Source organism: Flavonifractor sp. AGMB03687, from assembly GCF_017811815.1.
Lineage (GTDB): Bacteria > Bacillota > Clostridia > Oscillospirales > Oscillospiraceae > Flavonifractor.
Window position 1 is genome coordinate 451,994 of record NZ_JADKZI010000003.1, and the last position, 57,487, is coordinate 509,480.

Sequence of the window (57,487 nt, forward strand, 5' to 3'; positions counted from 1 at the left end):
AGAGGTCCGGTATTCATTCAAACTTATGTTGGAAGATCGCTTCATTGATATTTGGGCTTATAATTTAGAAACTGTGCTGGCAGAAAAATTGGAAACCATTATTACCAGAACCACAACTAATACCCGCATGAGAGATTTCTACGATATTTACATTTTAGAACAGCTACATGGAACCACACTGAACCCAAATATTTTACATGATGCACTTCTGGCAACTGCCCATAAACGGGGATCTGAGAAGTATCTTAACCAGGCTGAAGAAGTTTTTAACGAAGTAGAAAATGATTCGGTTATGCAAAAACTTTGGGAGGCATACCGTAAAAAGTTTTCTTATGCTTCTGATTTGGAATGGGATGTGATTATGAAAGCAATTCGCAGGTTATATGCACTTTGCGAGAAAGGTATCAGCTTATGAAAAAGCATGGACATTATTGTAAAATTTGTGGCGAATACAAAGCCAACGAAAAATTTTCAGGCAAAGGTCATGCAGCCCACATTTGTAAATCCTGTGCTTCGCTACCAGCAGAAAAGCAGGCTGAACTGATGACACTGAATCGTCTTTTGAATCTTCCATGGAGGCTATCGAAAGAGCAGTTGTCCTGGCTGAAAAATCGACTAAAGGATAGGCGGCCTGATGTCCGTGCATTGGCGCAAGAGCAATATGAAATGAGATTTCCACCAAGACATTTAGAAGATGATGAGTTCAATTATTTCGATGAAAAAGTTTTATAGAATAGTGAAAGCGGTCTGCTACGGCAGGCCGTTTTCTTTTCGGAAAGGAGGTCTGACCTATGGCAACAACCCGCATCATGCCGCTTCATGTCGGCAAGGGCCGCATAGAAAGTCGGGCGATCAGTGACATCATCGACTATGTGGCCAATCCAAAGAAAACAGATAACGGCAGGCTCATTACCGGCTATGCTTGTGACAGCCGGACTGCGGATGCAGAGTTTCTTCTGGCAAAGCGGCAGTACATTGCCGCTACCGGGCGAGTGCGCGGTGCGGATGATGTGATTGCCTATCATGTGCGCCAGTCTTTCCGCCCCGGCGAAATCACCCCGGAAGAAGCAAACAGGCTGGGTGTAGAATTTGCCAAGCGTTTTACCAAAGGCAATCATGCCTTTGTGGTCTGCACCCACATAGACAAGTCGCACATTCATAATCACATTATCTGGTCATCAGTCAGCTTGGAATATGACCGGAAATTCCGAAACTTTTGGGGCAGCACCAAGGCGGTTCGGCGGCTAAGTGACACCATCTGTATTGAGAATGGACTGTCCATTGTAGAGAATCCGAACCCTCACGGAAAGAGCTATAACAAATGGCTGGGCGATCAGGCAAAGCCCTCTCACCGAGAGCTGCTTCGTGTGGCGATTGACAACGCATTATCACAAAGCCCTGCTAATTTTGAGGAACTGCTGAAGTTGCTGCAAGAGTCCGGCTGTGAAGTATCAAAGCGCGGGAAATCGTATCGCCTGAAGCTCCCCGGCTGGGAGAAAGCAGCCCGCGTGGACAGTCTGGGCGAAGGGTATGGAGTGGAAGAATTGCGGGCAGTTCTCTCCGGGAAGAAAGCGCATACCCCACGAAAGAAAACAGTCACACAGGCAGAGCCGCCGAAGGTCAATCTGCTGGTGGACATTCAGGCAAAATTGCAGGCAGGAAAAGGTGCTGGCTATGCTCGTTGGGCCAAGGTTTTCAATCTGAAACAAATGGCACAGACCATGAATTACTTGTCAGAGCATAACCTGCTGGAGTATGCGATTTTAGAAGAAAAGGCTGCGGCTGCCACGGCACATCACAATGAGCTTTCGGCGCAGATCAAAGCGGCTGAAAAGCGCATGGCAGAGATTGCTGTTTTGCGTACTCACATCGTAAATTATGCCAAGACCCGTGAGGTCTATGTGGCATACCGCAAGGCCGGCTACTCTAAGAAATTCCGGGAAGAACATGAGGAAGAAATTCTGCTCCACCAGGCTGCCAAGAATGCCTTTGATGAAATGGGAGTCAAGAAGCTGCCTAAGGTTAAAGAGTTGCAGACGGAGTACGCAAAATTGCTGGAAGAAAAGAAAAAGACCTATGCCGAGTACCGGCGTTCCCGTGAGGAAATGCGGGAGCTTTTGACGGCAAAGGCCAATGTGGATCGAGTGCTGAAAATGGAGGTAGAACAGGATGTTGAAAAAGAAAAAGACCACGGCCAGCGGTAAGCTGGTCCTGGTCAAAAGCGTTCGCAGAACGCGCAGCCACAGAATGAAATTCTGTGTTCAAAGGGGCTTGGGGGCGCTGCCCTCAACAAGCAAGCGGAGAGAAAAATCATGGAGGGATTTTGCACTCTGCGGGTCGGTGTGTATTAACACCGGCATTGCTTGCCACTTTTGTTCGCAAACAATATCCGTATCCTTTACACGATGATTTACTTTTATTATCATAGTCGTAATAAGTATATAAACTACTTACATATAAGCACCTAAAATATGAAAGGGCTGATAAAATGATGACCTTTGAAAAGGTTTTAGAAGTATTCAACGATTACCTAAATAAAGATAGTGTTTTGGAGGTGGTGAACACTAAGCGAGGATACACCGTTATGATTTGGGATGAAAAAGATGAGCAATGGTTTGGTGTGGAACATTGCAAAGCCCCCGAGCTTTTACGGGATGCCTTACTTGATGGCTATCGTGATTTTTTAGAGCAACAACTTACTCATAACCGCAGGAGTTTAACCGAAACAGAAATCTTAGATATTCAAAACCGATGTGAACAGCTTTATGATTTGTGTGGAGAATAAAAAAATAACCTAAAAAGTGCGATAGCCTGTGTAGGTGTCGCACTTTTTTCAGTTGGCTTGGCTTACGAAAACAGCGTTAATTATTCCGCAGTTTCTCTTGCCTTTTTCAAGCCTTGAGCCGTAGCTTCCATCACGATAAGCTCCTTTTCTTCCATATCATTCAACAGTACATCAACTTGTTTGCGGCGATTGTTGTCGCCATCTTCATTGCATGGAAAAAAGAACTGGTCTACAGAGATGTCAAGCAAGGTAGTAATGAGATAAAATTTGTTAAGCCTTGGGTGCTGCCCCCTGTTCTCTATATACATAATAGAGCGTGGCGTAAGGTCTACCAGTTGGGCAAGATATTCCTGTGTCCACCCTTTTGCTTCCCGAGCTTTTTTTATCGCTATACCTAACGGCTTAAAATCAAGTTTTCTTTCATCTTGGTACATTTTAATATCATCCTATATCATTGTACATTTCGGGTGATGATATTTGAACGAAGTATGATTTTATGTTTAGTAGTGTATAATTTCGTATTAGTGGAGAGAAACTTGCTATTATTCGTCATTCCGTATATAATAATTATATACTCTTTGCGAAAGGAAGTTGATATTATGAATTACATTTCTGTGAAAGCCGCTTCTGAAAAATGGGGCATATCGGAAAGACGGATACAAAAATTATGTGAGGAAAATCGCATTGACGGAACTGAAAAATTTGGTCGTGCATGGATGATACCAAAAGATGCAGAAAAACCCGTTGATGGACGTATGAAAACAAGGAACAAACAGGAGGAGAATCATGGAATTTAATGAAAAGCTACAACAGCTTAGGACTGGAAAGAACTTAACGCAGGAACAACTTGCGGAGCAATTATATGTATCAAGAACAGCCATTTCAAAATGGGAAAGCGGCAAGGGTTACCCTAACATTGAGTCGCTCAAGTGTATTTCTAAATTCTTTTCTGTGACCATAGATGAACTGCTATCGGGCGAAGAACTGATTACACTTGCCGAAACTGAAAATCGTTCCAACTTGAAAAAAATTTACAGTTTCATTTATGGAATATTAGATATGATGGCGGTTACTTTTATACTTTTGCCGTTGTATGGTAACCTTGTTGACGGATATATTTATTCTGTCAATCTACTTTCATTTACAGACACTACCCCAATATATCTTGCAATCTATTGGATTGTTTTTATTGTTTTGATTGCACTTGGGATAGCGAAACTGATGTGTGTTTGTTTTGAAAAGGAATCATGGAGCAACATAATCACAAAATGCTCTCTCGTGCTGAGTACGCTTTTTATCTGCTTCTTCGCTGCGGCAAGACAACCCTATGTAACCGCCCTTATGTTTCTGCTATTTGTTGCTAAAATATTTGTCTGGATAAAGCAAACCCAAACAAAGTAAAATGCCATAAACCCTTTAAAATAGGCTCTGACACGATAAGTGTCGGAGCTTTTTTCGTGCTGACATCTATTGTGTCGGCATTGTGACGGTAGATTTCTTGGCTTCTATGCAATACTCGTGGATAATAAGATTGTGGTCAGCGAAAACAAGAACAGCAACCCACGGAAAGGAGAATCAAATATGGATTATATCATTGAAACAGAAAATCTTACGAAGCGATACGGAACAGCCACCGTTGTCGATAAGGTAAATCTTCATGTGCCAAAGGGCAAAATTTATGGTTTGCTCGGCAGAAACGGAGCAGGCAAAACCACAGCAATGAAAATGATGTTGCAGCTTGCTTTCCCAACGGAGGGAACGGTACGCTTGTTTGGCACAAACTATAAGGAAAATATCCATACCCTTTATAGCAAAGTAGGCTCTATTATCGAAACACCGGGATTTTACAGTAATTTAACAGGGTATGAGAATTTGCAAATTCTCGCTAAACTGCGAGGGGGAGTATCTAAAAGTGGAGTAGAAAAAGCTCTTGAAGTTGTGGGGCTGCATAAGGAGAAAAGAAAAGTCTTTTCCGATTATTCCCTCGGAATGAAGCAACGGCTTGGTATTGCCGCCGCCATTATGCACGAGCCGGAGCTTTTAATACTTGACGAACCGATTAACGGACTTGACCCCATTGGAATAGTTGAAATACGCTCATTTTTATCTGAACTTAGTCACAATCATGGCATTACCATTTTTATCTCAAGCCATGTTTTAAGCGAGATTGAACAGATAGCAGATATTATCGGCGTTATGCACGAGGGGCATTTAGTAGAGGAAGTGAATATATCCGAGCTTCACAAAAGGAATCGAAAATACATTCAATTTGATTTATCTGACAGTGAGATAGCCGGAAAGATTTTAGAAAACCACTACCACATGACGGATTTTACAGTGCAGGACGGTACGGTGAGAATTTATGACTTTAGCCAAAGTGTTGGAGAAATCAATCGAGAATTTGCACGAAATGGACTGCTCGTGACAAGGATAAATGATAGTGAGGAAAACTTAGAGGACTACTTTTCTAAACTGATTGGAGGTGGCGGTATTGCTTAATCTTATTTCTTGTGAATTATTAAAACTAAAGCGTTCAAAAATGGTGCTAATTAGTGTGGCAGGGGTATTATCTACCCCACTTTTGATGTTAATAGAAGCCTTGCAAACACATTTTGATAAGCCGGAGATTATCTTTACCTTGTCTGACATATACAGCGACAGTGTACTGTATATCATGCTGCTGGTAAACATTATGATATATGTGGCAATTGCAGCTTACTTGTTTAGCAGAGAGTACACAGAAAGCACCCTCAAAACCATATTGCCCATACCCATTTCAAGGACAAAACTATTAATTGGAAAATTTTGCACCCTGCTTCTTTGGATTGTTATGCTAACCCTTGTAACATGGGCAGGTATATTTATCGTTTGTGGGCTATATGACGCTGTCTTTACATTGGAGGGATATAGCTTACTAGTGGCAATAGTATGGCTCCCCAAGTTTTTGTTTGGCAGTATCCTGATGTTTTTAACAGTTTCTCCTTTTGTGTTTGTTGCTATGAAAACAAAAGGATTTGTCGCCCCGATGATTGGCTCTGCCGTGATTGTCATGGGAAGTGCCGCACTTTCAAATCAAGAATGGGGAGCGTTGTATCCGTGGACAGCCACCTATTTCTTGGTGCAGGGTAAACTTCAGAGTACCGGCTATCCTACACTGCTGTCTGTATCTATTATTATTCTTGTATCAGCAGTTGGTTTTCTTATGACCTTTCATCATTTTAAAAAGGAGGATTTGAAATAATGGTACTTGATTTTATAGAAATTTTAAAAGTTATTTTTCTTGGAATTGTTGAGGGTATTACTGAGTGGCTACCTATCAGCAGCACAGGACATATGATTCTTGTGGACGAATTTATCACACTTAATATGAGCGAAGCATTTAAAGAAATGTTTTTTGTTGTTATTCAACTTGGAGCTATACTCGCAGTGGTTGTAATGTTTTGGAACAAGATGTTTCCCTTTCAATTTAAGAACAAAGCACAGTCAATTGTTAAAAAGGATACTTTCTCGTTGTGGTTCAAGGTTGCGGTAGCTTGTGTACCGTCAGCTATTATGGGGATTCTATTTGATGATTATTTGGATGCTTACCTCCAAACCCCCATTGTGATTTCAATCATGTTAATCTTTTATGGTTTGTTATTCATTCTCATAGAAAATTGGAATAAAAAGCGTACTCCTACTACTATGGCACTTTCTGACATCAGCTATAAAACAGCAATCTTGATAGGGGCATTTCAAGTGTTATCACTTATACCCGGCACATCACGGTCGGGAGCAACGATTATAGGTGCTTTACTCATAGGAGTTTCACGAGTGGCAGCAGCAGAGTTTACTTTTTTCCTCGCAGTACCTACTATGCTTGGAGCAAGTGCTTTTAAGCTGTTAAAATTCGGGTTTGAATTTACAAGTGCAGAACTGCTCGCTCTTGTTCTCGGTATGGCTGTGGCATTTGCGGTATCTGTCTTAGTAATTAAATTCCTAATGAACTTTATCAAAAAACATGATTTTAAGGTGTTTGGTTGGTATCGAATTGTGCTTGGTATACTTGTTGTACTTATAAAATCTTAATAATGCGTTTTCTTTGTGCGCGAATAAAAATGCCAGTTGGTCCTTAAGATCAGCTGGCATTTTTGTTTCTGGGGATGGAAAACAACCCAGAGATTCTCGTTGTCGATCTCCTCCTGATTTTAGTTTGCATGGTGAATTTTGCAAATTGAATCTACAGGAGGTTAATAATGGGATTTAATTATGGATATGAGAAAAAGAAGTTTGATAGTAGATGGAAGCGTTTAGAAGTTGAGTATTGTGATGCAGGGATGAGCGAAGAACAGATTGCTGCCATGAAAGAATATGACTGGGCATGGTTTTGCAGTCAAAGGGTTTTTCAAAACCATACGCAACCAATACCTTGTGAACAATATGATGAAGTATGTGGTCAATCACAGCTGTTCCGAAAGTTTGCATCGTTATCTTATCAATGGGATGTTGATAAGATTGATCAAACGCGATATGGATGGTTGGCTTCGGTGGAAAACGAACAACTACTGTTGAGATTGAAGAAGCTGTCGAAGAAAGATTTGGAGCTATTGACATTACTTTTTGTGGATGGTTATCGTCAAATTGATGTAGCACGTCTTTGGCATTGTTCCAGAAGTGCTGTTGCACAAAGATTTAAAAAAATAAAAAAATTTTTGAATAACACTTAACAAATGAAGCGTATCAGTGCCTACCCATTGAGGGAAGAACATTCTCCCAATGTGGAGCTTGACAATTTCATAGACGGCATTTCCGGTACATAACCTATGTACGAGCGAATCAGGCACGCCGCGAAGATGGACAGCCCCAGGAGGTGATGAATAGGACTGTTCCGAGCGATCCACGTCAGCCTGATACCCGAAAGTGGCATTTCAGGGCGCGATGACTGCATAGGGGTTAAAGATACTTCCTCACGGCCTCCTAAAGACTTGGGGGGAACTCTGCGGCGCACGAGTAAAACGACGCTGTGGAGTTATGACAGCCGCGCCAGCGGAGACCGGAATGTCCCCATCGCCAGGGGTGCGTGGCAAATGTGGCGAGTAAATTTTTCAAAGTCAGATACCATGCGCTGGCAGCTTCGGTTGCCAGCGCATTCATGTGATTTTGAAAGCAACAACCACATCTTTGACAGAAAGGGGGACCACCTATGGAAAAATTGATTTCGCGGAAAGAGGCTGCCAAATTACTGGGGATTAGCATTGCCACTTTGGATGCAGCTCGAAACAGTGGGCTAATTTCCTATGTTCAGTATGTGCAAAATGGTTGCGTGTACTTTACAGATGCTGGCCTTCAGGAGTATATCGCAAAATGCACCCATCGTGCAAAGCCAGTGGAAAAAAGCGCTACATACCGCAAGCTGCGAAGTGTCCGAGCTTGAGCTGTTCCGTATCCTTGCTGGAACCTAATATGTCTGATAAAACAAAGGTACAGCGCTGGACATTATTCTTAGGAGGTGACGGAATTGGCAAAAAGAAAAAGGGCAATTCCTCAATATGGTACGGTCGTGCTTAACGGCATTGAATATTATAGAACCAGAGTCGAAGATTCGGATGGAAACAGAGTGGCGCTTTATGCAAAGACGCCCGAAAAGCTTTATGACAAGGAACTGGAGGCGTTAGAGCAGATTGACAGTACTACGTTTCGTCGAAGATCGCCTACGGTTGCTGAGTACTGTGAGAAGTGGCTGCTGATGCAGTCCGTCCATGTTCGGGCCACCACCTTGACAGATTATACCTCTAAGGTGCGGCGGCACATTATTGGAGGGCTGGGAGACAAGAGAATGGCTGATGTATCCCTGGATGACATCCAACTTGCCCTCGTACCTGTTTCCAAGAAGTCGGCTTCGGTTTATAAGTCTGTGGTGATTCTCTGCAAGTCCATTTTCCGGGCGGCCAAGGAGAGCCATGTGATTGACGAGGACCCGACCATATACCTGGATGCAAAGGGAAGAGTTCCCCAGGAAGAAAGACAGGCATTGACGGATGAACAGGTTGAGCGGCTTTTGGACACGATCCGGGATTTGCCGCCCTATGTATTTGTGATGATCGGTTTATATGCCGGTCTGCGCCGGGAAGAAATCCTGGCGCTGCAATGGGATTCTGTGTATCTGGATGCAGAGGCTCCGTACTTAACGGTACGGCGGGCATGGCACACAGAACATAACAGGCCGGTCATTCTTACCGAGCTAAAGACCAAAGCGGCACAAAGAAACATTCCTCTCCCGGTCTGTCTGGTTGAATGTCTGAAAGATGCAAAGAAAAAATCCACTTCGGATTATGTGATTGCCAATCGGGACGGTGATCCGCTATCCTATACACAGTTTAAGCGGCTGTGGCAGTATATTGTGACGCGGACTGCAAAGCCGAGAATGGCCAGAAAACTTGTGGACGGAAAGTATGTAAAATATATGCTTTACCCGAAACTTGGAGAAAAAGCCAGGAATAACGGCCATGTGGTATATAGCCTGGATTTTGAAGTGACACCGCATCAGCTGCGGCACACCTACATCACCAATCTGATTCATTCTTCGGTGGACCCCAAAACGGTACAATATTTGGCGGGCCATGAAAGCAGCAAAATCACGATGGACATTTACGCAAAGGTCAAATACAACAGGCCGGATGATCTTGTCAAAGCAATGGGCTGTGCCTTTGACTTATGGGACGCTGTGTAAGTTCCGAACAATTCAGAAAATGAAGTAAGAGCGAGACAAGGATGTCTCGCTCTTAGTTTTTCCTTGGCCGTATCTTTGATTCAATTTGAAATCTCTGATAAAAAGGAGGTGTAGATACATCACCACGCGAGAAAGGAAATTAATTATGGCAAAGAAGAAAAAAAACATACCTCAATATGGAACCGTCACACGAAAGGGTGTCCTGTATTACAGAACCCGGATTCTGGACGCAGACGGCAAGCAGGTGAGCTTGTATGGGACTACCTGCGAGGAACTGTACGATAAAGAGCAGGAGGCGAGACGCCAGGTAGCGGAGATCATCTTCCACCGGGAGCATCCTACTGTGGCCGAGTATTGTGAGAAGTGGCTGTTGATGCAATCCGCAAAAGTGTCGCCGGCTACACTGAAGGGCTACGCCTCCAATATGAAGAACTACATTATCAAGCCTTTGGGAGATATGTATATGGAGGAAGTAACAGCGGATGATATTCGTCTGGCGCTGATCCCATTGTCCAATAAGTCCGAGAGCCTGCACAATACGGTGAATATGCTCCTCAAGTGCATTTTTTACTCGGCAGAGCGGAGCCAGTTGCTGGAATACAATCCGTGTGAGGGGATTTCGGCAAAAGGAGGGAAACCGACCCAAAAGAAAGATTCGCTGACAGACCAGCAGGTGGAAGTGCTGCTGGAAACCGTCAAAGGACTTCCGCCGTATCTGTTTACCATGATCGGCTTATATGCCGGTCTGCGCCGAGAAGAAGCTCTCGCCTTGCAATGGGATTGTGTGTTCCTCGATGCACCCACTCCATATATCTCTGTGCGGCGCGCATGGCGATCAGAGCATAACAGACCGGTTATCTCTACAACGCTTAAGACGAAAGCAGCAAGAAGGGATATTCCCATTCCCAAATGCCTTGTGAATTGTCTGCGGGAAGCCAAGGCTGCCTCCAAATCGGAATATGTGATTGCCGATAGTGAGGGACAGCCCTTGTCATATTCGCAGTTCAAACGTGTCTGGCAGTACATCGTTGTTCGGTCTACCAAGGAGCGTACCTATTATAAGTATGTGAACGGACAGAGCATCAAGTACACTGTTCAGCCGAGTCTGGGAGGACATCAGAAAAACAATCCCAACATTGTGTATAGCCTGGACTTCGATGTGACACCGCACCTGCTGCGGCATACCTACATCACCAATCTTCTGTATGCAGGTGTTGACCCCAAGACGGTCCAGTACCTTGCCGGACATGAGAACAGCAAGACAACTATGGACATCTATGCAAGAGTAAAGTATAATAAACCAGAACAGCTATTCGATGTAGTAAATTCTGCATTTCATCAAGCTGTCCCCTCGTAAAAGTGGCCTGTTTTTTGGTTAAGGAATAGGACAACCGAGGGGCCGAGGCTCAAAAAAGCCCGGAATATCAAGGAAAATCATCGCTCAGACGATTGAAGTACGGCCTGAAGGCTGCCCGTCGCGCTCCCCAGTTCAGCAAGCGCTGATTTTCTTCCCTGGCTATCAAAAAATGCCGCCCATTTGGGCGGCATTTTTCTTATGTTTTTGCAGCAACAAACTACCGTCACTTCTGACTCCGAAAAACGAGGCCTGGCGTTCACAAACGCCAGGCCTCGCATCTTTTTTGTACAGAAATGATAACGCTTTATACTCGACTTCCGCCGCACATCGTTTGGGTCAAACCTGCGTATTTTCTCCATACTGCTGCAAGTAGTTTGCCCGTCCTGTTTCATAAAGATTATTTCCCAGGCTGTCAATCACCACGGTGAGGGGCAAATTTTCCACCTCCAGAGCCCGGATCGCCTCCGCACCCAGGTCCTCATAGCATACCAATTGGGCAGATTTGACACATTTGGCCAGCAGGGCACCCGCCCCGCCGATGGCACCGAAGTAAACCGCACCGGTCTCCTTCATGGCCTCAACCACCTCATCGCTTCGCTTCCCCTTGCCGATCATGCCCAGCTCCCCCAGCCGCAGGAGGGTGGGAGCATAGGCATCCATACGGTAGCTGGTAGTGGGACCGGCGGCGCCGATCGGCTGTCCGGGCCGGGCAGGAGAGGGACCCACATAATAGATAACAGAGCCCTCAATGGGGAAAGGAAGCGGCTTTCCCTCCGCCACCAGGGCGCACAGACGCTTGTGGGCGGCGTCCCGGGCGGTATAGACGGTACCGGAGAGATAAACGCTCTCTCCCGCCCGCAGAGAGCGGGCTACCTCCTCTGTGAGGGGGGCAGTAATGTATCTGGCCATATCAAAGCACCTCGCTGACGTGACGGGCCACGTGACAGTTGATATTCACTGCACAGGGAAGGCCGGCAATATGGGTAGGCAATGTCTCGATGTGGACGGCCAGGGCGGTGGTCTTTCCGCCAAAGCCCTGGGGTCCAATACCCAGAGCGTTGATCTTCTCCAACAGCTCCTCTTCCAGGTCGGCATAGAAAGGATTTGGGTTGTGGGTACCCATCTCGCGCAGCAGAGCCCGCTTGGCCAGCAGAGCACACTTGTCAAAGGTGCCGCCAATGCCCACTCCCACCACAATAGGCGGACAGGGGTTTGGCCCGGCCTGCTCCACTGCATTCAGGATAAAGGCTTTGACGCCCTCCAGTCCGTCGGAAGGCTTGAGCATGGCAATTCGGCTCATGTTCTCGCTGCCGAATCCCTTGGGCGCCACAGTAATCTTCACCCGGTCGCCAGGCACCAAATCGGTATACAGCATGGCGGGGGTGTTGTCACCGGTATTCACCCGATCCAGGGGATCCCTGACCACCGACTTGCGAAGATATCCCTCGGTATAACCCCGGCGCACGCCTTCGTCTACCGCATGTGTCAGATCCCCATTGATGTGGACCTCCTGCCCCACCTCCAGAAAAACGCAGGCCATACCGGTGTCCTGGCAGATGGGGATATCTCCGCCAATGGAGTAATTTTCAATGATCTTATCCAGAATGTCCTGGGCCACCGGCCACGGCTCCGCCTGACGGGCCGCAGCGATGGTATCTTTTACATCCTGGGGCAGACGAGTATTGGCCATGATACACAGCCGGGCTACTGCATCCGTAATCGCTTGGGCTGAGAGTTCCCGCATGGTTTATTCTCACTCCTTCCTCAGGCGCCGCCAGCATCCAGAAAGGCTCCGATGATGCGGCGCATATATTCTTCTACTTTTTGCTTACTGTGGTCCAATTCCCGCCGCACGGCCTCTTCATCGTTGTCGACAATGGCTCGTACCAGAGCCCGGTGCCGCTCGGCATAGTTGTCGGCGTAATGGACGGGGAGCACGGTGTGGTTGATGGTGCGTTCCGTAAAGGAGAGCTGCTGGTTGAGCTTTTCCAGCACGGAATTGCCCGTGGCTTTGACCAGCAGATCGTGAAACTCAGCGTTGTTTTCATAGCGCTGGAAGGATTCTTTTAGGCTCTCACCCTTGCGGGTATTCTGCTCCAGCACCATGAGCAGGGTACGGGGAATCCGCCCCATCAGCAGATTGCACGCTGAGGCCCGCACCAGTTCCAGTACCTCCAGTGTATCCAGGCATTCGTCCACGGTGAGCACACGTACAATGGAGCCATTGGAGTTGTTGCTCTGGATCAGCTGCTCCATTTCCAGCTTTTTCATGGCCTCCCGCACGGGTGTACGGGACACGTCAAAAACCTCCGCCAACTCCTCCTCCCGCAGCCGGGTGCCCATGGGCAGCAACCCTGTGGCAATTGCCTCCTTGATGGTACAGTACAGGGTGTCGCTTGCCTGCTTTTTCTCCACCAACTGAGTACGGAGCATCTGAATCTGTGGGTCCATGGGCATCCTCCTCCGCAGCAGGACGGCTGTCCGCTGCTATTTTTTCATTATAGGATTTCACCGGAAGTGTGTCAATAAAAGGGCTTTGAATACATAGATATACAATCCGCAGCACAGGTACAACCATGTATAATTATGTATCAATTGCAGGGATCTTTTCTCTGGTATTATGCTGGAAACAGCCGTGAAACTAAGAGAGGAACTGGGCAAGCCGGTACTCACCAGCAACCAGTGCGGCCTATGGGGTGCACTGCGCGGGCTGGGCCTGCCGGATACCATAGACGCCCTTGGAACATTGTTCCAGATATCACATCTGCCGGCGCTGCCATGAATAAGCCTGTATACAATCAAATATTTCTGCCGATGCGATTATAACACTGCGCAGATATGTATCATTTGCCTCCGGAAAATTGGACGGTTATACTGGTGCCATGGCAAAGCGCGCTTGAACCGAATCGACACAAACAGCCCTATAGAAACAACAGAGGTGAAAGAGTTGGAAAAAGAAAATATGGCTTCCCAGAAAAGTGGCTTGAAATATTTCCTGGCGGCACTGGGGCCCGGCTTTATTCTGGCCTCCACTACCATTGGTCCCGGCTCCATTGTTTCATCTACAAATGCAGGCGCTAATTTCGGCTATACGCTGTTCTGGTGGTTTATCGTTATGCTGGCCTTCCGGGCCGTTTTCTCCCTGGCTATGAACCGCTATACCGTAGTCACCGGCCGTCCTCTGATGGTGGGTATCCGGGAGAAGTACGGCAAGGGCGTAGCACTGCTGGCCGGTATCTTTGCCTTCATCGGCCAGTGCATTTACGGTATCAGCAACTTTATGGGCTGCGGCCTGGGCATTTCCATGCTCTTCCCTAGCATCTCCGTAAAAGCGGGCGGCGTGATCGCTCTGATCGTGTGCGCAGCGCTCTACTTCCTTAAGGGTCTGTACCACAAGATCGAAAATGTAATGAAGGTCCTGGTGGCAGTGATGGCCGTCATTTTTGTGATATCCCTCATTGGCACCGCCGGTATTCCCTATGACGGCACCGTCTCCCACAGCCTGATCGGTATGCCCGCCGGCAGCATGGCCATCATGCTCTCCCTGCTGGGCACCACCGCTTCTCTGGGCACCTGCGCCTGGGGTTCCTCTCTGGCCAAAGAAAAGGGCTACACCTGCGAGGATATCGACCACGGTGGCCTGCGTACCGACGTGGTGGTGGGCGTGATCGCTATCGGCGTGATCTCTGTATGCTGCTTCTTCGTGGGCGCCAATCTGCTGCCCGGCCAGCCCATCGGCAACGGCATGGATCTGGTGAACGCGCTCAGCGGTCTGCTGGGTAACTTCATCCGTCCCATCTTCGGCATCGGCTTTTTGGCCGCAGCCATCTCTTCTCTGATGATGGCGCCCAAGCTGGGTATCAATCTGCTGCTCCAGGCCATGGATAAGGACTCCGGCATGGAGAACAAAGCGGAAAACTACATCAGCATTCTGATGCTGGTGTTCGGCATGGTGGTAGCCCTGCTCTATGGCGGCGCTCCTGCTCAGCTGATGACTCTGGCCCAGATCGGCGGCGTCATCAACACCCCCATCCTCGGCATTATGACCATCCTGCTGTGCAACCGGAAAGATGAAATGGGCCGCTATAAGATCGGCAAGGGCTTCACCGTGGCTCTCACCATCTCCTATATTTTCATTATGATCACGGTGATCAACAACCTCATCACCATCATCAAAGGCTTCTTAGCATAACCGCATCTCCGGCGCTGCCATGGCGTGACAGTCTCGGCGGCGCCGGAGATTGTTTTTACGACGTGTATCTCGAAAGGAGTCTGTATCATGCAATTTGATCTGGTTATTAAAAACGGTACCGTGTATACCGAGAAGGGCTTCCATAAACTGAACGTAGGCGTGGCGGGAGAAAAAATTGCAGTCCTTGCAGAGCCCGGCGTGGAGCTGGAGGGCAATAAGGTCATCGACGCCGCCGGCAAGTATGTGCTGCCCGGCTTTATCGACTGCCACTGCCATCTGCGCGACCCCGGCCTGACCCATAAGGAGGACTTCTATACCGGCACTATGGCGGCCGCCCACAGCGGCATCACCATGGTCTGTCCCCAGCCCAACATCAAGCCGGTACCCAGCACGCTGGAGGCCTATATGGAAGAGGTCAAGGCTGGCGAGGAGCGTGCGGTCATCGACTTCAATCCCATCGGCTGCCCTCTGGGCACTCCGGAGGATGTGAAGCAGATCGCCGAGGCTGGCTCCGCCTGGTTCAAGCTCTTTGAGAAAGTGGCCACCTACCCTTACAACACCACCGCCGGTACCCTGGATACCCACCGGATCTATGAGGCTTTCCGGGCCGTGGCCGCCACCGGCAAGTACTGCTCCGTCCACCCCTTCGACAAGTACTTCTTTGATGCGGCGGTGGAGAAGATTAAGGCCGAGGGCAAGCCCCTCACCCTGGAGAATGTGCGCCACCTGTGGTACTCCGACGAGGAAATGACCGGCGCGGCCTACCAGCTGTCCTACTACGCCAAGAAGGCGGGACTGAAGTGGTACGCCATGCACGCCTGGATGCCCGGCTATATTGACCTGGTACGCATGCTTAAGGAGCGGGGCAAAATGACCATCGTGTCCTCCTTCGAGTACATGCCTGCCATGGACGCCTCCGATGAGATCTACCACATCGACTCCGGCAAGTACATCTACCTCAACCACGACGCCAAGCCGGACAAGGCCAAGATCTGGGAGGCCGTACGGGACGGCACGATCGATATGATCGGCTCCGACCACGCGCCCCACGCCCCTGAGGAGTATCATCCTGAGGACGCCCTTCACACCGGCGCCGGCTTTGCCATGCTGGACTACTTCGGCCATCTGCTGGTGAGCCACGTAAATGAGGGCGACCTGTCTCTGGAGCGGCTGGTGGAGGTCACCTCTGTCAACTTTGCCAAGACCTTTGGCATGTACCCCCGGAAGGGCTCCAATCTGCCCGGCACCGACGCCGACTTCACCATTGTGGATCTGAACCAGGAGTGGGAAATCAGCGAGAAGGACACGGTGTACACCAAGACCCAGACCATCCCCTATGTGGGCCGGAAGATGCACGGCAAGGTCACCGGCACCGTGGTGCGCGGCCGCGTGGTCATGGACAACGGCGTGATGGACGCTCAGCCTGGCTGGGGCAAGATGATCACTGCCGAAAACAGCAAGTAAGGGGGGTAGACCCGTGGAAGCGATTTTTCCTGTCATCTCAGGGCTGCTGGAGCGGGACGGCCGCTTCACCCGCTGGCTGGAGGTAGAGGCCGCACTGGCCTCTGCCCAGGCCCAGCTTGGCATTATCCCCCAAAAGGCAGCGGAGGACATCTCCTCCGCTGCCCACGTGGATAAGCTGGATCTGAGCCGCTACGACGCTCTCTACGCCAAGACCGGCCACCCTATGGTTGCCATGCTCCGTCTGCTGGAAGAAGCGGCAGGTCCGGAGAGCGGCCAGTACATCCACCTGGGCGCCACCACCCAGGATGTGATGGATACCGCTCTTATGCTGGCTGTAAAGGCCTTCTTTGACTGCGGACGGCCCAAGCTGGTGTCTATCCGGGATGCGGCGGTGGCTCTCTGTGAACGCTACGCCGACACCCCCATGATGGGCCGTACCCACAACATCCAGGCCCTGCCCATTACCTTTGGCTACAAGGCCGCCATTTGGGCCGACGAGCTCCAGCGCTCCATTGATCGACTGGACCAGAGCCGGGCGCGCATCCTGGTGCTCCAGCTCTCCGGCGCGGTGGGCTCCATGGTTTCCTTCGGTGAGAACGGGGACGCCATCCAGGCCCTCATGTCCAAGTCTCTGGGGCTGGGCGTACCGGGGATCTGCTGGCATGTGGCTCGGGACCGCTTTGCCGAGTTTACGGCGGAACTGACCCTGATTGCGGGCTGCCTGGGCCGCATCGCCCAGGAGGTATACCTGCTTATGGGTACCGAGATCGGCGAACTGGGTGAGCCCTGGGCAGAGGGAACCGTGGGCTCCTCCACCATGCCCCACAAGATCAACCCCACCAACAGCCAAACCATGATGAGCCTGGCCCGGGATATCCGCTACCACAACGGCGCCGTCCAGGAGATGATGTGGGTGGATCACGAGCGCAACCTCATGCATTTTGCCGGAGAACGGGAACACATTGAGGCCGCCTGCCTGGCCGCCGCACAGCTGCTGGATCTGGCGGACAAGATGCTCTCTGGTCTGCGGGTCAACGTAGAAAATATGCAGGCCAATCTGAACAAGCTGGGTGGGCTGACACAGTCCGAGCATGTCATGCTGGAGCTGGGCAAAGCCATCGGCAAACAGCACGCCCATGAGCGGATCAACCACATCGCCGTAGATGCCTTCCAGAACGGCAAGCACTTTGAGACCGAGCTGGCCCGGGATCCGGTAGTATCACAGCACCTGACGGCGGAGCGCATTCATACATTGCTGGATCCATTGCAATATCTGGGGCAGTGCCCCGCCCTGGCCCACCGCACAGCGGAGACGTTGAAAAAACAGAAATGAGTGATATGAGAATGACGCCCATTGCACAAGAGAGTCTGAAGCTGCACTATGAAAAACGGGGCAAAATCGAAGTGGTGTCCACCGTACCGGTCAAGGACAAGAACGATCTGTCCCTGGCCTATACTCCGGGCGTGGCCCAACCCTGCCTGGAGATCCAGAAGGATATAAACAAAAGCTATGAACTGACCCGGCGGTGGAATCTGTGCCTGGTGGTCACCGACGGCAGCGCGGTGCTTGGCCTGGGAGACATTGGCCCCGAGGCGGGCATGCCGGTTATGGAGGGCAAATGTGTGCTCTTCAAGGAATTCGGCGGTGTGGATGCCTTCCCGCTTTGCATCAAGAGCCACGATGTGGACGAGATTGTACGTACCATTCAGCTGATTTCCGGCTCCTTCGGCGGCGTAAACCTGGAGGATATCTCGGCTCCCCGGTGCTTCGAGATCGAGCGCAAGCTCAAGGAGTGCTGTGACATCCCCATCTTCCACGACGATCAGCATGGTACGGCGGTCATTACCCTGGCCGGACTTACCAACGCTCTGAAGGTGGTAGGCAAGAAAAAAGAGGATATCAAGGTTGTCATGAATGGTGCCGGTGCCGCCGCCATCGCCATTGCCAAGCTGCTGCTGGCAGCGGGAGTAAAGGATGTGACCCTGTGTGACCGTAACGGCGCCATCTACGAAGGACGCGAGAAGGGGATGAACCCCATCAAGAATGAGATGGCCAAGATAACCAACCTGGCCAAGAAGCAGGGCACTCTGGCCGATATGCTGGTGGGTGCCGATGTGTTCATCGGTGTGTCCGCTCCTGGTGCAGTGACTACGGAAATGGTCAAGACCATGAATAAGGACGCCATCATCTTTGCCTGTGCCAACCCCACTCCGGAGATTTTCCCCGACGATGCCCGGGCCGGAGGGGCAGCCGTGATTGCCACCGGCCGCAGCGACTTCCCCAACCAGATCAACAACGTGTTGGCTTTCCCCGGCATCTTTCGAGGCGCCTTTGACGTGCGGGCCCGAGACATCAACGAAGCCATGAAGGTGGCTGCCGCCGAGGCCCTGGCAGGCCTGATCTCCGACGAGGAGCTGAGTGCCGACTACATTATCCCCGCCGCGTTTGATCCCCGCGTGGGCAAGGCTGTGGCCGCCGCTGTAGCCCAGGCCGCCCGGGACAGCGGCGTGGCCCGCATCTGAGGAGGACGCCTATGCGCGCTACGTTATTGGAAATCCGCCCGATCACCGGGCGGGATATCTGTTATGTATTCCGCTGTCCTCAGGTGGCCGCTGCGGCCCGGCCGGGGCAGTTTGTGGAGCTGAAGCTTACCGAGGGCTATCAGACCCCCTTTCTCCGCCGACCCATCAGTATCTTTGATACCGACGGGCAGGAAACCTTCTCCCTTCTGGTACGCACAGTAGGAGAAGGAACCACGGCTATGATGGTCTGGCCCGTGGGCCACTCTGTAGATGTGCTGGGCCCCCTGGGAAACGGCTTTACATGGAACGACCATCATCAGACCTGCCTGTTGGTAGCCGGCGGTATCGGCTTGGCACCCTTGGCACTGTCGGCACGCCGACTGCTGGAAGAGGGCAAGCGGGTACGTCTGCTCTTTTCGCCCCGGCGGGACCAGGCGCTGCTTGAAGCGCTGCCCTTCCAGGACCGGCTGGAGGTGGCCACTTCGGAAAACCGCGCTGCCCTGGCAACCACACTGGAGTCCCTGCTGGAGGGCACCGACTTATTGTTGGCCTGCGGCCCGGAGGGGCTGCTTGAGACCGCGGCCCGGTGCGCGATGGCCCACGGTGTACCCAGTCAGCTCTCCATGGAGCGGAGAATGGCCTGCGGCATCGGTATCTGTCTGGGCTGTGCCATCACTATCCGGACCAACGGGGAACTGACCTATAAAAAGGTGTGTAAGGACGGACCTGTCTTTTCCGGAGAGGAGGTGGCCTTCCATGAAACGCCCTGAGGTTCAATTGGGTCGGCTGCGTCTGCGCAATCCCGTGCTGGGCGCCTCCGGCTGTACCGGCCACGGCTATGAACTGGCCTCCTATACCGATCTGTCCCGCTACGGAGCAGTGAGCCTGAAGACCGTTACACCGCTGCCCCGGGTGGGCAATCCGCCCCAGCGGGTATGCGAGGTCCCCTCTGGTGTTCTTAACTCCATCGGACTGCAGAACCCGGGTCGGGATGCCTTCTTTGCGCAGATCATGCCCCGGGTTCTGGAGTGCCTGGATCGGGATCAGATCATCGTCAGCGTGGGCGGCGACAAGGTGGAAGACTACGTCGAACTTTGCCGTGCGGTGGAGGAGCGCTTCGGAACACGCATCGCCGCCCTGGAGCTTAACGCCGCCTGCCCCAATGTCTCGCACGGCGCCGGATTCTACAGCCGGGACCCGGAGGCAGCCGCTGCACTGGTGGCAGCGGTACGGAACGCGGTGGATTTGCCGGTGCTGGTCAAGTTCAATACCAATTTCCCCAATTATCTGGAGGTGGCCCAGGCAATCGAGCAGGCCGGGGCCGACGCCCTATACACCACCAACACACCGCTGGGAATGAAAATCGACTGGCGGACCCGTCAACTGGTTTTAGGCAATGGCCGCGGTCCCATCTGCGGCCCGGCCATCCGCCCCATCGGCGTGCTGCGCACCTGGGAACTCTATGAGCATGTAAACCTGCCCATCATTGCCAGCGGTGGCATCTGCACTTGGGAAGATGCCCTGGAGTATATTTTGGCTGGTGCCTCTGCCGTGGGAATCGGCAGCGCTCAATTTGTTTATCCCGATGCAGCCAGCCGTCTGGAGCAGGATTTGGATGCCTATCTCCACCGGGAAGGCCTAGAGAGCATCCAACCATTGGTGGGTGCAGCTCACAAATCATAACTGCAGCAAGCCCTTGCCGCCTGACTTGAGTACTATACTTTTGTCATACAGAAAAAGAAAACCTGGCGCATATGCGTCAGGTTTTCCACATTTCGTTTCAATTTGTGTATATCTCATCAGAAGCAGATGCGGTTCATTACGGGCAGCAGCACCTTCTGGATGGGCTTCATGGCGGAGCCCACCAGCAGGGCGCACAGGATGGTGCCCTCACGCACGCCGTAGAGCCCGTGGAGGAACACCACGGACAGAACCAGAGCCGCCACAACCACGATGCAGTCCACCACAACCTTGACCTGGTGGAAACTCTTGCCGGGCAGCAGCTCGGTAATGGCGCTGGTCATGCCCTCCATAGGCATGTTGATCAGCTTGGTGCCCACGTACATGGACACGCCCACGGCGATCATGACGATGCTCACCGCCAGCATCACCAGCTTGCCGAAATAGGTGGGAAGGGCAAAATCACCCACCACAAACTTGGCAAAGTCCGTAAAGTAGCCGAAAATGGTGGAGAAAATGATCTGGGTCAGGTTGATCCACTTGAACTGCTTGCGCAGCAGCAGGATCTGCACCACAATGTAGCAGCCAAAGACGATGATGACGCAGGTGCCCAGGTTGCTCCCGGTGATCAGCGAGATCACATAGGGCAGGGAGTTGACCGTGGATACGCCCAATTCCGAATTGACGGAGATGGCCACACCAAAGGCCATGATGAGCAATCCCAGTACATAAAACAGGATGCGGTAAACGAACTTCCGTGCCCGGACGCCCCCGCTCAGGGCTGCCGACGATTCACTCATATTAGAATCCCCCTCATTTGTTATAACATCATTATACTAGCATACTTAGTTAACTATGTCAAAGGCTGTACCGGGATTTGTCGCTTGATCCGCCGCTTTCTGCCTTTTCGACAAAACTTTTTGCCTTATTTTATCCATTGTACCCATAGCAGATCAGTCAAAATGGAAACTATGACTTGAAAAAAGCCGCCTGATATGCTAGGATAGCTAGTTAGAAGAGATTACCTGAGGTTAGAAAGGATGTGCGCTCCATTGGCAAACGAAGAAAAACAGGGCGCTTTTGAAAAATTCCACCCCGTAGAGACCAAACGGGCCAGCGAGGCCATTTTTGAGCAGGTCAAAAACCTAATCATGCGGGGCGAACTCAAGCCGGGTGACCGCCTGCCCAGCGAACGAAATATGATGGAGCTCTTCCACCGCAGCCGCCCCACCGTGCGGGAGGCTCTGCGCATGCTGGAGCGCTCCGGCTATATCCGCACCATTCCCGGCAGCAATGGCGCGGTGGTGCTCAAGCCCAACAACAAGCTGCTGGAGAACTCCCTGAAGGACGCCCTGATGGTGGGCCATATCAGCCTGGCCGACATCAGTGAATACCGCCGTTCCAGCGAGGTGACCACCGTGATCTGGGCGGTCCACCGCCGCACGGAGGAGGACATCCAGGCCATGGAGCAGTATCTGGCCGACATGAAGAACAGCATAGACGACTATGAGACCTTCATCAGCATGGACTCCCACTTCCATGGACTGCTGGCCGCTGCCTCCCAGAATAAGGTGAGCGTCATCTTCAACCGGGCCTTCAGCAAGGTCAATCAGGCCTTTATGAAGGACAAGCTGCTCTCCCTTCCCCCTGAGGAGAAGCACGCCATGGCCTGCCGGGTCCAGGCCATGCATGAGGCCATTTTTGAGGCCGTCCGGGATCAGGACGAGGAGCGGGCCAAGGAGGCCATGCTCGTCCATATGAACGCCTTCAGCCTGGATCTGCAGTAAGCACAATCTTTGTTAGTATAACATAAAAGAGCCCTCCGGCATAGGGCGGTGGTCGTAAAACAGTTAACAGCCACAGTAGTTTTGCTCTTGTATCTTATCCTGTTATATGATAATATGGGGCCGACAAGATATACAAATCGGGATTTGGCGGAATAAGGAGTGTATTGTAATGAGATTGGATGGATATGGGCTGTTCGTTAAGAACATGGCAACAATGATCCAGTTTTATCGAGATGTATTAGGATTTGAGATCAAAGAAGATGAAAACACTGATAATGTATACTTAGTAAAGGATGGCACCCTCTTTTTGCTTTATGGGAGAAATGATTTCGAAAAACTAACAAGCAAAAGATATGAGTATCTTACGGGAGTAAATGCACATTCTGAGATGGCGTTGTATGTTGACACATACGAGGAAGTTGATAAGCAATATAAAAATGCTATTGACCATGGCGCAACTTCTTTGTTAGAACCAACTACTGAGCCTTGGGGACAAAGGACGTGCTTTATTGCTGACCCAGAAGGAAATATCATCGAGATCGGTTCGTGGAACAAGCCCTATGAGGATAAGGATCTATAATGTCGACAACTTCCAGTTTGCCGGGATGCTGTAAAATACTTTCCGGACAAAAGGGCGCACTTCTATACTCTACTGTCGGGAGTATCGTGCGTCCTGCCGAGCTTCATTCGACCTCAGCAGAAAAACTGCATGACCGAGGATGTTGCGTCACTTTTTCCGTCAAGGTGGCTACACCCCCTTGCGCCGCTAAAGCGGCTATCCCCTGTGAACTTGCTGGCGGCGAACGGTTTTGACAAACCGTTCGCCGCCAGCAAGTTTGAATTATGTGTAGAAAACAATCCTCCGTATGATTGCAACCATGCGGAGGATTCACTGTTTTATGAACACCGCTCTATAGCCGGAGGGCTCTTTATTTTTCAATCCGGCCGTCTGTTTTACAGCTTGCCGCACACCTTGCCGGGGTTGAGCAGGTTCTTGGGGTCAAAGACCGCCTTGATGCCCCGCATCAGCTCCATGCTGGTCTCGCCCAGGAAGGCCTCCAGATAGCCCACCTTGGCCGAGCCGATGCCGTGCTCGCCGGACACCAGGCCGTCCAGCTCCCGGGCCTTCTGGTAGACCAGCTCCATGAAGCGGTCGGCCTTCTTCAGGAACTCGTCCTGGTCCATGTCGTTGGCGCACACGTTGACATGGACGTTGCCGTCGCCGGCGTGGCCGCTGGGCCGCACCGCCAGGCCCACCTCGTCCTCCAGGGACACGCAGTAGTGGACGAACTCGGGGATCTTGGGGATAGGCACCACCACGTCGCACTCATCGCTGAGCTGGAACTTGGCCAGCAGGGCCTCCAGGCAGGAGGAACGCACCATCCAGGCGCTGCGCATGGCCTCGGGGGTGTCGTACACAATCACGTCCAGGGCGCCGTTCTCCAGGAAGGTTTCGGCGGCCTTCTCCATGATCTCGTCCAGGTCCTCCTCCTTCTCGCAGTCGAAGGTGGACAGCAGGTAGGCGCCTGCCTCCTGCCCGTCGCTCTTGTCGGGGTAGACGTGCTTGCCCAGAAACTCCTCGATCTCCTGGACGCCCTTCCGGGTCATAAACTCCAGGGCCTGGGGATCCAGGCCGGCCATCTTCACCTGAGGCACGCAGGAGATGGCGTCGTCCAGGGTGGCAAACATGCCAAGCAGGCTCACCGCCTGCTTGGGACGGGGAATGACCTTCAGGCTCAGCTCGGTGATGATGCCCAGAGTACCCTCAGAGCCGATCATCAGGTGGAGCAGGCTGTAGCCGGAGCTGGTCTTGTTGACCTCGCCGCCGAAGCGGACAATGCGGCCGTCGGGCAGCACCACGGTCATGGCCCGGACGTATGGTCAACACCATGTACCAGAACATTCTGGCCTGGGAGGAAGAGCTCTTCATCGCCAACAAGGTCCAGGGTATCATCGACTCTGACGCCACCCTGTCCGGCTATCAGTACCCCATGACCACCCGTCAGAACATCCGCTACATGCGCATGTTCGCCGGTGCCTTCATGTACGCCGCCGGCAACCACATCGGCGTGGAGTACGGCTCCACCTCCGCCCTGGTTCAGGGCAAGCCCACCTCCGCTACCGGCGCGGGCAAGTCCAACGGCCTGTTCGGCTGGGGCATCGCCCATGAGATCGGCCACAACATGGACAAGCTGGGCAAGGCCGAGATCACCAACAACATCTACTCCCTGGCCCTCCAGGCCTGGGACGGCAGCTCCATGGCCCTGGATACCCGTCTCACCGCCGACGGGCGTTGGGAGACCATCTTCAACAAGGTCGCCCAGGGCCGCCCCGGCTCCGCCAACAACGTGTTTGTGCAGCTGGGCATGTACTGGCAGCTCCACCTGGCCTATGACGAGGCCGATGAGCCTCTGGCCTTCTACAACCAGTTCTTTAAGCTGTGGAAGTCCGGCGCGTACAGCGGCTACACCTACGACGAGCGGGTAGCCCTCATCGCCTCCCAGGTGGCCAACCGCAACCTCACTGAGTTCTTCACCCGCTGGGGCATGACCCTCAGCGATGAGGTGAAGGGCATGCTGAACGACTACCATACCGAGGAGCGTGCCATCTGGTATCTGAACGACGCCTCCCGTACCTACCGTCTGAATAGCGGCAGCGCCGCCAGCGGTTCCGCTGCGGTCTCCGCCTCTGTGAACGAGTCCAAGGTGACCCTGACCATGAGCCACACCGACAGCGACAAGATCCTGGGCTATGAGATCCGCCGCAACAATGTGGTCATCGGCTTTACCACCGAGAACACCTATGTGGACGATCTGGGCGCTGCCAACAACCTGACCTACACCTACTCTGTGGTGCCCGTGGACAAGCTGGGCAACCTGGGCAGCGAGGCCGAGAGCAACGAGGTCCGCGTGGCCTACGACAAGACCATCAGCGCCGACCTGTACGACCTGAACCGTGAGGACGGCACCATTACCATCACCATGAAGAATGGTACCTCCGTCCCCGTTACCGGCATCAAGGTGACCGGCACCGGCCTGTCCGGTCAGTACACCGTGAAGGTGAAGGCTGACGCCAAAGCGGAGGATTGGACCACCGCCAAGACCGGCACCCTGTCCGACGACACCGTGGTGGCCTACTTCACCAAGCCCGGCGCGCCCGAAAGCGATACCCGCATCTGGACCTACGACGCCGCTGTGCTGGAGATCACCGGTATCCCTGAGAATGCTGACGTTCAGCTGCTGGACTACCCCGGCGACCGTGTGGACTTCTACGAGGGCGCCACTGTGGGCGTACTGAAGGACGACTACCGCTACGGCGACGAGGCCGACGAAGTCATTGAGGAAGGCACCCTGGTGATCCTGGGTACCTACCGCGGCGATCCCACCTACAACTACGTGGGCATTGAGGCGGTGTACAACACCACCAGCGAGGCCGCCGAGGCCAACGGCATCACCACCATCACCCGTGCCATGAACGGCTACGGTCTGCTTCTGGCCGAGATCCCCGCCGACGGCGCAGTCAGCGACACCAGCGACGGCTTCTTTATCTTCGTGCCCGACCTGGAGTCTGAGAAGGAGCTCAACAAGCAGGACGGCGTCACCGACGCCTATCCCCTGGAGATCCGCGCGGTGTTCTACCGCACCGACGACGCCACCAGCGCCGACAGCAAGCGGGTCACCAGCCAGACTCTGTGGATCAGCTTCCCTGGAGAGGATGATCTGCCTCTCATCGATCTGAAAAACGACCTCAAGTAAACCGAAAGGATGAACATGTTGCGTAAGCTCTCTGTCTTACTTCTGACCCTCTGCCTGCTGACCGCCGCCCTCACCCCCTGGGCGGCGGTCAGCCGGTGGCCTGCGGCTGGAGACCTCCTCTCAGGAGGCCGCCAGCCAAGAAGTGGGCTTCTCCGGCGTATCCTCTAACTGCCAGATCATCCAGGCCACTTTTACCCTCTCCAACAACAGCACTACCTACGACTTTACCACGGACGGCGGCCTGGACGCCCTGCCCGGTATCTACACCACCTACAAGCAGGAAGGCAACACCCTCACCGTCTATGTCACCGCCAAGTCCGGCGTGCTGACGGATAACGGCACCCTCACCCTGGGCACCATCTCCGCAAACGACGGCACCCATTTTACCGTGGAAAAGGCCTCCGGCGTGAAGGTAGTTGGCTCCGACCACTCCGAGACCACCTATCCCTCCGTGGATCAGGGCGGCTCCACCGGCGGCTCTGACAATGGTTCCAATGGTTCCGATAACGGCTCCGGCGGTTCCGACAGCGGCAATAACGGCGGCGGCTCCACCGGTGGTTCTACCGGCGGTTCCAACGGCGGCACCAGCACCACCAGCCGTGCCATCACCATCCAGAGTTCCTTCGGCGGCAAGGTCATCGCCAGCGCCGCTGAGGCCATTCCCGGCAAGGTGATCACCCTCACCGCCACCCCCAACTCCGGCTATACCCTCCAGTCTCTGAAGGTGACCACCGCCTCCGGTAAGGCGGTGTCCCTCACCCATCAGCGGCGGCGCTACCTTCGCCGACGTCAGTTCCGGCCAGTGGTATTCCGACGGCGTGGCCCGGGCCAGCGCCAACGGCATTGTCACCGGCTACTCCAACGGCAGCTTCGGACCCAACGACACCATCACCCGGGAGCAGATGGCCGCCATCCTCTACCGGTACGCCCGCTACAAGGGCTACGATGTGTCCGCCCGGGCCCAGCTGAGCAGCTATTCCGATGCCAGCCAGGTGGCCTCCTACGCCACAGAATCTATGAGCTGGGCGGTGGGCTCCGGCCTGATCACCGGCACCAGCGGGACCACCCTCTCTCCCGCCGGCTCCGCCACCCGGGCCCAGGCCGCTGTGATTCTGGCTCGCTTCTGCCAGAACCTGGCGGACTGATCTCTCCGCAAATCAACAAGCCCGCGCCCCGTTTCTAATTTGGAAACGGGGCGCGGGCTCTTTTTTGCTCAGGTACAGGGCTGCTGCCGCCCCGTGTGGTCAATGGTATAGTCGGTGCCGCAGGTGCCGGGCAGGATGATCTGGGAGATGGGTACAAAGGTGTATCCCTCCTGGAGCAGGCACTCAATGATGCCGGGCAGCGCCTCCGGCGTGTGGATGGCGGCGTTGTGGAAGAGCACGATGGAGCCGGGGCACACCCGACTCACCACCCGCTGGGTGATCTCATTTGCCGGGATCTCCTTCCAGTCCAGGCTATCCACATCCCACTGGATGGGCTCCATGCCGATGGAGCGGATGGCAGAGATCACATGGTCGTCATACTCCCCGTAGGGGCAGCGGATGAGGGTAGGCCGCACGCCGGTGATGGCCTCGATTTTGTCGTTGCAGGCCTCCACATCGGCCACGATCTCCTCGGTGGACAAGCTGTTGAAATGGGCGTGGGTGTTGGAGTGGTTCATGATCTCATGGCCTGCGTCGTGGAGGGCCTTCACCGACTCGGGGTATTTGTCCACCCAGTCCCCCACCACGAAAAAGGTAGCTTTAATTTGGTACTCCCCCAGAATGTCGATGAGCTGCTGGGTGTCCTCATTGCCCCAGGCAGCGTCAAAGGAGATGGCCACCATCTTCTGATCCCGCTGGACGCAGTAGATGGGCAGCTGGCGGTTGGTGGACGCGGCGCTCACCACCTCGGGATAGTTGACCACATAGAACATGGCTGCCGCCGCCAGGGCGCAGGCCAGCACCGCCAGCAGCTTCCGCCGCAGTAAAATAATCTTCATAGCCGTACCTCCTACCATCTGATTGATACAGACTATGACAAGATCTTCCGGTTCAGAAGGGGCGGATTTCCTGTAGCTTGACAGCCCCCATCCCCTCCGTGTATGATGAGAGAGCAGAATCACACAGAAAGGGGCGCGGTCATGGAAGAGAACAAACCCTATTGGGAAGGCAAGCACTTCTCCTTCTACACCAACAAGGAGTGCGAGTATTTCCCCTGCCACAAGGTCCCCGAGGGACAGGACTTTAACTGCCTGTTCTGCTACTGCCCGCTGTATATGCTGGGCCGGGAGTGCGGCGGCAACTTCAAGTATCTGGAGAGCGGCATCAAGGACTGCAGCAACTGTACCCTCCCCCACAAGCGGGAGAACTACGGCTACATTGCCGCCAAGTTCCAGGAGATTGCCAAAACCATGGCCGACCGGGAGCGGGAAGCCGAACAGAAGTAACACGCACAACAAGAGGGTCAGCTGTCAAACAGCTGGCCCTTTCTTTTTGGTAAGCGATAGGATTTTTCACCCATGTGTGATATAATGATCCCTAATTCCCCAAGCGAAGGAGATGCTTCCATGAAGATCATCGACATTTTGAACCAGGACCGCCCCACGCTGTCCTTTGAGGTTTTTCCCCCCAAGACCAGCGACACCTATGATTCCGTGGCCAAGGCCACCCAGGAGATCGCCGCCCTGCGGCCCGATTTTATGAGCGTCACCTACGGCGCCGGCGGCGGCACCAGCGACTACACCGTGGGCATTGCCGCCGGTATCCAGCAGCAGTACGGCGTGGACGTGCTGGCCCACCTGACCTGTGCCTCCTCCACCCGGGAGCATGTGGCCCAGGTGCTGGAGCACCTGAAGGAGAAGGGCATCCAGAACGTGCTGGCCCTCCGGGGCGACATTCCCGAGGGGGGCGCCCCCGCCCACGACTACCAGTACGCCGCCCAGCTGGTGAAGGACATCAAGGCCCACGGCGACTTCTGCATCGGCGGCGCCTGCTACCCCGAGGGGCACCCCGAGTCCCCCACCAAAAACGCCGACATCGACCATCTGAAGGCCAAGGTGGAGGCGGGCTGCCAGTTCCTCACCACTCAGATGTTCTTTGACAACAACATTCTCTACAACTTCCTCTACCGCATCCGGGAGAAGGGCATCACCGTGCCGGTGGTGGCGGGCATCATGCCGGTGACCAACGGCAAGCAAATCGCCCGCATCTGCAAGCTGTCGGGCACCTACCTGCCCGAGCGGTTCAAGGCCATCGTGGACAAGTTCGGGGACAACCCCGCCGCCATGCGCCAGGCCGGTGTGGCCTACGCCGCCGAGCAGATCATTGACCTCATCGCCAACGGCGTGGAGCACATCCACATCTACTCCATGAACAAGCCTGAGATCGCCGCCTCCATCCAGACCAGCCTGTCGGAGGTTCTGAAATGATCCACACCCCCCGTAGGGAGGCCCTGCGTTATCTGGGCTGCCGTGGGACAGAGCCCGACGAGGCCACCGCCGCCCTGCTGGAGGAGCGCATCCAGGCGGTGGAGAATGCCGCCGAGCCCCGGTGGACCGCCCTGGAGGTCCTCCTCACCCTCCGCCCCGGCGGGGTGGAGCTGGGGGACTGGTCCATCCACAGTGAAAAGCTGCGGGCCCACCTGGAGGGCTGCACCGCCGCCCTCCTCTTTGGGGCCACCCTGGGGGTAGGGGTGGACCGGCTCATCGCCCGCTCGCGGCAGGCCAGGTGGCCCGGGCCGCCGTAGATCAGGCGGTGGCCGCCGCCCTCATTGAGGCGGTGTGCGACGACGCCTGCGACCAGCTGGCAGAGCGCTACCCCGGTCGCTACCTGCGGCCCCGGTTCAGCCCCGGCTACGGGGACTTCCCCCTCACCGACCAGCCCGAGCTGGTGCGGCGGCTGGACGGGCCCCGGAAGATCGGCCTCACCGCCACCGACACCTGCCTGCTGGCCCCCATCAAGTCGGTGACGGCAGTGATCGGCCTGTCCAACACCCCCGGCAAATGTCACGCCGGGGGCTGCGCCACCTGTTCCAAAACCAACTGCGCCTTTAGGAGAGATACCACATGAAATTCATCGACGCGCTGCACAGCCAGCGCCTGTTTTTCGACGGCGGCACCGGCACCCTGCTCCAGGCTCAGGGCCTGAAGGGCGGCGAGCTGCCCGAAACCTGGAACCTGCTCCACCCGGAGCGCATCTCCGCCCTCCACCGGGCCTACCTGGAGGCTGGGAGCAACATCCTGTGTACCAACACCTTCGGCGCCAACGCCCTGAAGTTCCCCGCCGGCGGTCAATTTGACCTGGAAGAGCTGGTGGCCGCCGGGGTGCGGCTGGCCTGTGAGGCCAGGGACGCCGACCCCCGGCCCGACGTGTTCGTGGCTCTGGACATGGGCCCCACCGGCAAGCTGCTCAAGCCCATGGGCGACCTGGACTTCGAGGACGCGGTGGCCCTGTACGCCCAGGTGGTGAAAGCAGGCGCCGCCGCCGGAGCCGACCTGGTGCTCATCGAGACCATGAGCGACTCCTACGAGGCCAAAGCCGCCGTGCTGGCCGCCAAGGAGAACTGCGACCTGCCGGTGGTGGTGACCACGGTGTACGGCGAGAACGGCAAGCTGCTCACCGGCGGCACCCCCGCCTCCACCGTGGCTCTGATGGAAGGTCTGGGCGTGGACGCCCTGGGCGTCAACTGCGGCCTGGGCCCCGCCCAGATGCTGCCCATCGTGAAGCAGTTGCTGGAGTATGCCTCGGTGCCTCTGATCGTCAACCCCAACGCCGGTCTGCCCCACGCCTGCGACGGCTGTACCGTCTTCGACGTGGGCCCGGCGGAATTTGCCGTCCACATGGGTGTCATTGCCGACCTGGGCGTCCAGATCCTGGGCGGCTGCTGCGGCACCACCCCCGACCACATCAGGGCCGTCGTGGACGTGTGCCGGGACAAGCCCTTCACCCCCGCCGCGGACAAGGGCCGCACCCTGGTGTCCTCCTACGCCCAGGCGGTGGAGATCGGCCGTGCCCCCGTGGTCATCGGCGAGCGCATCAACCCCACCGGTAAGAAGAAATTCCAGCAGGCCCTGCGGGACCACAACATTGAGTACCTCCTCAACGAGGCCTTTGCCCAGGAGGAGGCGGGAGCCCAGGTGCTGGACGTGAACGTGGGTCTGCCCGAGATCGACGAGCCCGCCCTGCTGGTGGAGGTGATGGAATCCCTCCAGGCCGTCCTTCCCCTCCCCCTCCAGCTGGACACCTCCGACCCGGAGGCCATGGAGCGGGCCATGCGCCGCTACAACGGCAAGCCCATGCTCAACTCGGTGTCCGGCAAGGCCGAGAGCATGGCCGCCCTCTTCCCCCTGGTGAAGAAGTATGGCGGCGTGGTGGTGGGCCTGGCCCTGGATGAGAACGGCATCCCCGCCACAGCGGAGGGCCGGCTGGCCATCGCCAAAAAGATCTGCGACACCGCCGCCCAGTACGGCATCCCCAGAAAGGAGATCGTCATCGATCCCCTGACCCTCACCATCTCCTCCGAGCCGGAGGCCGCCAAGGTCACCCTGGAGGCGGTGGGCCGCATCAAGAAGGAGCTGGGAGTATCCACCATTCTGGGCGTGTCCAACGTGTCCTTTGGTCTCCCCAAGCGGGAGCTGGTGAACACCGCCTTCTTCACCATGGCTCTCCAGCAGGGGCTGGACTGCGCCATCCTCAACCCCAACAACGCTTCCATGATGGGAGCCTGGCGGAGCTATCAGGCCCTCATGGGTCTGGACCCCCAGTGCGGCCGCTACATCGCCGCCTACGGCGGGCAGGAAGCCCCCTCCGCTCCGGTGGCCGCCGGGGATGGCCCCTCCCTTACCGATTGCGTCCTGCGGGGCAGCAAGGAGGGAGCGGCTCAGGCCGCTCAGGCCGCCCTGGACAGCGGCAAGGCCCCCCTGGACATCGTGGACAGCGTGCTCATCCCCGCCCTGGACCAGGTGGGTCAGGGCTTTGAGAAGGGCACCCTCTTCCTGCCCCAGCTGCTCATGAGCGCCGAGGCCGCCAAGGCCGCCTTTGCCGTGGTGCAGAACGCCATGTCCGGCGAGGACCGGCCCAGCCAGGGCGCCGTGGTGCTGGCCACCGTCAAGGGGGACATCCACGACATCGGCAAGAACATCGTCAAGGTGCTGCTGGAAAACTACAGCTTCACCGTCATCGACCTGGGCCGGGATGTGACCCCGGAGCGCATTGTGGAGGCCGCCGGACAGCCCGGCGTGAAACTGGTGGGCCTCAGCGCCCTGATGACCACCACCGTGGTGAGCATGGAGGAGACCATCCGCCAGCTGCGGGAGCACTGCCCCCAGGTGAAGATCGTGGTGGGCGGCGCGGTACTCACCCCCGCCTACGCCGACCAGATCGGGGCAGACTGCTACGCCAAGGACGCCATGGCCACCGTCCGGTACGCCAAGGAGATCTATCAAAACTAATGCATAGAAAAAGGACCGCTGCGGTGCAGCGGTCCTTTTTTCATTTCTGAAATTCCGGGAAGGGCTCCAGGGTGCGCTCCAGGATGCCGTTGAGGGAGGCGATCAGGATGCCGTAGTTGGTGATGGGGATGCCCTGATCGGCGGCGGTGCGCTGGCGGCACTTCATCTCCCGCTCCCCCAGGGTGCAGCCCCCGCAGTGGATCACCATTTTATAGGGGCTTAAATCCTCCGGGTACTCCCGGCCGGAGCAGAAGGTGTAGTCCGGCTCCACCCCGGTGGCCTCGTGGATCCAGCGGGGCAGCTTCACGGTGCCGATGTCCTCGCACTGGCGATGATGGGTGCAGCCCTCGGCGATAAGCACCTTGTCCCCGGTTTTCAGCTCCCGTACCGCCCGAGCGCCCTCCACCGTGAGGCCCAGATCGCCCTTGTACCGTGCCATGAGGATGGAGAAGGAGGTGAGAGGCACCTCCCGGGGCACGACCTTGGCCACCTTGCCAAACACCTGGCTGTCGGTGACCACCAGCCGGGGCGGCTTGGGCAGCCCTTCCAAAGTAAGGGCCAGCTCGGTATCCCGGCACACCAGGGCGGAGGCTCCCGCCTCCAGCACGTCCCGGATGGTCTGCTGCTGGGGGAGGATGAGCCGCCCCTTGGGGGCCGCTTTGTCGATGGGCACCACCAGCACCACTGTGTCCCCGGGCTGGAGCAGGTCGGCGATGAGGGGCCGCTTGGGGCCCTCCTGGCCCGCCAGGCGGGCGGCCTTCTCCTTCAGCTCATGGATGTGCAGGCCGGTGAGGGCGCTCACCCACAGGGTGTTCTCCCCCTCCTGGGGCACAGACTCCAGCAGGTCGGCCTTGTTCCAGGCCAGCAGGTAGGGGATGCCCTTGTCCTTGATGAGGGCAAGCAGCTTCTCCTCCGACTTGCCCAGGGGGGTGGTGGAATCGGCTACCAGAATGGCCAAGTCGGTCTTGTTCAGGACCTGCCGGGTCTTTTTCACCCGCAGTTCACCCAGCTCGCCCTCGTCGTCGATGCCGGGGGTATCGATGATCTGCACCGGGCCCAGGGGCAGCAGCTCCATGGCCTTGTACACCGGGTCGGTGGTGGTGCCCTTCACGTCGGACACGATGGCCAGGTCCTGGCCGGTGAAGACGTTGACCAGGCTGGACTTACCGGCATTGCGCCGGCCGAAAAAGGCGATGTGGACCCGCTCGCCGGCGGGGGTGGCGTTGAGGCTCATGGGTATCCCTCCTGCTTAAAACCGGAAGTCCCGCTCGCCCTGGGCGATCTTCACCAGCCGGTCGGCCACGATCTCCTTCACCTTGGGGTTGGTGATGTAGGCCTGCTGCTGGGCAATGACCTTTTCACCCACCGCCTTGGTCTCAGGGGCGGCGTAGTCCTCCAGATACTCCTTCAGGGTCATGAGGGCGTTGGGCAGGCAGCAGTTCTGGATCTGGCCCGCCTTGCACAGGGACATGAACCGGTCGCCGGTGCGGCCCTCCCGGTAGCAGGCGGTACAGAAGGAGGGCACATAGCCCAGCTCCATGAGCCAGCGGACCACCTCGTCCAGGGTACGGCTGTCGGACACGTCGAACTGAGCGGAGGACTCCTCCTCCGGCTCCTTCTCCACGTAGCCGCCCACGCTGGTGCGGGAGCCGCCGGAGATCTGGGAGATGCCCAGGCCCAGCACCCGCTCTCTCACCTTCTGGCTCTCACGGGTGGAGATGATCATGCCGGTGTAGGGCACCGCCACCCGGATGCAGGCCACGATCTTGGCAAAGATGTCGTCGGAGATGCCGTTGTCGAAGGCGCCCGGGTCGATGTCGTCGGCGGGGCACACCCGGGGCACGCTGATGGTGTGGGGACCCACTCCGAACACCGCCTCCAGGTGCTCGGCGTGCATCAGCAGGCCGGCAAACTCGTAGCGGTACAGCTCCAGGCCGAAGAGCACGCCCAGACCCACGTCGTCGATGCCGCCCTCCATGGCCCGGTCGTGGGCCTCGGTGTGGTAGGCGTAGTTGCTCTTGGGTCCGGTGGGGTGGAGCTTCTCGTAGCTCTCCTTGTGGTAGGTCTCCTGGAACAGAATATAGGTGCCGATCCCGGCCTCCTTCAGCTTGCGGTAGTCCTCCACTGTGGTGGCGGCGATGTTCACGTTCACCCGGCGGATGGCGCCGTTCTTATGCTTGATGGAGTAGATGGTCTTGATGGACTCCAGAATGTACTCCAGAGGATTATTCACCGGGTCCTCGCCCGCCTCCAGCGCCAGCCGCTTGTGGCCCATATCCTGGAGTGCAATGACCTCCGCCTTGATCTCCTCCTGGGTCAGCTTCTTGCGGGGGATGTGCTTGTTCTTGGCGTGGTAGGGGCAGTAGAGGCAGCCGTTGACGCAGTAGTTGGACAGATACAGGGGGGCGAACATGACGATGCGGTCGCCGTAAAAGTCCTTCTTGATCTGCTTGGCCAGCTCATAGAGCTCCTGGTTCTTGTCCTCCAGCTCACAGGCCAGCAGCACCGAGGCCTCCCGGTGGGTCAGGCCCTTGCGCAGCTTGGCCTTCTCCAGGATGGCGTCAATGACCGCCGCGTCATTCTTGTGGGCGTCGGCGTAGGCCAGGGTGTCCAGGATCTCCTCGTGGTTGATAAAGTCCTCTGCTTTTCTGGATTTGGGATCGTACATGGGTGTTACTTCCTTTCTTTTGGGTCAGGTCAAACTCCTTCCCCGTCAGTTTTTTCTCTTTTTAATTGGGAAAGTCTCCACGGTGGACGGCCACGGTGCAGCCGATGGCGGCCAGGCGTTTCCGCAGGCCCGCCAGGTGCTCGGCGGCTTCGTCGCCCGTGCAGAGCTTGTTGTCATAGAGGGTGTATTTTTCCCGGGTGTCCGGGGGCGACAGGTTGGGCATCACCACGTTGGCCCCCGCCTGGATACCCAGCTCCCGGCCCTGGGGATGGATGGTGCCCAGGGCGGTAGTGGCGGGCAGCAGCACCTTTGGCAGGGTGAGCCGCACCAGAGCCAGCAGGATCAGGGTGTCCTCCAGGGTGCCCGCGTGCTCCTCCGCAAAGGGGGTGTCCTTCTGGGGGATGAAGGGCCCCAGGCCCACCATGTGGGGCTGGAAGTCCTGAAGGAAGCAGAAGTCCTCCGCCAGGGTGTCCGTATTTTGGCCCGGGGAGCCCACCATGAATCCGGCCCCCACCTGGTAGCCGATGTCCTTCAGGGTACGCAGGCAGTCCATCCGGTGGGCCAGGGTGAGCTCCGGGGGGTGCAGCCTGCCGTAGTGGACCGGGTCGGCAGTCTCATGGCGGAGCAGATACCGGTCGGCTCCGGCGTCAAACCACAGCTGATAGGTCTGCCGGTCGAACTCCCCCAGGGAGAGGGTCACGGCGCAGTCCGGAAAGCGGCCCTTGATGGCCGCCACCGTCTCGGCCACCCAGTCGGAGGTAAGCCCCGGGTCCTCGCCCCCCTGGAGCACGAAGGTGCGGAAGCCCCAGCCATAGCCCTTCTCGCAGCAGGCCAGGATGGTGTCCCGGTCCAGCCGGTAGCGGGCCACATGGCGGTTGTCCCGCCGGATTCCGCAATACAGACAGTTATTTTTACAGATATTACTACACTCTATTAACCCTCGGACGTAGATCTGGTCGCCGTACCACCGGCGGCGCTCCGCCTCGCCCCGGGCAAAGAGGTCCGCCCGGTCCAGGCTGTGCCGGTTCGCCAGCAGGGTCCGCCATTCCTCCCGGTCCAGCCGCCGCTGACGGCACAGCTTGTCCAGCAGATCATTCATTGGGCAGCTTGGAGTACACCGCCTTGCAGCTCACGCCCGGCAGCATACCCGCCTTGCCGGACAGGGCGCTGATGGCGTCGGCCGGGGCGTCCAGCACGATGGAGATGATGTTCACCTTGCGCTCCCGGTAGGGGATGCCCATTCGGCCAATGATATAGTCCTTGTATTCGTGGAGCAGGGCGTTGAGCTCCTCCACCGAGTCGGGATTCTCCACAACCACACCCAGCAGGGCCACGCGGGTCTCTTCCATAGCAATTTCCTCCTTGCAAAAAATGACAAATGGCGCACCCAAGAAGGGTGCGCCACAGCATACATTCGTTCTGTCCGGCGACCCTTCCCCGTCAGGCTGTTACCCCTTTTGCGTCAGTGTCGGTTGTTAGATTATACTGCACATTTTAGTTTTTGTAAAGGGTCAATTTTCCAGCCTCCCTCATTGCATTTTTTGTCGAGCTACACTAAAATAATAAAGAATATAGAGAGAAAAGGAGCGATTCGGCATGAATGGTAAAGCGCGGGCCGGCATTCTGGTGCTGGCCGGATTTCTGACCCTTTCCCCTATGGTTTCCGCCCGGGCGGCGGACTATACCGATCTGGACGAAAGCCACTGGGCCTATGAGCAGATGACCCGGGCGGTGGATTTGGGCATTCTCCAGGGCATCGGCGGCAATCAGCTGGCCCCCTCCCTCACCATGACCTGGGGCCAGTTCCTGGCTATGACCACTCGCGCCTTTGTCCCCGACCTGTACCAGCAGGCCCAGGAACAGGGCCTGGCCTGGGACACGGCGGGCTACGCCGCCGCGGCCATGGCGGGCATTCTGCGGACAGAGGACGGACTGAGCGTCACCCCGGAGACCCTGAGCGGGGGCATCACCCGGGAGGACGCGGCGGTACTCCTCTACCGGGCCCTGCCGGAGAACATCCAGGCCCAATATGCCGGTATTCTCAGCGCTAATCTGACCTTTACCGACTCCGGCGAGATGGACGCCATCCATCAGGTGGCGGTGTACGCCCTGTCCGACCTGGGCATCTCCACCGGCAAGCCGGACGGCTCCTTCGGCCGGCTCGATCCCATCCAGCGCTGTGACGGCACGGTGCTGCTGATGCGCACCCTGGACGCAGCGGAGGAGACCGCCACGGTGCCGGAAGTCCCGGAAGAGCCGGAGGAACCGGAGGAGCCTGAGATCACCGAGCCCGGCGGCGGGGACTACTGGACGGATGAGGACTGGCTCACCATGCTGGGCGAAAATCCGGCCAAGCACCAGCTGCTCTTCGGCGACACCGCCAAGCGCCGCTTTGACAGTCTGGAGGAGGCCCAGGCCAACATGGTCACCGTCACGGTGACCATCTGGCGGCTGTCCAACGGCGTGAAGTCTCCCTCCACCGCCACCCTCCAGGTCCACACCGCCCTGGCCGACGACATCGTGGCCATCTTTACTGAGATCTATAATGACCCGGAGCAGTTCCCCATGAACGCTCTGGGCTGCTTCCGCTACGTGGAGGGCACCACCGGCGAGCACAACTGCGGCACCGCCATCGACATCAACTCCAACGAGAACTACCAGATCCGGGACGGCCAGATCATGGCGGGTACCTGCTGGGAGCCGGGGACCAACCCCTACTCCATTGCCCCGGACAGCTCGGTGGTGCGCATCTTTGAGGCCCACGGCTGGAGTTGGGGCGGCGACGCCTGGGCCTGGGACAGCGATGATTCCGAGGGCTATCACGACTACATGCACTTCTCCTACATGGGCGGCTGACGTTCCGACTGCCAGGCCGGTATTTTGTCTCCGTCTCCACGGGATGGTCCGGAACACTTGTAATTTTCAGGCGGATAAGATATAATACTGGGGCTAATACGCCGAAAGAGGGTAACTGACCGATGAAATTAGGTATCGTGGGTCTGCCCAACGTGGGCAAATCGACCCTTTTCAACGCCATCACCAACGCCGGCGCCGAGAGCGCCAACTACCCCTTCTGCACCATTGACCCCAATGTGGGCGTGGTGGCGGTGCCCGACGCCCGCCTGGATGCTCTGACCGAGATGTATCACCCCAAGAAGACCACCCCCGCCGTGGTGGAGTTCGTGGACATCGCCGGTCTGGTCAAGGGCGCCAGCCAGGGCCAGGGCCTGGGCAACAAGTTCCTGGCCAACATCCGGGAATGCGACGCCATCGTCCATGTGGTGCGCTGCTTTGACGACGAGAACATCATGCACGTCGTAGCCGACACCAGCACCAACGTGCCGGTGGACCCCGCCGGGGACATCGGTGTCATCGACATCGAGCTCATCATGGCCGACGTGGAGATGGTGGAGCGCCGCATCGACAAGGCCCAGAAGGCCGCCAAGGGCGACAAGAAGTACCTCCGGGAGGTGGAGGTGTTCACCGCTCTGAAGGATTGGCTCAACGACGGCAACTCTGCCCGCTCTTTTGAGTGCGACGAGGACGACGCCGCCATCATTGCCACCGCCGAGCTGCTCTCCCTGAAGCCCATCATCTACGCTGCCAACCTAGACGAGGACGGCTTTGCCGACTGCCACAGCAACGCCTACTACAAGATCGTGGAGGATCTGGCCGCCAAGGAGGGCGCTCAGGTGATTCCCGTGTGCGCCAAGCTGGAAGCCGAGATCGCCGAGCTGGACGCCGACGAAAAGAAGATGTTCCTGGACGATCTGGGCATCGCCGAGTCCGGCCTGGACCGGCTCATCAAGGCCAGCTACGCCCTGCTGGGCCTCATCTCCTTCCTCACCTCCGGCGAGGACGAGTGCCGTGCCTGGACCATCAAGAAGGGCACCAAGGCTCCCCAGGCCGCCGGTAAGATCCACACCGACTTCGAGCGCGGCTTCATCCGCGCCGAGGTGGTCAACTTCGACGACCTGATGGCCTGCGGCTCCATGAACGGCGCCAAGGAAAAGGGCCTGGTCCGTTCCGAGGGCAAGGAATACGTCATGAAGGACGGCGATATCGTCCTGTTCCGCTTCAACGTGTAATTGATGCAAAAAATAGCCCCCAGAGCTGCAAAGCGGCTCTGGGGGCTGTTTTTTATTCCTCAGATATTCCAAATAAAAAGACCCCCGGGCTGTTGCCCGGGGGTCTTGGTGGTTCTAATTACTTGTACAGCTCCACCAGACGGGTCAGGTGCTCCCAACGCTCCTTGGCAGCCTCTTCGTTCTGAGCGAAGAGCTCCTTGGCGCGATCGGGGAAGGCACGGGTCAGGGAGGAGTAACGAGCCTCGTTCATCAGGAACTCCTGATAGCCGCCAGCGGGGGCCTTGGAGTCCAGGGTGAAGGGGTTCTTGCCCTCGGCCTTGAGAGCGGGGTTGTACCGGAACAGGTTCCAGTAGCCGCAGTCAACAGCCTTCTTCATCTCCTGCTGGCAGTTGGCCATGCCGCCCTTGATGCTGTGCATCTCACAGGGAGCGTAGCCGATGACCAGGGAAGGACCATGATAGGCCTCGGCCTCGGTGATGGCCTTCAGAGTCTGGTTGGGGTTGGCGCCCATGGCGATCTGAGCCACGTAGACGTAGCCATACTGCATGGCGATCTCAGCCAGGCTCTTCTTGGGCTGGGTCTTACCGGCAGCGGCGAACTGAGCCACCTGGCCGATGTTGGAGGACTTGGAAGCCTGTCCGCCGGTGTTGGAGTACACCTCGGTGTCGAACACGAAGATGTTGACGTCCTCACCGGAAGCGATGACGTGATCCAGGCCGCCGTAACCGATGTCGTAGGCCCAGCCGTCGCCGCCGAAGATCCAGACGGACTTCTTGTTCAGGTACTCCTTCTCCTTCAGGATCTCGCGGACCAGCTTGCAGGCCTCGCAGTCGCAGCCCTCGCCCTGAGCCTTGTGGCCCTCCATGGCGGCGATGTAAGCCTTGGCGGCCTCGCCGTTGGCGGCGCCGTCCTCCATGGTGTCCAGCCACTTCTGAGCGGCAGCAGCGATGGTCTCGTCGACATAGTCGATGGCGATCAGCTGGCGGGTCATGTCAGCCAGGCGGTCACGGATGGCCTTCTGGCCCAGGTACAGGCCCAGACCGTGCTCAGCGTTATCCTCGAACAGGGAGTTGGCCCAAGCGGGACCCTTGCCCTCCTTGTTGACGGTGTAGGGAGAGGTAGCAGCGGGGCCGCCCCAGATGGAGGAACAACCGGTAGCGTTGGAGACGAACATCCGGTCGCCGCACACCTGAGTGATCAGGCGGGCATAGGCGGTCTCAGCACAGCCGGCGCAGGAGCCGGAGAACTCAAGCAGAGGCTGCTTGAACTGGCTGCCCTTGACAGTGGCGATATCCTCCACGTCGGCCTTGGGGGCAACCTTGGCCACCATGTAGTCGAAGACTTCCTGCTCGGCAGCCTGGGACTCCTGGGGCTTCATGGTCAGAGCCTTCACGGGGCAGGTGCTCACGCAGACGGTGCAGCCCATGCAGTCCAGGGGGCTGACAGCCAGGGCGAACTTGTAAACGCCCTTGCCCTTGCCGGCCTTGATGTCCACGATCTTCGCCTGAGCGGGGGCGTTCTTGGCCTCCTCCTCGGAGAGAGCGAAGGGACGGATGGTGGCGTGGGGGCAGACGTAGGAGCACTGGTTACACTGGATACACTTGGAGGCATCCCACTCGGGCACGGACACGGCCACGCCGCGCTTCTCGTAGGCGGAAGCGCCCTGGCAGAAGGTGCCGTCCTCGTGGCCGTTGACAAAGGCGGAAACAGGCAGGCTGTCGCCGTCCATGCGGCCCACGGGCTCCATGATGTCCTTCACCATCTTCACGGTGTCGGCATTGCCCTCCAGGTGCTCCTCAACGGGCTTGTCCTCAGCGGTAGCCCAGGAAGCGGGCACCTCGAACTTGTGGAAGGCGGTGGCGCCGGCGTCGATGGCCTTGTGGTTCATGTCAACCACGTCCTGGCCCTTCTTCAGGTAGGAGTGGGTGGCAGCGTCCTTCATGTACTGGATGGCCTCAGCCTCGGGCATAACCTTAGCCAGCTTGAAGAAAGCGGACTGCAGGATGGTGTTGGTACGCTTGCCCATGCCGATCTCGATGGCCAGGTCGATGGCGTTGATGGTGTAGACCTGGATGTTGTGCTCGGCAATGTAGCGCTTGGCCACGGCGGGCATGTGGTGATCCAGCTCCTCATCGCTCCACTGGCAGTTGATCAGGAACACGCCGCCGTCCTTGACGTCGCGGACCATGGGGAAGCCCTTGACGATGTAAGCGGGCACGTGGCAGGCCACGAAGTCGGCCTTGTTGATGTAGTAGGGAGCGCGGATGGGCTGATCGCCGAAGCGCAGGTGGCTGATGGTCACGCCGCCGGTCTTCTTGGAGTCATACTGGAAGTACGCCTGAACGTACTTGTCGGTATGGTCGCCGATGATCTTGATGGAGTTCTTGTTGGCGCCAACGGTACCGTCGCCGCCCAGGCCCCAGAACTTGCACTCGATGGTGCCGGGAGCAGCGGTGTTGGGAGCGGGCTTCTCCTCCAGGGAGGTGAAGGTCACGTCGTCCACGATGCCCACGGTGAACTGGCGCTTGGGGTTCTCGCGGGTCAGCTCCTCATACACGGCAAACACGTTGCTGGGAGGAGTATCCTTGGAGCCCAGGCCGTAGCGGCCGCCGATGATGGTAGCCTGACGGCCAGCGTTGGCAAAGGCGGTGACAACGTCCAGGTACAGAGGATCGCCCAGAGCGCCGGGCTCCTTGGTGCGGTCCAGAACAGCGATCTTGGTGGCGGTGGCAGGAATGGCCTCCAGCAGCTTGTCGGCGCGGAAAGGACGATACAGGCGGACCTTCACCAGGCCGACCTTCTCGCCGTGCGCGTTCAGGTAGTCGATGACTTCCTCGGCCACGTCGCAGATGGAACCCATGGCGATGATGACGCGGTCAGCGTCGGGAGCGCCATAGTAGTTGAACAGCTGATAGTTAGTGCCCAGCTTCTCGTTGACCTTGCCCATGTACTCCTCGACGATGCCGGGGATGGCGTCGTAGTACTTGTTGGCGGCCTCGCGGTGCTGGAAGAAGATGTCGCCGTTCTCATGAGAACCGCGCATCACAGGACGCTCGGGGTTCAGGGCGCGCTTGCGGAAGGCTTCCACAGCGTCCATGTCCACCATGTCCTTCAGGTCATCGTAGTCCCAGATGGCGATCTTCTGGATCTCGTGGGAGGTACGGAAACCATCGAAGAAGTTGATGAAGGGAACGCGGCCCTTGATGGCGGCCAGGTGGGCAACGGCGCCCAGGTCCATGACCTCCTGAGGATTGGACTCACACAGCATGGCAAAGCCGGTCTGACGGCAGGCCATGACGTCGGAGTGATCACCGAAGATGTTCAGAGCGTGGGTAGCCACGGTACGAGCGGACACGTGGAACACGGTGGGCATCAGCTCGCCGGCCAGCTTGTACATGTTGGGGATCATGAGCAGCAGGCCCTGAGAGGCGGTGTAGGTGGTGGTCAGAGCACCGGCGGCCAGGGAGCCGTGAACGGTACCGGCAGCACCGGCCTCAGACTGCATCTCCACCACGTTGACGGTGGTACCGAAGATGTTCTTGCGGCCCTGAGCAGCCCACTGGTCCACGTTATCAGCCATGGGGCTGGACGGGGTGATGGGGTAGATGCCGGCGACCTCGGTAAAGGCGTAGGACACGTGGGCGGCTGCGGTGTTGCCGTCCATGGATTTCAGCTTTCTCGCCATGAAAACGATTCCTCCTTATTCATTGTTCCAGGGCAATGGGAATCGGTCCCCGCCTCGCCTTGAGACCGGGCCGGATTCCCATTACCCTGGCTTTTTCCCCGCTTACCAGAAAGAAACTTTCTTGGAGCGCCTTCATTGTAACACCATCCAAACCGTTTGTAAATCAAATCTTACTTATCTGTGAAAATTTTCTTCCTATTTTAAAATCCCTAGGATTTCGCCCGGTTTTTTCCGCTTTTCCCCGCAAAAAATACGCAACTCGGTGTATCTGCTGAACCCGTTGTACTAGACTGTACGTTCTATTTAAACTCCCTATTTTTTACCATTTTCCATCTCTTTTTCCCCCGCTCGCGCCGCCCCGTCTTGGCGAAAATTTCCGGCCGTGGTATAATGCCGGTAAACACATGGGAAGACGGTGATGCTATGCTCTGCGAAGTGCGTTCTCTGGGTCTGACCGGCATCTCGGGCTACGAGGTGCGGGCGGAGTGCGACCTGTCCAGCGGCCTGCCCGCCTTTGAGATCGTGGGCCTGCCCGACGCGGCGGTGAAGGAGGCCCGGGACCGGGTGCGTGCCGCCATCAAAAACTGCGGCTTCTCCTTCCCGGTCTCCCGTATCACGGTCAACCTGGCCCCGGCGGACCGGAAGAAGGGGGGCACGGTGTACGACCTGCCCATTCTGGTGGGTATCCTGGCGGCGGGGGAACAGCTCCGCCTGCCCGCCTCCCCCTGTGCCTTTGTGGGGGAGCTGTCCCTGTCGGGGCAGCTGCGGCCCATTCCCGGCATGCTGCCCATGGCCCTGGCCGCCCGCAAGGCCGGCATCAAAGAACTCTATGTCCCCGCCCCCTCCGCCGCTGAGGCCACCCTGGCCGGGGAACTAAAGGTCTATCCGGTGGAGAGCGTCTCTCAGCTGGTGGCCCACCTGCGGGGGGAGACCCCCATCCTCCCCGCCGACCCCTGGACTCCCGGCACCGACGTGGAGGCGGAGCTGGACTTCGCCGACGTGAAGGGCCAGGAGAACGGCAAGCGGGCCCTGGAGATCGCCGCCGCCGGCGGCCACAATCTGGCCATGGTGGGCCCGCCGGGGTCGGGCAAATCCATGTTGGCCCGCCGCCTGCCCTCCATCCTGCCCGACATGACCCGGCGGGAGGCCCTGGGAGCCACCGCCGTCCACTCGGTGATGGGACTCACCGACGCCCAGCACCCCCTGCTCCTCCACCGGCCCTTCCGGGCCCCTCACCATTCCATCTCGGCCACCGGCATGGCGGGAGGCGGCTCTCCCTTGCCCCGGCCGGGAGAGATCTCCCTGGCCCACAACGGGGTGCTCTTCCTGGATGAGCTGCCCGAGTTCCACAAGGACGTGCTGGAGACCCTGCGCCAGCCCCTGGAGGAGGGCCAGGTGGTCATCAGCCGGGCGGCGGGCAGCGGCCGTTTTCCCGCCCAATTCATGCTGGTGTGCGCCATGAACCCCTGCAAGTGCGGCTGGTATGGCTACTCGGACCGGTGCCGCTGCACCCACCAGGCGGTGGAGAAGTACCTGGGCAAGCTGTCCGGGCCCCTGCTGGACCGCATCGACCTGTACGTGGAGGTGCCGCCCCTGGACTTCGACCAGCTGTCCCGGCGGCCCGACGCGGAACCCTCCGCTGTCATCAAAGCCCGGGTCAACACCGCCCGGGCCATCCAGACCGCCCGCTTCGGGCCGGATGGCCCCGACTGCAACGCCCACATGGGCCAGCAGGAGCTGGCCCGGTTCTGCCGGCTGGACGAGGCGGGCACCGCCCTCATCAAGGGGGCCTTTGACCGAATGGGCCTCACCGCCCGCAGCTATGACCGCATCCTCCGGGTGGCCCGCACCATCGCCGACCTGGATGGAGCGGAGGAGATTGGGGTGGAGCATCTGGCGGAGGCCATCCAGTACCGGGAGAGCGCCCTGCTCCGGCGGTAATAAGGCAGATATCTGACGTTCTAAAAGATAAGGCCCCCTGACCGATCCTGGTCAGGGGGTCTCTTTCAATAGTTCATCATAGCTGGTTTGCAGTACATCCCGGATGGCTTTCAACTGCGTGGCTGAGATATGCTGAATTCCCCGCTCGATCTTAACCAGCGCTTCCCGGGTCATGTCCACGCCCTCCAGCTGCAGCTTGTTTGCCAGTTCCGTCTGTCCCAGCTTTTTCTCCAGACGCAGCCGCCGGATGTTTCTGCCGATCTGGATCTGGTCCTGTTTGATCTTTTGCTCCTCCAAGCCCTCACCTCCGGACTGATTTGAGTCCTTTTTCTTTATTCTATGAATTTGAGGTGATATAATAGGACCAGTTTCGGTCCACTTGCGTATAAGGAGGATAATTTTATGGATTTGGCTATCCAGCTTTTGTCGAAGCTTTTGGAGCGGCAGCAGATTCGTGTCACTTTCCCGGATTTAACCCTGACCGCTCAAGAGATGGTGGAAGCATCCAGCTACCAGGCACTGTGTCAAATCAGAGAAATTCTGCGCGATGACAGTCTGAGCGACCCGGAATGCTTTGAAAAGATCGAACGTATCGTCTGTCTGTTTGAGCAGATTGGCTCCAACTGCGGCAGCAGACACGATTTTGGATAGAATTCCATCAATATAAGTCCCATTTTTCTGGACATTCCACCGGGATTTCGCTATAATGGCTTTCGATTACCGAATGAACGACTGAAAGAGGAATTACCATGAACGAGATCATTCTGCTGAAGCTGGGGGAGCTGGTCCTGAAGGGCCTGAACCGCCGCACCTTTGAGGATAAGCTGATCGCCAACGCCAAGCGCCGTCTGAAGCATCACGGTGATTTTAAGGTGTACTGCAAGCAGTCCACCATGTATGTGGAGCCTAAGAACGACGACTGCGACCTGGATGGAGCCTGGGAGGCCATGACCAAGCTATTCGGCGTGGTGGGCCTGAGCCGGGCCCGTGCCTGTGAGAAGGACGCCGACGCCATGCTCCAGACCGCCATTGAGTACCTGGGGGACAAGCTGGCCGCCGCCAAGACCTTCAAGGTGGAGTCCAAGCGGGCCGACAAGACATTCCCCATGACCTCCATCCAGCTGTCCCAGTATGTGGGCGGCGAGCTGGACGAGAAGTACCCCAACCTGAAGGTGGACGTGCACCATCCGGAGCTCACTGTCTATCTTGAAGTACGGGACTACGCCGCCTATGTTCACGCCGACCCCGAGCCGGGCGCCGGCGGACTGCCGGTGGGTGTGGGCGGCCGCGCGGTGAGCCTGCTGTCCGGCGGCATCGACTCCCCGGTGGCCTCCTGGATGATCGCCAAGCGGGGCATCGCCCTGGAAATGGTCCACTTCTTCTCCTACCCCTACACCTCCGAGGAGGCCAAGCAGAAGGTGCTGGACCTGGCCAAGCTGCTCACCCCCTGGTGCGGACGGCTCACCGTCCATGTGGTGCCCTTCACCGCCATCCAGGAGGAGTTAAGGCGCAAGTGCCCCGAGGAGCTGTTCACCGTCCTTATGCGCCGGTTCATGATGCGCATCGCCGAGGCGGTGGCCGCCCGGTGCGGCGCCGGCGCCATTGTCACCGGCGAGTGCCTGGGCCAGGTGGCCAGCCAGACCATGGAGGCCATGCGGGCCACCACCGCCGTGTGCTCCCTGCCCATCCTGCGCCCCGTGGTGGGCATGGATAAGGAGGAGATCGTGCGCATTGCCCGCAAGATCAATACCTTTGAAACCTCCATCCTGCCCTACGAGGACTGCTGTACTGTGTTCACCCCCCGCCATCCCCGTCTCCGCCCGGTGCTGGGCGAGCTGGAGCACGCCGAGGAGGCCCTGGACGTGGAGGGCCTGGTGAAGGCTGCCGTGGACGGCATCGAAAGAATCCAGGTATAAATGTTGTAGGGGCCGGGCAGCTGACCGGCCCCTACTCTCTTTTCAATCCAACAAAGGAAGTGCTTCCCCATGTCTCATACCGCGGAACTCATCGCCGTGGGCACCGAGCTGCTGCTGGGCAATATCGCTAACACCGATGCCCAGATGCTGTCCCAGGGGCTGAGCGCCCTGGGCATCAACGTCTACTACCACACAGTGGTGGGGGACAATCCGGACCGGCTGCGCGCCGCTGTGGAGCTGGCCCGCACCCGGGCGGATATCATTATCACCACCGGCGGCCTGGGCCCCACCTGCGACGATCTGACCAAAAATGTGCTGGCCGACTGCTTTGGCCGAAAGCTGGTGTTCCACCAGCCCTCCGCCCAGCGGATCGAGGCCTATTTCCAGCGCATCCACCCCAACCGCCCCATGACGGACAACAACTACCAGCAGGCCATGCTGCCCGAGGGCTGCACCGTGCTGGACAACGACTGGGGCACCGCCCCCGGCGTGGCCTTTGAACAGGACGGCGTCCGGGTCATTATGCTCCCCGGCCCGCCCCGGGAGTGCAAGGCTATGTTCACCCACCGGGTGATCCCCTACCTGAAGGAGCTGGCCGACGGTGTCATCGCCTCCCGCACCCTGAAGCTCTTCGGCATCGGCGAGTCCTCCATGGAGGCCCAGCTGCGGGAGAAGATGAACGCCATGACCAATCCCACCCTGGCTCCCTACGCCAAGGAGGGGGAGTGTGAGCTGCGGGTCACCGCCAAGGCCGCCGACGAGGCGGCCGCCCACGCCCTGATGGACCCGGTGGTGGAAGACCTGAAAGCCCACTTCGGGCCCCTGGTCTACGGGGTGGATATCCCCTCCCTGGAGGCGGCGGTCTTTGCCCTACTGAAGGAGAAGGGGCTCACTCTGGGCACCGCCGAGAGCTGCACCGGCGGACTGGTGGCCAAGCGGATGACCGACCTGGCCGGGGTGTCCTCCGTGTTCCGGGGCGGCGTGGTGAGCTACGCCACCGAGGTGAAGCACACGGTGCTGGGCGTGGACCAGGACCTGCTGGACCAGTACGGCGCGGTCAGCGAACCGGTGGCCCGGGCCATGGCCGAGGGGGCCCGCAAGGTGCTGGGCTGCGACCTGGCCATCTCCACCACCGGCGTGGCAGGGCCCGACCCCGATGAGCGGGGCAATCCGGTGGGGCTGGTATTTATCGGTCTGGCCACCCCCGACGGCACCTGGGTGCGTCAGGTGAACCTGTCCATGGGCCGGGAACGCATCCGCCACATCGCCGCCAGCCACGGCTTTGATCTGGCCCGGCGCTATCTCTCCGGTCTTGAGATCAAATAAATAAAACACGGTGTATTTTCCAAATTGGAAAATACACCGTGTTTTTCTTTTGGAATCGGATCAGTCCTGTTTCTTCTTCTCCAGAGATACGGTCTCCTGCTCCTCCTCCACCTGCTGATAGGCGGCGGGGGGCTGGACGGCGGCGGGGTCGGTAAAGACCAGCGCAAAGGTGTCGGCGTCCATATTCTCATAGTGGAGCAGGTAGTCGGCCACAAAGTCCAGCTCCTTCCGGCGGGCGGAGAGGATCTCCACACAGCGGTTGTAGGCGCCGTCGATGAGGCCCTTGACCTCCTCATCAATGAGGGCGGCCACCTCTTCGGAGTAGTTCTTGGTCTGGGCCATGGAGCGGCCGATGAATACCTCGCCGTGGCCGGAGTCGAAGACCACGTTGCCCACCTTGTCGCTCATGCCGTAGCGGGTAACCATGTTGCGGGCGATGGCGCTGGCCTTCTGCAGGTCGTTGCCCGCGCCGGTGGAGATGTCGCCCAGGGCCAGCTGCTCGGCGGCACGGCCGCCCAGGCAGACGGCGATGCGCTCGGTGAGCTGCCGCTTGGACTGGAAGGTCACATCCTCCTGAGGCAGGGAGATGGTCATGCCGCCCGCCATGCCGCGGGGAATGATGGTGATCTGATGGACCGGGTCCTGGGTCTCCAGGTCGTGGATGACGATGGCGTGGCCCGCCTCATGGTAGGCGGTGAGCTTGCGCTCCCGCTCGATGACCACCCGGCTCTTCTTCTCCGGGCCGGCGATGACCTTGATCACCGCCTCGTTCAGGTCTTCCATGCGGATAAAGTGCTGCTTCTTCCGGGCGGCCAGCAGGGCGGCCTCGTTCATCAGGTTCTCCAGGTCGGCGCCAGTGAAGCCGCCGGTGCCCTTGGCCAGCTCCGCCAGGGAGACGTTGTCGCCCAGGGGCTTGTTGCGGGCGTGGACCTTCAGGATGGCCTCACGGCCCTTGATGTCGGGGTAGCCCACGTACACCTGCCGGTCGAACCGGCCGGGGCGCAGCAGGGCGGGGTCCAGGATATCCTGCCGGTTGGTGGCCGCCATGACCACCACGCCCTCGTTGTTGCCGAAGCCGTCCATCTCCACCAGCAGCTGGTTGAGAGTCTGCTCCCGCTCGTCGTGACCGCCGCCCAGGCCCGCGCCTCTCTGGCGGCCCACGGCGTCGATCTCGTCGATGAAGACGATGGCGGGAGCGTTCTTCTTGGCCTGGTCAAACAGGTCGCGGACACGGCTGGCGCCTACGCCCACGTACAGCTCCACAAAGTCGGAGCCCGAGATGGACAGGAAGTGGACGCCGGCCTCTCCGGCCACCGCCTTGGCCAGCAGGGTCTTACCGGTACCGGGAGGGCCCACCAGCAACACGCCCTTGGGGATGCGGGCGCCCAGATCCAGGAACCGGCGGGGGTCCTTGAGGAACTCCACGATCTCCCGCAGCTCCCCCTTCTCCTCCTCAGCGCCGGCCACATCGTCAAAGGTGACCTTCTTCTGCTCGTCGGCGCCGGTGCGGGTACGGGCCCGGCCGAAGCGGGCGGTGCGGTCGGCGGCTCCGCCGCCCCCACCCCCGCCGGTCTGGCGGAGGAACATGAAGTACCACAGCAGGCCGAAGACCACCAGCACGGCGATCCAGGGCACAAAGCTCATCCAGAACGGGGGCTCGAATCCGGCGGGGTAGTCATAGTCGGTGATGATCCCCTGCCGCATCTGCTCCACGATCAGGTCGTTGAAGTCATCGTAAAACCACTGGGGGTTGCCCACCTGATAGGTGACGGTGTTTTTGCCGCCCACCGCCTCCTTGAGCTTCAGGGTGACCGTCTTGTGGTCCACCTCCACCTGGGTCACCTGCTGTTCCTCCAGCAGGCGGCGCACCTGGCCGTAGGTGACCTGGTCCCCGGCGTTCATGCCCCCCCGGAGCACAAAGATGGAGACAATGAGTAAGATGGCAATGAGTACATAAAAGCCTACGTCACGCAGGCTTCCGTTGCGTTTCAATGGACAGACACGTCCTTTCCGGGCAGATTTGCGCCTTATTCCCCGCCGTAGACGGAGGGCTTCAGCACACCGATGTAGGGCAGGTTACGGTACTTCTCCGCATAATCCAGGCCGTAGCCCACCACGAAGTAGTCGGGGATGGAGAAGCCGGAGTAGCTGACCTCTACTTCCTTCACCCGGCGGGAGGGCTTATCCAGCAGGGTGCACAGCCGCACGGAGGCGGGCTTGCGGGCCTGGAGCAGCTGGAGCAGGTAGCTCAGGGTGTTGCCGCTGTCCAGAATGTCCTCCACCACGATCAGGTCCTTGCCCTCGATCTGCTCGGACAGGTCCTTGACGATCTTCACCTGACCGGAGCTGGAGGTGCCGGAGCCATAGGAGGACACCGCCATGAAGTCCACGGTGCAGGGCACGTGGATCTGCCGTACCAGGTCGGCCATGAAGACGAAGGAGCCGCGCAGCACGCTGATGATAACCGGTTCCTTGCCCTCATAGTCCTTGTCGATCTGGGCGGCGATCTCCGCCACCCGGTTCTTCAGCTCCTCTTCGGTAAAGAGGACTCGTTCTACATCTTTGTCCAGGATGTGTTCCATACTTCTCTTACCTTTCCTTCCAAAATACCACTTCCCAGGCCGGTTGGCCGGGCTTTGCCATACGTTCTCTATGAGGGCCAAGACCGGCTGCCGCCAGTACGCCCCGTTCATCCGCCAGCACCGGGATGCGGTCCCGGTCCCGACGAGGAATTTTCTCGTCGATCATCCACTTTTTCAGGGTCTTGGTGTCCCTGCCCGGCAGGGCCAGCTCATCCCCCGTCTTCCGGGGCCGCAACACCGGCGTACCCTGCACCTCCCGGCTCAGGTACCAGGCCCCTGCCCGTTCCTCTCCCGCCATGGGACAGAGTACCGGGCGGCAGGAGCACCGCCAGTCGGTGCCCTCCGGGGCAGTCTCTCCGTCGGTGTTGAGGGGACAGGGGGTCATGACCGGGTTGTCGGCCTGGGTGGTGATGAGCAGCTCCTTGTACACCCGCTGGGCCAGCCGCCCGTTGGGCAGGAAGGCCACCGCCGATGGGTCGTCTCCCACGGCCAGGTCCACCACCGCCTTCAGGTGGGCGGCGGAGCAGTCGGTGTTGCCGTCCCCCGTCATCTCCAGCAGGCGGCGCACCGCCCGGGGGGCGATGGCGGCGGGCAGGTCGGCGATGTAGTGGGCCTCGATGACCAGGTCGTCCTCCGCCCAGCGGGCGTGGGCACAGGCCATGGCGGCCTGGGCATTGAGGTAGTCATTGTCCGCTCTCAGATACCCCATGGTCTCGGCGCACCGCTCGGTGAGCCGGGGATTGAGCTCCCGCAGCACCGGGATCACCTGATGGCGCAGCTTGTTGCGGGCGTAGCTGTCGTCGGCATTGGTGCTGTCCTCCACATGGGGGATGCCGTGGGCCTCCAGATAGGCCTCGATATCCGCCCGGGGCGTGGTAAGCAGGGGGCGCACCAGCTCCCCCCGCCGGGGCGGGATACCCGCCAGGCCGTGGAGTCCGGCCCCCCGGGTCAGGTGGAACAGCAGGGTCTCCAGGTTGTCGTCGGCGTTGTGGGCGGTGGCGATGCGGTTGCACCCCAGCTGTTCCGCCGTCCGGTGGAGGAATTCGTACCGCAGCAGGCGGCCGGTCTCCTCCACACCCAGCCCCCGGTTACGGGCCTCGCCGTACACGTCGCCATGCTCCACCACACAGGGGATGTTCCGTTCCTTGCAAAAGCCCTCCACAAAGGCGGCGTCGGCATCCGCGTCCGCGCCCCGCATCCCGTGGTGGTAGTGGGCGGCGCACACCTGGAAGTCCCCGTCGGCCGACAGGCTGTGGAGCAGGTGGAGCAGGCAGATGGAATCGGCCCCGCCGGAGACGGCGCACAGCACCTTGCCTCCCCTGGGGAGCATATCGTATTCGGTTGAAAGAGCTTTGGCTGCTTCCAGCATAAAGGTATTCTCCTATGGTAGTCCTGTAGGAACGATTAGTACTCCGAATGCCGTCGGTCGATGGAGGAGAAGGTGGTGTACTCGGGCAGCCACTGCAGCTCCACCGTGCCGGTCTCGCCGTGGCGGTTCTTGGCGATGATGCACTCGGCCAGGTTATGGTTCTCACTGGTCTCATTGTAGTAGTCGTCCCGGTAGAGGAACAGGACGATATCGGCGTCCTGCTCGATGGCGCCCGACTCACGCAGGTCGGAGAGCATGGGCCGCTTGTTCTGGCGGCTTTCGGGACCACGGGACAGCTGGGACAGACAGACCACCGGCACGTTGAGCTCCTTGGCCATGATCTTCAGGGCACGGGAGATGTCCGAGACGATCTGCTGCCGGTTGTCGCTGCTGCGGGTGGGGCCGCCGGCGGAGGTCATGAGCTGGAGGTAGTCTATGACCACCAATCCCAGATTATCCACCCGGCGGCACTTGGCGTTCATGTCGGCCACGCTGAGGGAGGGGTTATCGTCAATGAGGATCTGAGTCTGGTTGAGGGCGGCCGAGGCGGCGGCAATCTTGGACCAGTCCTCCTCCCCCAGCTTGCCGGTGACCAGCTTCTTGTTGTCCACAAAGGCCTCGCCGGAGATGAGGCGCATGGCCAGCTGCTCCCGGCTCATTTCCAGGGAGAAGAAGACCACCGTCTTGCCGGAGAACTTGCCCGCGTGGAGCAGCATGTTCAGGGCGAAGGAGGTCTTGCCCATGCCGGGTCGGGCGGCCAGCAGGATCAGGTCGGACTTGTTCAGGCCGGAGATGGCGGCGTCCACGTCGGGCAGGCCGGTACTAAGGCCGGGCACGGCGGAATCGCTGAGAGCCAGCTCGTTGAGCCGTTCATACACGTTGAGGATGACGCTGGAGATGTGGGCCAGCCCCTGGGAGGAGCGGCCCTGGCGGATGGCATACACCCGCTGCTCGGCGGCCTCCAGCACCTCCTGACCGGTGCCGGTGCCCTCCTGCACCAGGGCGGTCAGCTCCCCCGCCGTCTCGGCGATGCGGCGGAGCAGGGCCTTGTCCTTGACGATGGCCACATACTCCTTCACATTGGCCGCCGTGGGGGTGACCTCCATGAGCTGGAGGATATAGTTGCGGGAGGTGTTCTCGTCGTACACCCCGTTCTGGCGCATGTGGTCCAGCACGGTCACCGGGTCAATGGTGAGGGAGAAGTTGAACATGGAGTAGATGGTCTCGTAGATCTCCCGGTTGGTGCGCAGGTAGAAGTCCTCGGGCTTTAAGTCCTCAATGACCTCCGGCACGCAGCGGGCGTCAATGAGCATGGCGCCCAGCACGCTCTGCTCGGCCTCCACGCTGTGGGGCATCTGCCGCAGCAGCAGTTCCTCTTCGGTTGCCATGTTCCTTCACCTCCCCTGAACGGGCCGATGTGGGCATCGGCCCCTACGCATATTTACTGCTCGGCCACGACCACCTTCAGGGTGCCGGTGACCTCGTAGCCCAGCTTCACCTTCAGCTCGTAGGTGCCGAAGGCCTTGATGGGCTCGTCCTGAACGATCTTGGTCTTCTGGACGGAGATGCCGTGCTGAGCGCTGAGGGCGTCGGCGATCTCCTTGGTGGTGACGGCGCCGAAGAGCCGGCCGCCGTTGCCCGCCTTGGCGGTGACCTTGACGGAGAGCTCCTTCAGCTTGGCGGCGGTGGCCTCGGCCTCGGCCTTCTCAGCGGCCTCCTGGGCCTTCTTGGCCTTCTCCTGCATCTTCATGGTGTTGATATTCTCCGCGGTGGCCAGCACAGCCAGCTTGCGGGGGAGGAGGAAGTTGCGGGCGTAGCCGTCGCTGGCCTCGATCATCTGGCCCTTCTTGCCCTGGCCCTTCACGTCCTGCTGCAAAATCACTTTCATGGTCATTCGTCCTTTCTTAGCGCTTCGGGCGGATACAAGACCCGCCCAGAGGGTTATTCGTCTTCAAGGTATTGGTCAATAGCCTGGAGGAGCATCTTGGTGACCTCATCCACGGTCTTGCCGGGCACCTGAGCGCCGGCTGTGGCGGCGTTGCCGCCGCCGCCCAGCTTCTCCAGCACCACCTGCACGTTCACGTCTCCCATGCTGCGGGCGGACAGGATGACCCGTCCCTCCTGGTCGGGGAAGAGCACGAAGGAGGTGTCGATGCCCGAGATGTTCAGCAGCTCATCGGCGGCCTGGGCGGCGGTGATACGGCCCACGGTGTGGTCCACCCGGGCCACGGCGATGCCATCCTTGTACATCCGTGCGGTCTGGATGATATCGTACCGGGCGATGGTGCCCTCCAGGTCGTTCTGGAACAGCTTCTTCACGTCGCCGGTGTCGGCGCCGGAGCGGCGCAGGAAGGCGGCCGCCTCAAAGGTGCGGCTGCCGGTGCGCATGGTAAACTGCTTGGTGTCCAGGGTGATGCCCGCCAGCAGGGCCTCCGCCTCGATCTTCAGCAGGTCGGCGGGCTCCAGCAGATACTGGGACAACTCGGTGACCAGCTCACTGGCGGAGGAAGCGTAGGGCTCGTGGAAATTGAGGGCCGCGTCGGCAATATAGGAGGAGGCCCGGCGGTGGTGGTCAATGACCGCCACCTTGTGGACGGCCTCCAGCAGATCCTGGCTCACCACCTGCTCCGGGCGGTTGGTGTCCACCACCACCAGCAGGCAGTTGGAGTCAGCCAGCAGAATGGCGTCCTGAGGAGAGAGGAACACGTCCTTGTACTCGGGCAGGGCGGACAGCCGGTCGCTCATCTCGCTGGCCGGGTTGACACCCGGCTCCCGCACGATGTGGACAGGGGTGCCCTTCTTCCGGGCCATGGCGCACACGCCGGCGGCAGCGCCGATGCAGTCCAGGTCGGGGTACTTGTGGCCCATGACGAACACGGTGGAGGCGTCGGCCATCAGCTCGCCCAGGGCGTTGGCCATGACCCGGCTCTTCACCTTGGTGCGCTTCTCCAGCTCCTTGGTGCGGCCGCCGAAGAACTCGAAGTTGAACTTGTTCTTCACCACCACCTGGTCGCCGCCCCGGCTCAGGGCCATCTCCACCGACAGGGCGGCGTACTGGAACAGGTCGCCGAAGGTGTCCCCGTCCTTGCCGATGCCGATGGACAGGGTGGCCTGGATGCCCGAGGGGCTGGTCACCTGCCGGACGGTGTCCAGGATGGAGAACTTGCCCTCCTGGAACTGGGCCAGATAGCGCTCCTCAAAGAGGAACAGGTAGCGGTCCCGCTCGTACCGGCAGAACACGCCCTGAGCGGGGGCCACCCACTGAGCAAGCCGGTCATCGATCTCGCTGCGCATGGCCGACTTGGCATTGTCGGTAGCGCCCTTCATCAGCTCCTCGTAGTTGTCCACCGTCAGGATAGCCACCACGGGGCGGGTGGCGTAAAACTCATCCCGCACCTGGGCAAAGTCGGTGACGTCCACCCAGTAGGTGGTGGCCAGGTAGCCGCGAGCGCCCTGCTCCTCGGTGCGGACCAGGTGGCCGTACACCAGGAAGCGCCGCTCCCCGATGCGCACCTCGGTGTGGCACTCGGTCTTACCCTCCATGAGCCAGCGGGAGGAGAAGTCGGGCACCGCCGCGGTGATTTTGGTGTCGAAGAGGTGCTCCCGCTCCCCGGTGATCTGGAGGAAGCGGTCGTTGGACCAAATGACCTCGTCATTTTCCGGCCGGAAGATGACCATGGGCAGCGGGGCGTTCACCATGGTGTCCTTGGTGGCCGAGTCCATGTTGCAGGTCACATTCTCAATGTACTTGAGGATCTCCTTCTGCCGCAGGGCGTTGCTGCGGCGGAAGTAAAGATACAGGATCACCACCACCGCCAGCTCCGCCGCCGCCGCGGGCACGGAGAAAAGGGCGGTCACCGCGGCAAATACGATCAGGCACAGAAAGTACAGCCGCAGACTGGGTTCCACCAGGTGGGATAATTTGTTCTTCCGCATAGGGACCTCCCAAACGCGATCAATTACAAGATGACATGTTATTATATCAAAGGAAATCGCTAAAAACAAGTACGCTTGTCCCTCTTCTTCCCCTGTGATACAATAAGAACGGCGGGGACAGGCCGCTATACCGGTCGGTATCTTTTTCCGGCATTGTATCACGGTTTACATTCTTTTGCCCTTCACCCTGCCATACTGAAAGCAAGCAATGAAACTGCAAGGAGGCCATCCTGATGAAGGAATATCCCGTTCAGCGTGCATCGGTCCTCAAGCCCAAGCCCGACCCCTCCACGCTGGTGTTCGGCAGAACCTTTACCGACCACATGTTTTTGATGGACTACACCCACGGCCAGGGCTGGCACGACGGGCGCATCGTTCCCTACGGCCCCATCGCTCTGGACCCCTCCGCCATGGTATTCCACTACGCCCAGGAGGTCTTTGAAGGCCTGAAGGCCTACCGCTCCCCCGACGGCTCCGTCCAGCTCTTCCGTCCCACCGAGAACATCAAGCGCATCAACTCCTCCTGTGAGCGTATGTGCATCCCGCCCCTGGACGAGGAGGACGCCCTGGCCGCCATTGAGCAGCTGGTGCGCCTGGAGGCCGACTGGGTCCCCGATCAGCCGGGCACCTCTCTGTATATCCGTCCCTTTATCATCGCCACCACCCCCACTCTGGGCGTCCATGCCGCCCACAACTATATCTTCTGCATCATCACCTGCCCCGTGGGCGCCTACTACGCCGAGGGCATCAACCCCGTGAAGATCTACGTGGAGAGCGAGGACGTCCGCGCCGTCAAGGGCGGCACCGGCTACACCAAGTGCGGCGGCAACTACGCCGCCTCCATCCGGGCCGGTGAGCGGGCCGAGCAGAACGGCTACGCCCAGGTGCTGTGGCTGGACGGCGTCCACCGCAAGTACATCGAAGAAGTGGGCTCCATGAACGTCATGTTCCAGATCGGCGACACGGTGGTCACCCCCAAGCTCACCGGTTCCGTCCTCCCCGGCATCACCCGCAAGTCCTGCATCGAACTGATGAAGGACTGGGGCCTGAAGGTGGAGGAGCGTCTCATCACCGCCGAGGAGCTCTTCGAGGCCGGCGCCAACGGCACCCTGAAGGAAGCCTGGGGCACCGGCACCGCCGCTGTGGTCTCCCCCATCGGTGAGATGGGCTGGGAGGACAAGCACGTGGTGGTCAACGGGGGCAAGATCGGCCCTCTGGCCCAGAAGCTGTACGATACTCTCACCGGCATCCAGTGGGGCACCAAACCCGATCCCCACGGCTGGGTCGTCAA

Annotated in this window: 54 protein-coding genes (2 of these 54 cut by a window edge); 35 read left to right on the top strand and 19 right to left on the bottom strand. The window is 58.2% G+C overall.

The genetic code is table 11. From position 1 onward, the window contains the following. The 4 genes from J9789_RS08680 to J9789_RS08695 form a co-directional block, all read left to right on the top strand. Positions 1-415 carry the 3' end of a nucleotidyl transferase AbiEii/AbiGii toxin family protein gene (locus J9789_RS08680; RefSeq protein WP_062807339.1) on the top strand. 440 nt of this gene lie to the left of the window's left edge, so 415 of the gene's 855 nt are visible here — the last part of the coding sequence; its start codon lies off the left edge, out of view; its stop codon occupies positions 413-415. Further along, a complete protein-coding gene (locus J9789_RS08685; RefSeq protein WP_054355235.1) occupies positions 412-732 on the top strand; it encodes a hypothetical protein in 321 nt (106 codons plus the stop codon). Before J9789_RS08680 ends, J9789_RS08685 begins: the two co-directional genes overlap by 4 nt. Positions 733-791: 59 nt before the next feature. Continuing rightward, positions 792-2,204, top strand: a complete 1,413-nt coding sequence (locus J9789_RS08690) for a relaxase/mobilization nuclease domain-containing protein (protein WP_062807338.1) — start codon at positions 792-794, stop codon at positions 2,202-2,204. Positions 2,205-2,488: 284 nt separating this feature from the next. Next, positions 2,489-2,785, top strand: a complete 297-nt coding sequence (locus J9789_RS08695) for a hypothetical protein (RefSeq protein ID WP_002576327.1) — start codon at positions 2,489-2,491, stop codon at positions 2,783-2,785. Positions 2,786-2,865: 80 nt separating this feature from the next. Here the strand turns inward: J9789_RS08695 and J9789_RS08700 are convergent, their stop codons facing one another. Continuing rightward, positions 2,866-3,219: a helix-turn-helix domain-containing protein gene (locus J9789_RS08700; protein WP_002576326.1), complete on the bottom strand. Its 354-nt coding sequence runs from the start codon at positions 3,217-3,219 to the stop codon at positions 2,866-2,868. A 165-nt stretch (positions 3,220-3,384) separates the two neighbouring features. On the opposite strand from J9789_RS08700, the gene J9789_RS17410 reads away from it, so the two are divergent. From J9789_RS17410 to J9789_RS08745, 9 genes are all read left to right on the top strand, one after another. Beyond that, positions 3,385-3,582, top strand: a complete 198-nt coding sequence (locus tag J9789_RS17410; protein ID WP_009246557.1) for a helix-turn-helix domain-containing protein — start codon at positions 3,385-3,387, stop codon at positions 3,580-3,582. Then, the gene (bcrR, locus tag J9789_RS08710; protein WP_002576325.1) at positions 3,572-4,186 is read left to right on the top strand and encodes a bacitracin resistance transcriptional activator BcrR; all 615 of its coding nucleotides are present in this window, start codon (positions 3,572-3,574) and stop codon (positions 4,184-4,186) included. Before J9789_RS17410 ends, bcrR begins: the two co-directional genes overlap by 11 nt. Before the next feature lie 180 nt (positions 4,187-4,366). Further along, a complete protein-coding gene (gene bcrA / locus J9789_RS08715; protein WP_002576324.1) occupies positions 4,367-5,284 on the top strand; it encodes a bacitracin ABC transporter ATP-binding protein BcrA in 918 nt (305 codons plus the stop codon). Then, the gene (locus tag J9789_RS08720) at positions 5,277-6,026 is read left to right on the top strand and encodes an ABC transporter permease (RefSeq protein WP_002576323.1); all 750 of its coding nucleotides are present in this window, start codon (positions 5,277-5,279) and stop codon (positions 6,024-6,026) included. The genes bcrA and J9789_RS08720 overlap by 8 nt, the downstream gene beginning before the upstream one ends. Then, the gene (bcrD, locus tag J9789_RS08725; protein ID WP_002576322.1) at positions 6,026-6,853 is read left to right on the top strand and encodes a bacitracin resistance undecaprenyl-diphosphatase BcrD; all 828 of its coding nucleotides are present in this window, start codon (positions 6,026-6,028) and stop codon (positions 6,851-6,853) included. The genes J9789_RS08720 and bcrD overlap by 1 nt, the downstream gene beginning before the upstream one ends. 167 nt (positions 6,854-7,020) lie before the next feature. Further along, positions 7,021-7,491 carry an RNA polymerase subunit sigma-73 gene (locus tag J9789_RS08730; protein ID WP_002576321.1) on the top strand — a complete coding sequence of 157 codons (471 nt, stop codon included), beginning with the start codon at positions 7,021-7,023 and terminating at the stop codon, positions 7,489-7,491. A gap of 476 nt (positions 7,492-7,967) precedes the next feature. Further along, complete coding sequence (locus tag J9789_RS08735; RefSeq protein ID WP_002576320.1) at positions 7,968-8,198, top strand: hypothetical protein; 231 nt, start codon at positions 7,968-7,970, stop codon at positions 8,196-8,198. Positions 8,199-8,282: 84 nt separating this feature from the next. Continuing rightward, positions 8,283-9,494 carry a site-specific integrase gene (locus tag J9789_RS08740; RefSeq protein WP_209344477.1) on the top strand — a complete coding sequence of 404 codons (1,212 nt, stop codon included), beginning with the start codon at positions 8,283-8,285 and terminating at the stop codon, positions 9,492-9,494. 145 nt (positions 9,495-9,639) lie between these two features. Next, positions 9,640-10,851: a site-specific integrase gene (locus tag J9789_RS08745; RefSeq protein ID WP_002576318.1), complete on the top strand. Its 1,212-nt coding sequence runs from the start codon at positions 9,640-9,642 to the stop codon at positions 10,849-10,851. Positions 10,852-11,187: 336 nt separating this feature from the next. Here J9789_RS08745 and J9789_RS08750 read toward each other — a convergent pair whose 3' ends face one another. Genes J9789_RS08750 through J9789_RS08760 form a run of 3 tightly spaced genes read right to left on the bottom strand, consistent with a single transcriptional unit; the run spans position 11,188 to position 13,302 of the window. Next, positions 11,188-11,760 carry a Fe-S-containing hydro-lyase gene (locus J9789_RS08750; RefSeq protein ID WP_209344479.1) on the bottom strand — a complete coding sequence of 191 codons (573 nt, stop codon included), beginning with the start codon at positions 11,758-11,760 and terminating at the stop codon, positions 11,188-11,190. Between the two features lies 1 nt (position 11,761). Next, positions 11,762-12,595, bottom strand: a complete 834-nt coding sequence (locus tag J9789_RS08755) for a fumarate hydratase (protein ID WP_209344481.1) — start codon at positions 12,593-12,595, stop codon at positions 11,762-11,764. Between the two features lie 20 nt (positions 12,596-12,615). Continuing rightward, on the bottom strand, positions 12,616-13,302 hold the full coding sequence (locus tag J9789_RS08760) for a GntR family transcriptional regulator (RefSeq protein WP_209344483.1): 687 nt from the start codon (positions 13,300-13,302) through the stop codon (positions 12,616-12,618). 511 nt (positions 13,303-13,813) lie between these two features. Here J9789_RS08760 and J9789_RS08765 point away from each other — a divergent pair. The 6 genes from J9789_RS08765 to J9789_RS08790 all read left to right on the top strand — a co-directional run bounded on the left by J9789_RS08765 (position 13,814) and on the right by J9789_RS08790 (position 20,713). Next, the gene (locus J9789_RS08765; RefSeq protein WP_209344484.1) at positions 13,814-15,043 is read left to right on the top strand and encodes an Nramp family divalent metal transporter; all 1,230 of its coding nucleotides are present in this window, start codon (positions 13,814-13,816) and stop codon (positions 15,041-15,043) included. 87 nt (positions 15,044-15,130) lie between these two features. Next, positions 15,131-16,507 carry a dihydroorotase family protein gene (locus tag J9789_RS08770; protein ID WP_209344486.1) on the top strand — a complete coding sequence of 459 codons (1,377 nt, stop codon included), beginning with the start codon at positions 15,131-15,133 and terminating at the stop codon, positions 16,505-16,507. A 13-nt stretch (positions 16,508-16,520) separates the two neighbouring features. Further along, positions 16,521-17,840: an adenylosuccinate lyase family protein gene (locus tag J9789_RS08775; RefSeq protein WP_209344488.1), complete on the top strand. Its 1,320-nt coding sequence runs from the start codon at positions 16,521-16,523 to the stop codon at positions 17,838-17,840. Positions 17,841-17,851: 11 nt separating this feature from the next. Continuing rightward, positions 17,852-19,030, top strand: coding sequence for an NADP-dependent malic enzyme (locus J9789_RS08780; RefSeq protein ID WP_209344490.1), 1,179 nt, complete (start codon positions 17,852-17,854; stop codon positions 19,028-19,030). Positions 19,031-19,041: 11 nt separating this feature from the next. Then, a complete protein-coding gene (locus J9789_RS08785) occupies positions 19,042-19,800 on the top strand; it encodes a dihydroorotate dehydrogenase electron transfer subunit (RefSeq protein ID WP_209344492.1) in 759 nt (252 codons plus the stop codon). Further along, positions 19,787-20,713 (top strand): dihydroorotate dehydrogenase, encoded by a 927-nt coding sequence (locus tag J9789_RS08790; RefSeq protein WP_209344494.1) that lies wholly within the window; start codon positions 19,787-19,789, stop codon positions 20,711-20,713. Before J9789_RS08785 ends, J9789_RS08790 begins: the two co-directional genes overlap by 14 nt. A gap of 116 nt (positions 20,714-20,829) precedes the next feature. Here J9789_RS08790 and J9789_RS08795 read toward each other — a convergent pair whose 3' ends face one another. Then, positions 20,830-21,510, bottom strand: a complete 681-nt coding sequence (locus tag J9789_RS08795) for a DUF6198 family protein (RefSeq protein WP_209344496.1) — start codon at positions 21,508-21,510, stop codon at positions 20,830-20,832. A gap of 252 nt (positions 21,511-21,762) precedes the next feature. On the opposite strand from J9789_RS08795, the gene J9789_RS08800 reads away from it, so the two are divergent. Both J9789_RS08800 and J9789_RS08805 read left to right on the top strand, forming a co-directional pair. Then, complete coding sequence (locus tag J9789_RS08800; RefSeq protein ID WP_209344498.1) at positions 21,763-22,497, top strand: FadR/GntR family transcriptional regulator; 735 nt, start codon at positions 21,763-21,765, stop codon at positions 22,495-22,497. Positions 22,498-22,666: 169 nt separating this feature from the next. After that, positions 22,667-23,077, top strand: a complete 411-nt coding sequence (locus J9789_RS08805) for a VOC family protein (RefSeq protein ID WP_209344500.1) — start codon at positions 22,667-22,669, stop codon at positions 23,075-23,077. A gap of 374 nt (positions 23,078-23,451) precedes the next feature. On the opposite strand, the gene J9789_RS08810 is transcribed toward J9789_RS08805, so the two are convergent. Next, positions 23,452-24,363: an FAD-binding oxidoreductase gene (locus J9789_RS08810; protein ID WP_209344502.1), complete on the bottom strand. Its 912-nt coding sequence runs from the start codon at positions 24,361-24,363 to the stop codon at positions 23,452-23,454. An 11-nt stretch (positions 24,364-24,374) separates the two neighbouring features. Between J9789_RS08810 and J9789_RS08815 the strand changes: the two genes are divergently transcribed. Together J9789_RS08815 and J9789_RS17040 are read left to right on the top strand one after the other, a co-directional pair. Next, on the top strand, positions 24,375-26,252 hold the full coding sequence (locus J9789_RS08815) for a M60 family metallopeptidase (protein WP_209344504.1): 1,878 nt from the start codon (positions 24,375-24,377) through the stop codon (positions 26,250-26,252). Between the two features lie 142 nt (positions 26,253-26,394). Further along, positions 26,395-27,435: a hypothetical protein gene (locus J9789_RS17040; protein ID WP_348633660.1), complete on the top strand. Its 1,041-nt coding sequence runs from the start codon at positions 26,395-26,397 to the stop codon at positions 27,433-27,435. 30 nt (positions 27,436-27,465) lie between these two features. Here the strand turns inward: J9789_RS17040 and J9789_RS08830 are convergent, their stop codons facing one another. After that, positions 27,466-28,236 (bottom strand): polysaccharide deacetylase family protein, encoded by a 771-nt coding sequence (locus J9789_RS08830; protein WP_209344510.1) that lies wholly within the window; start codon positions 28,234-28,236, stop codon positions 27,466-27,468. Between the two features lie 141 nt (positions 28,237-28,377). On the opposite strand from J9789_RS08830, the gene J9789_RS08835 reads away from it, so the two are divergent. The 5 genes from J9789_RS08835 (at position 28,378) to J9789_RS08855 (ending at position 32,685) form a co-directional block, all read left to right on the top strand. Next, on the top strand, positions 28,378-28,683 hold the full coding sequence (locus J9789_RS08835; protein ID WP_209344512.1) for a cysteine-rich small domain-containing protein: 306 nt from the start codon (positions 28,378-28,380) through the stop codon (positions 28,681-28,683). Positions 28,684-28,803: 120 nt separating this feature from the next. Then, on the top strand, positions 28,804-29,664 hold the full coding sequence (gene metF / locus J9789_RS08840) for a methylenetetrahydrofolate reductase [NAD(P)H] (protein WP_209344515.1): 861 nt from the start codon (positions 28,804-28,806) through the stop codon (positions 29,662-29,664). Then, positions 29,661-29,981 (top strand): hypothetical protein, encoded by a 321-nt coding sequence (locus J9789_RS08845; RefSeq protein WP_209344517.1) that lies wholly within the window; start codon positions 29,661-29,663, stop codon positions 29,979-29,981. Before metF ends, J9789_RS08845 begins: the two co-directional genes overlap by 4 nt. Further along, positions 29,963-30,304 (top strand): hypothetical protein, encoded by a 342-nt coding sequence (locus J9789_RS08850; RefSeq protein WP_209344519.1) that lies wholly within the window; start codon positions 29,963-29,965, stop codon positions 30,302-30,304. Before J9789_RS08845 ends, J9789_RS08850 begins: the two co-directional genes overlap by 19 nt. After that, on the top strand, positions 30,301-32,685 hold the full coding sequence (locus J9789_RS08855) for a homocysteine S-methyltransferase family protein (protein WP_209344521.1): 2,385 nt from the start codon (positions 30,301-30,303) through the stop codon (positions 32,683-32,685). Before J9789_RS08850 ends, J9789_RS08855 begins: the two co-directional genes overlap by 4 nt. Positions 32,686-32,725: 40 nt before the next feature. Here the strand turns inward: J9789_RS08855 and hydF are convergent, their stop codons facing one another. From hydF to J9789_RS08875, 4 genes are all read right to left on the bottom strand, one after another. Continuing rightward, entirely contained in the window at positions 32,726-33,919 is a 1,194-nt protein-coding gene (hydF, locus tag J9789_RS08860) for a [FeFe] hydrogenase H-cluster maturation GTPase HydF (RefSeq protein WP_209344523.1), read from the bottom strand. 15 nt (positions 33,920-33,934) lie between these two features. Beyond that, positions 33,935-35,353 carry a [FeFe] hydrogenase H-cluster radical SAM maturase HydG gene (gene hydG, locus J9789_RS08865; RefSeq protein WP_209344525.1) on the bottom strand — a complete coding sequence of 473 codons (1,419 nt, stop codon included), beginning with the start codon at positions 35,351-35,353 and terminating at the stop codon, positions 33,935-33,937. Positions 35,354-35,414: 61 nt separating this feature from the next. After that, positions 35,415-36,452 (bottom strand): [FeFe] hydrogenase H-cluster radical SAM maturase HydE, encoded by a 1,038-nt coding sequence (gene hydE / locus J9789_RS08870; RefSeq protein WP_209344527.1) that lies wholly within the window; start codon positions 36,450-36,452, stop codon positions 35,415-35,417. Next, positions 36,445-36,702 carry a TM1266 family iron-only hydrogenase system putative regulator gene (locus J9789_RS08875; RefSeq protein ID WP_087189012.1) on the bottom strand — a complete coding sequence of 86 codons (258 nt, stop codon included), beginning with the start codon at positions 36,700-36,702 and terminating at the stop codon, positions 36,445-36,447. The genes hydE and J9789_RS08875 overlap by 8 nt, the downstream gene beginning before the upstream one ends. A 247-nt stretch (positions 36,703-36,949) precedes the next feature. Here J9789_RS08875 and J9789_RS08880 point away from each other — a divergent pair, with 247 nt between their 5' ends. Together J9789_RS08880 and ychF are read left to right on the top strand one after the other, a co-directional pair. Continuing rightward, positions 36,950-38,209: an S-layer homology domain-containing protein gene (locus J9789_RS08880; protein ID WP_209344529.1), complete on the top strand. Its 1,260-nt coding sequence runs from the start codon at positions 36,950-36,952 to the stop codon at positions 38,207-38,209. 122 nt (positions 38,210-38,331) lie between these two features. After that, positions 38,332-39,441, top strand: a complete 1,110-nt coding sequence (gene ychF, locus J9789_RS08885; protein ID WP_087390738.1) for a redox-regulated ATPase YchF — start codon at positions 38,332-38,334, stop codon at positions 39,439-39,441. A 118-nt stretch (positions 39,442-39,559) separates the two neighbouring features. Here ychF and nifJ read toward each other — a convergent pair whose 3' ends face one another. After that, positions 39,560-43,126: a pyruvate:ferredoxin (flavodoxin) oxidoreductase gene (gene nifJ / locus J9789_RS08890; RefSeq protein WP_209344531.1), complete on the bottom strand. Its 3,567-nt coding sequence runs from the start codon at positions 43,124-43,126 to the stop codon at positions 39,560-39,562. A gap of 423 nt (positions 43,127-43,549) precedes the next feature. On the opposite strand from nifJ, the gene J9789_RS08895 reads away from it, so the two are divergent. Then, a complete protein-coding gene (locus J9789_RS08895) occupies positions 43,550-45,067 on the top strand; it encodes a YifB family Mg chelatase-like AAA ATPase (protein WP_209344533.1) in 1,518 nt (505 codons plus the stop codon). A gap of 51 nt (positions 45,068-45,118) precedes the next feature. Here the strand turns inward: J9789_RS08895 and J9789_RS08900 are convergent, their stop codons facing one another. Continuing rightward, positions 45,119-45,364, bottom strand: a complete 246-nt coding sequence (locus J9789_RS08900) for a helix-turn-helix transcriptional regulator (protein ID WP_087336950.1) — start codon at positions 45,362-45,364, stop codon at positions 45,119-45,121. Between the two features lie 105 nt (positions 45,365-45,469). On the opposite strand from J9789_RS08900, the gene J9789_RS08905 reads away from it, so the two are divergent. The 3 genes from J9789_RS08905 (at position 45,470) to J9789_RS08915 (ending at position 48,309) form a co-directional block, all read left to right on the top strand. Then, entirely contained in the window at positions 45,470-45,718 is a 249-nt protein-coding gene (locus J9789_RS08905; RefSeq protein WP_209344536.1) for a hypothetical protein, read from the top strand. Between the two features lie 98 nt (positions 45,719-45,816). Next, positions 45,817-46,983, top strand: coding sequence for a tRNA uracil 4-sulfurtransferase ThiI (gene thiI, locus J9789_RS08910; RefSeq protein WP_209344538.1), 1,167 nt, complete (start codon positions 45,817-45,819; stop codon positions 46,981-46,983). Between the two features lie 69 nt (positions 46,984-47,052). Further along, positions 47,053-48,309 carry a competence/damage-inducible protein A gene (locus tag J9789_RS08915; protein ID WP_209344539.1) on the top strand — a complete coding sequence of 419 codons (1,257 nt, stop codon included), beginning with the start codon at positions 47,053-47,055 and terminating at the stop codon, positions 48,307-48,309. Between the two features lie 60 nt (positions 48,310-48,369). On the opposite strand, the gene ftsH is transcribed toward J9789_RS08915, so the two are convergent. From ftsH to J9789_RS08945, 6 genes are read right to left on the bottom strand one after another with little or no spacing between them, the layout of a single operon-like run. Beyond that, the gene (gene ftsH / locus J9789_RS08920; RefSeq protein WP_209344541.1) at positions 48,370-50,301 is read right to left on the bottom strand and encodes an ATP-dependent zinc metalloprotease FtsH; all 1,932 of its coding nucleotides are present in this window, start codon (positions 50,299-50,301) and stop codon (positions 48,370-48,372) included. A gap of 35 nt (positions 50,302-50,336) precedes the next feature. Then, a complete protein-coding gene (hpt, locus tag J9789_RS08925) occupies positions 50,337-50,891 on the bottom strand; it encodes a hypoxanthine phosphoribosyltransferase (RefSeq protein WP_209344543.1) in 555 nt (184 codons plus the stop codon). A 7-nt stretch (positions 50,892-50,898) separates the two neighbouring features. After that, positions 50,899-52,260, bottom strand: coding sequence for a tRNA lysidine(34) synthetase TilS (gene tilS, locus J9789_RS08930; protein WP_209344545.1), 1,362 nt, complete (start codon positions 52,258-52,260; stop codon positions 50,899-50,901). Between the two features lie 35 nt (positions 52,261-52,295). Beyond that, positions 52,296-53,648, bottom strand: coding sequence for a replicative DNA helicase (gene dnaB, locus J9789_RS08935; RefSeq protein ID WP_209344547.1), 1,353 nt, complete (start codon positions 53,646-53,648; stop codon positions 52,296-52,298). 53 nt (positions 53,649-53,701) lie between these two features. Then, positions 53,702-54,148 carry a 50S ribosomal protein L9 gene (rplI, locus tag J9789_RS08940; protein WP_209344550.1) on the bottom strand — a complete coding sequence of 149 codons (447 nt, stop codon included), beginning with the start codon at positions 54,146-54,148 and terminating at the stop codon, positions 53,702-53,704. Between the two features lie 53 nt (positions 54,149-54,201). Further along, the gene (locus tag J9789_RS08945) at positions 54,202-56,196 is read right to left on the bottom strand and encodes a DHH family phosphoesterase (RefSeq protein WP_209344551.1); all 1,995 of its coding nucleotides are present in this window, start codon (positions 56,194-56,196) and stop codon (positions 54,202-54,204) included. A gap of 233 nt (positions 56,197-56,429) precedes the next feature. On the opposite strand from J9789_RS08945, the gene J9789_RS08950 reads away from it, so the two are divergent. Then, on the top strand, positions 56,430-57,487 hold the 5' portion of the coding sequence (locus J9789_RS08950; protein ID WP_209344553.1) for a branched-chain amino acid aminotransferase. 7 nt of this gene lie beyond the right edge of the window; only the first 1,058 of its 1,065 coding nucleotides appear in the window; it begins with the start codon at positions 56,430-56,432; the stop codon falls past the right edge of the window.

Bases quoted from the DNA above. Each gene is read 5' to 3' on its own strand.
- J9789_RS08685 (WP_054355235.1), top strand. From the start codon at position 412: ATGAAAAAGCATGGACATTATTGTAAAATTTGTGGCGAATACAAAGCC.
- J9789_RS08690 (WP_062807338.1), top strand. From the start codon at position 792: ATGGCAACAACCCGCATCATGCCGCTTCATGTCGGCAAGGGCCGCATA.
- J9789_RS08695 (WP_002576327.1), top strand. From the start codon at position 2,489: ATGATGACCTTTGAAAAGGTTTTAGAAGTATTCAACGATTACCTAAAT.
- J9789_RS08700 (WP_002576326.1), bottom strand. From the start codon at position 3,219: ATGTACCAAGATGAAAGAAAACTTGATTTTAAGCCGTTAGGTATAGCG.
- J9789_RS17410 (WP_009246557.1), top strand. From the start codon at position 3,385: ATGAATTACATTTCTGTGAAAGCCGCTTCTGAAAAATGGGGCATATCG.
- bcrR (WP_002576325.1), top strand. From the start codon at position 3,572: ATGGAATTTAATGAAAAGCTACAACAGCTTAGGACTGGAAAGAACTTA.
- bcrA (WP_002576324.1), top strand. From the start codon at position 4,367: ATGGATTATATCATTGAAACAGAAAATCTTACGAAGCGATACGGAACA.
- bcrD (WP_002576322.1), top strand. From the start codon at position 6,026: ATGGTACTTGATTTTATAGAAATTTTAAAAGTTATTTTTCTTGGAATT.
- J9789_RS08730 (WP_002576321.1), top strand. From the start codon at position 7,021: ATGGGATTTAATTATGGATATGAGAAAAAGAAGTTTGATAGTAGATGG.
- J9789_RS08735 (WP_002576320.1), top strand. From the start codon at position 7,968: ATGGAAAAATTGATTTCGCGGAAAGAGGCTGCCAAATTACTGGGGATT.
- J9789_RS08745 (WP_002576318.1), top strand. From the start codon at position 9,640: ATGGCAAAGAAGAAAAAAAACATACCTCAATATGGAACCGTCACACGA.
- J9789_RS08750 (WP_209344479.1), bottom strand. From the start codon at position 11,760: ATGGCCAGATACATTACTGCCCCCCTCACAGAGGAGGTAGCCCGCTCT.
- J9789_RS08755 (WP_209344481.1), bottom strand. From the start codon at position 12,595: ATGCGGGAACTCTCAGCCCAAGCGATTACGGATGCAGTAGCCCGGCTG.
- J9789_RS08760 (WP_209344483.1), bottom strand. From the start codon at position 13,302: ATGGACCCACAGATTCAGATGCTCCGTACTCAGTTGGTGGAGAAAAAG.
- J9789_RS08765 (WP_209344484.1), top strand. From the start codon at position 13,814: ATGGCTTCCCAGAAAAGTGGCTTGAAATATTTCCTGGCGGCACTGGGG.
- J9789_RS08770 (WP_209344486.1), top strand. From the start codon at position 15,131: ATGCAATTTGATCTGGTTATTAAAAACGGTACCGTGTATACCGAGAAG.
- J9789_RS08780 (WP_209344490.1), top strand. From the start codon at position 17,852: ATGACGCCCATTGCACAAGAGAGTCTGAAGCTGCACTATGAAAAACGG.
- J9789_RS08785 (WP_209344492.1), top strand. From the start codon at position 19,042: ATGCGCGCTACGTTATTGGAAATCCGCCCGATCACCGGGCGGGATATC.
- J9789_RS08790 (WP_209344494.1), top strand. From the start codon at position 19,787: ATGAAACGCCCTGAGGTTCAATTGGGTCGGCTGCGTCTGCGCAATCCC.
- J9789_RS08795 (WP_209344496.1), bottom strand. From the start codon at position 21,510: ATGAGTGAATCGTCGGCAGCCCTGAGCGGGGGCGTCCGGGCACGGAAG.
- J9789_RS08805 (WP_209344500.1), top strand. From the start codon at position 22,667: ATGAGATTGGATGGATATGGGCTGTTCGTTAAGAACATGGCAACAATG.
- J9789_RS08810 (WP_209344502.1), bottom strand. From the start codon at position 24,363: ATGACCGTGGTGCTGCCCGACGGCCGCATTGTCCGCTTCGGCGGCGAG.
- J9789_RS08815 (WP_209344504.1), top strand. From the start codon at position 24,375: ATGGTCAACACCATGTACCAGAACATTCTGGCCTGGGAGGAAGAGCTC.
- J9789_RS08830 (WP_209344510.1), bottom strand. From the start codon at position 28,236: ATGAAGATTATTTTACTGCGGCGGAAGCTGCTGGCGGTGCTGGCCTGC.
- J9789_RS08835 (WP_209344512.1), top strand. From the start codon at position 28,378: ATGGAAGAGAACAAACCCTATTGGGAAGGCAAGCACTTCTCCTTCTAC.
- metF (WP_209344515.1), top strand. From the start codon at position 28,804: ATGAAGATCATCGACATTTTGAACCAGGACCGCCCCACGCTGTCCTTT.
- J9789_RS08845 (WP_209344517.1), top strand. From the start codon at position 29,661: ATGATCCACACCCCCCGTAGGGAGGCCCTGCGTTATCTGGGCTGCCGT.
- J9789_RS08855 (WP_209344521.1), top strand. From the start codon at position 30,301: ATGAAATTCATCGACGCGCTGCACAGCCAGCGCCTGTTTTTCGACGGC.
- hydF (WP_209344523.1), bottom strand. From the start codon at position 33,919: ATGAGCCTCAACGCCACCCCCGCCGGCGAGCGGGTCCACATCGCCTTT.
- hydG (WP_209344525.1), bottom strand. From the start codon at position 35,353: ATGTACGATCCCAAATCCAGAAAAGCAGAGGACTTTATCAACCACGAG.
- hydE (WP_209344527.1), bottom strand. From the start codon at position 36,452: ATGAATGATCTGCTGGACAAGCTGTGCCGTCAGCGGCGGCTGGACCGG.
- J9789_RS08875 (WP_087189012.1), bottom strand. From the start codon at position 36,702: ATGGAAGAGACCCGCGTGGCCCTGCTGGGTGTGGTTGTGGAGAATCCC.
- J9789_RS08880 (WP_209344529.1), top strand. From the start codon at position 36,950: ATGAATGGTAAAGCGCGGGCCGGCATTCTGGTGCTGGCCGGATTTCTG.
- ychF (WP_087390738.1), top strand. From the start codon at position 38,332: ATGAAATTAGGTATCGTGGGTCTGCCCAACGTGGGCAAATCGACCCTT.
- nifJ (WP_209344531.1), bottom strand. From the start codon at position 43,126: ATGGCGAGAAAGCTGAAATCCATGGACGGCAACACCGCAGCCGCCCAC.
- J9789_RS08895 (WP_209344533.1), top strand. From the start codon at position 43,550: ATGCTCTGCGAAGTGCGTTCTCTGGGTCTGACCGGCATCTCGGGCTAC.
- J9789_RS08905 (WP_209344536.1), top strand. From the start codon at position 45,470: ATGGATTTGGCTATCCAGCTTTTGTCGAAGCTTTTGGAGCGGCAGCAG.
- thiI (WP_209344538.1), top strand. From the start codon at position 45,817: ATGAACGAGATCATTCTGCTGAAGCTGGGGGAGCTGGTCCTGAAGGGC.
- J9789_RS08915 (WP_209344539.1), top strand. From the start codon at position 47,053: ATGTCTCATACCGCGGAACTCATCGCCGTGGGCACCGAGCTGCTGCTG.
- hpt (WP_209344543.1), bottom strand. From the start codon at position 50,891: ATGGAACACATCCTGGACAAAGATGTAGAACGAGTCCTCTTTACCGAA.
- tilS (WP_209344545.1), bottom strand. From the start codon at position 52,260: ATGCTGGAAGCAGCCAAAGCTCTTTCAACCGAATACGATATGCTCCCC.
- dnaB (WP_209344547.1), bottom strand. From the start codon at position 53,648: ATGGCAACCGAAGAGGAACTGCTGCTGCGGCAGATGCCCCACAGCGTG.
- rplI (WP_209344550.1), bottom strand. From the start codon at position 54,148: ATGAAAGTGATTTTGCAGCAGGACGTGAAGGGCCAGGGCAAGAAGGGC.
- J9789_RS08945 (WP_209344551.1), bottom strand. From the start codon at position 56,196: ATGCGGAAGAACAAATTATCCCACCTGGTGGAACCCAGTCTGCGGCTG.